Below are 41,236 nucleotides of genomic sequence, written 5' to 3' on the forward strand. Positions count from 1 at the left end.
TTAGCAATAAATGTAGTTGCGGAAGTGGTGGGAAGAAATTATAATAAGATGGTGTATGTCGATGCAATTATAATTGCAATGAATATAGAGGTGTAGAAATGGAATTTAATATAGGCCCGCGAATGTTGAAGACTGGTATTGCAGTAACATTAACCCTTGTTATCACAAGTATGCTACAATTAGAACTCGAATTAGTAGCAGCTATTGCTGCAGTCTTAGCAATGCAACCATCCATCATGCGATCCTTCACGTACTTTAAAGAAGTAGTAATCGCGAACTCCGTAGCTGTTATCTTTTCTTTAATCGGGATCTTTCTGCTTGGTAACCACCCTCTATCAGTAGGGGCCGTAGTTATTATATCTATTGCGATTAACGTTCGCCTGGGCTTAAATAAGACAGTCAGTTTAACCGTGTTAACGATTATCACAATCATGCTGCAAAGTGCTGAGGGAATAAATGTCCCCTTTATTATTAACCGGGTATCCCTTGTTGTGATTGGAGTCGTATCTGCATTTATTGTAAATGCACTTGTCTTCCCACCCAATCACCAAAAGTTACTCTTTAACCGGATCCAAGATGCGGTTGATCAGACACTTTTTTTACTACGCGTGATACCAAATAAAACGATGAGTGTTCCAACCCTTAAAACAGAAGACAGGGAAATTGAAAAGAAGATAACGAAAATCAAGGACTATTTTGATATCCTTGTCGAGGAACGCAGCCGCCTATTTATCCGGAACAAGATTCATTTTCTGCGGAGTATTGTCATCTATAAACATATGATTCATGTTTTGGAGAAACAATATACACTCATTACTCAACTGGAGAAAAATATAGAAGAAATTGAAGCGATGAGCAGTGGGAAAAGTCATGTCATTAAAAAATTAATCAATGAGATAACAAACTACAGCGAGAACATCTTTTTACTATATCAAAATAAAATTGTCCTTGATCGTGACCTGCAACGGGAAACGAAAAATGCGATGCGGCTGACAATCAATAATTTGATTGAAGAGCTGCAAGGTTCTGGTTTTGACAAATGGACATACGTCTTCCCAGTAGCAAACAGTCTTATCGAATTATTTGCTGAACTTGATAAACTTGAAAAGTTCGTCCGTAAAAAAGAAAATCAACCAATAGATGCCTAGTTTAGAGACTGCTGCCACCTAGTTTCTGAACTAGGTTTTTTCTTTATGAAAAATGAAACATTTTGCTCTTCAAATTCGTATAAACAGGGGAGCAGAAAGTACTTATCAAGAGCTGTAAAGAGCGCCTTAGCTTACTTTCTGTTATCATTAGTAATGATAAAGATAAATAAGAGAGGGAGGGTTACATTGGATAAACAACCACGTACATTAACGCCGGAACAAATGGCAAAAATGAAGAAAATGGGGAAGTTTTTCGGCTGGATATTTGGAATCTTGTTAGTGGTAGGACTTCTATTTTTACTTACATTTAATTGGATTACCGACTATATATGGCTTGATAACTTAGGATTCGGTAGCGTATTTACAACTATTCTTGGAAGTAAAATGACACTGATTGTAGTAGGATTCGTCCTCTTCTTTATTGCGTCTTTCCTTACATTGCAGTGGATTCGCAGTTCTTACATCAATCATTTCCATGAAAGCCAGTTACCGCCATTTCTTGCGGAGAAAAAATTAAGCCGCTTAATTATCGTCGGTACGTCTTTCTTTGTTGGAATTTTAGGAAGTTCTGTCGTCCAAGGACTTGGATGGGAACCGCTGCTAAAATTTTTACAGCATGAAAAATTTGGAATAACCGACCCGCATTTTAATATGGACATTTCTTTCTATATGTTCGTCTTACCATTCTTGGAGTTTATCGTCTATTTAATCTTAACATTGGCGATCTTAGCTCTTCTAACTGTGATTGGGGCTTATTCTGTATTCCACATGTACCGCTTAAGTAAACGGGCCCAGCTCCATATAGGAGTTACAATCGGACTTGTAGGATTGATGGTGGCAGCGATTCATTTTCTGCAGCCATACCACACCTTACTATCAAACCAGGTGAATATATTCCAGACGAGTGTCGTATATGGTTTAAGCTATACCGATGAACTTATTAACATACCGAAAGCATATATTCTAGCGGGAGTTGCAATAATTGCGGCAGTATGGACAATTATTTCCTTATACCGTGGCAAAATTAAATCAGCAATTATACCAATCGCTGCTTATGTCGTCGTATTGATTGTGGGGCAGGGTGCATCGATGATTGTGCAGAGCTTCGTCGTTTCACCAAATGAATTCCAAAGAGAATCACCGTATTTGGAACGTAACTTGGAATTTACTCGAGCAGCTTATGATTTAGATGAGATAAAGGAAGAAGAGCACCCGGGAAATTATTCACTTGATGAGGCGATGGTAGAGAGGAATTCACTTACCATTGACAACATCCGAATTAACGACTCGCGGCCACTTTTAGATATCTATAATCAAATCCAAACGTTCCGGACCTATTATCGTTTTAATGATATTGATATTGACCGGTATGAAATTGATGGTGATTATCAGCAAGTGTTTATTGGAGCCCGTGAATTGAGTACGGAAGATTTACCAGAACAAGCCCAAACATGGGTGAACAGGAACCTCCGTTATACACACGGTTACGGGATTGCGATGAGTCATGTTAATGAAATTACGTCCCAAGGTCAGCCACAATATTTACAGAGAAATATTCCTGTTGAAGGAACGATTGATGTAACTCGTCCACAAATTTATTTCGGGGAAGAAGAGTATAACGACGTGATCGTTAATACGAAAGTGGATGAATTCGATTATCCATCCGGAGACGAGAATGTTTCCACCCGTTATGAAGAAGAAGCTGGGATTCAGTTGACCGGTCTCAATCGATTATTATTTGCCATTGATCAAGGGTCCTTCCGCTTCTTGGTATCCGATCAATTGGATTCGGAAAGTAGACTACTGAAGACCCGTAATATTATGGACCGTGTTCAAAAGATTGCTCCATTCTTTGAATATGATTCTGACCCATATATCTTTATTAGAGATGATGGAAGCTTAGCGTGGATGATGGATGTCTATTTAATCGCTGAGAACTATCCTTACTCCGAACAATTTAGCGGAGACAGCAACTACATCCGTAACTCGGTCAAGGTTGTTGTTGATGCATATACCGGGGAAGTTGATTTTTATATTGTTGAACCAGATGAGCCGCTCGTGAAGACATATCAGACGATTTTCCCTGATCTTTTCACAGAAGAGATTCCAGAAGATGTTCAGCGTCACTTCCGTTACCCGGAAACATTATTTAAAGTACAGTCGGAAATGTATGGTACATACCATATGTCGAACTTAGAAGTGTTTTATAACCGTGAAGACTTCTGGCAATTCGCTACAGAGAATTATTTCGACTCTGATGTTGTCATTGAACCGTATTATATTACGATGAAATTACCGGAATATGAAGAGGAAGAATTCATTCTTATGGTTCCATACACTCCTAGAAATAGGCAGAATATGATCGCCTGGATGGGAGTTCGGAATGATGGGGAGCATTACGGTGAATTATTCGTCTACACCTTCCCGAAACAGCGAAATATTTATGGACCGCAGCAAATTGAGAACCGAATTAATCAGGACAGTACGATTTCTCAACAGCTGAACTTATGGTCTCAAGGTGGTTCGGAAGTTATTCGCGGAAACTTGATTGCGATACCGATAGAGGACACGATTATGTATGTTGAACCGATTTATATCGAATCGTCCAATGAGACATCTCTACCGGAAGTTAAACAAATCATCGTCGCTTATGAGGATCATATTGTAATGGAGACGACTCTTGAACGTGCAATGGAATCACTCTTTGAATTAATGGATCCAGATGCAGGAACACCTCCAGCTACAGATGACGGTGACCCTGAAGAACTGCCAGAGGATGAGGACTCAATGCCATCCATCCCGCTTGAAGGAGCAGAAATGATTCTTGAGCAATTCTCTACATTATTTGATGATTACCAAGAAGCATTATCTAGTGGAGATTGGGAAGAGGCTGGAAGAATTATGGCTGAGATTGAAGAAATACTCGCTACAATGGAATAAAATAATATGTATTGTTCAATCTAAGACGGCGCAGGTAATCCCTGCCCGTCTTTTTGATTGCGTAAAAACTATTTTCTCTTTATTAAAAGATAGCTCTTTAATTAAGAGAATATTATAAGCATAATTTTCAAAAAAAGGTGGCAAGATAAACACATATAGAGGTGAAATAATGAGGAAAGCTATTGCTTTATCTTTGTTTCTTTTAATAATCCCAATTGTTCCTACAGTCGAAGCCTACAACAAATCAGAATGTGAAAAAGCACTGATATCCTTGATGTTTGATGCCATTTATAAAGCAGTTTATGAAAACTACGATATCAAAGACGTTGAATTCGAAAACGAGAAGATTTTACACCTGAAAATGACTGGCGGATTAACCTTTGATATTACTGTGCAGATTTCTACGTTTATTGGAGCGCACAATACAATCGGTACGGATACATTACAATTTAAACGGGAGATTGATGGACTAAAATTAGTTAGTTATGACCATAAACCGTCGAAAGATAAAGATGAAATATTAAAGTGGTACCTTAACAAATAGAAACTATCCTTATCTAAATGTGTATTCCAGTGTTCTTGCGGTTTTGTGGCAGATTGTAACTATAATCCAGCTATCAATTTCAAAAAGGTATTCCGGTCCGTTTTCGTTAGCTATTAAAAGTAGCGATAAGTCAAGAAACCCCGATTCAAGCAATCTATAAGGGGGTAAGTGATGGGAGTAGTTCGTATAATAATGTATATTCATCGAGAATCTGGACATCCTAGTCTGGTGTAAAGGTAGTTGTTAAAAATAAACTATCAAATAGCAGTACCAGAGAGGTGTAAAGATGAATATTTCTTACAAAAAGCTAGGAATTGTCAGCTTATATATTGCTATCTTCCTAGTGGTTGTATCGATGTTGGTGACGGAAGAAGATGTCCATACAAAGGCAGCGAACACCCAACACGAAAATGGGGAAATGATACAGGAACAAATCGGACAGAGAGAAACAGCCCTATCAGAAAAAGAATTACAACATAGACAAGCACCAGTTACGTATATTTCAAGTGACAGTATTGAAGCACCACAATCATTAGAAGATGCAATCGATTTGGAAGCATATCCTACGGTCCAGGTCGTTGCGACAGGCTATACGGCAGGTTATGAATCAACTGGAAAAACCGAAACGCATCCAGAATACGGAATCACCTTTTCAGGGGTTACGGTAAAAAGGGATTTATATTCAACGATTGCAGCAGACTTAGATGTATTTCCAATCGGTACGATTCTCTTTATCCCGTCCTATGGATATGGTGTGGTAGCGGATAAAGGTAGTGCAATCCAAGGAAATAAAATCGATTTGTATTATGATACAGTCGATGATGTATTTAAGGAGTGGGGGAAACAAAAACTTGACGTTTATGTGATTGAAATGGGGAACGGCGAGTTAACGGAAGAAGCCCTCGCAGAACTTAATGAAGATGAAGCTCTCCAGGTATTTCGCTCAGAATTTACAGGAGAATAATAAAAAAATCCAGAGAGGAATTAAATTTCCTTTCTGGTTTTTTTTAAATAAACCAAGGATGGACAACAAACGCAACAATAATTCCTGTTATTGCGCCGAAGAAAACTTCAATCGGTTCGTGTCCTAATAATTCTTTTAAATCTTCTCGTCTTTCTTTATCCTCTTTCTTATTCCAGTCCCTGACATCTTCAAAAATAGTTTGCAAGTCGTTCATCAACCGATTGAGTACGACTGCATGTTTTCCTGCATGACGCCGAATGCCAGATGCGTCATACATCGTAATCACACTAAATACACAAGCGACTGCAAAAATGGTTGAGGTAACTCCTTCGACAATACCTACCGCGGTCGTAAGCGATGTTACTGCTGCCGAATGACTGCTCGGCATTCCACCTGTACTGAATGCGATTCGGAAAGAGAGCTCTCTTGCAACAATTAATTTAATCGGTATTTTTATAAATTGCGCAAAGACAATTGCAATTAAAGCAGCCCATAACGGAAAATTTGAAAAGATTTCCATTGCCTATTTCTTCCTTCCTGATCGTTGCCAACGTTCATTTAAGTTTACCATAACGGTATAACATCGTAAACAAAGCAATACAGATGGAAGTAATTAACCCAACTTTCGAAGTTTGAAACAGTGGATTACTAGCGCGAGTAGTTTTTACATATAATCACCATTTAGTTGCCCGCGGAAATGTGTCTGAACTGCGGACTCTGAGGGGATAGTGGCACCACGCTGAATAAAAGTAATCAGTAGTTCAGTTAAATGCCTTGATTTTTTAAGATGTGAAGGCTTAGGCTCTTTCTTTAATCCAGTTTGCAGGTACACGCTTAACAAGCTGAACCATAAAGAAAGCAGCGACAAAGGAAAGGATCGTATCCTTAATTAAAAAGGGAACCATTCCGACCCAGGCGATAAGATAGGAAATCTCAAGATTAAGCCACGTATTCATCGCGAGATACATGTAAGATACTCCAATAACATAATTCAAAATGAGACCGGCGAAAGCACCTAAAGAATAACCAATCATCGATTCTTTATGAAACTTCTCGCTAATCCAGCCGGAAACATAGGCGATAAATACAAAAGAAATAATAAAGCCACCTGTTGGACTGATTAAAGCAAAAGGTCCACCTTGTAATCCGGCGAAAATCGGCACCCCGCTCGCTCCGACAAGAATATATGTAATAATAGCAAAAGCACCAAGTCGTTTACCGAGCATAAATCCTGCCAAAATTGCAAAAAATGTTTGTAAAGAAAGTGGCACACTCGCTCCGCCAATTGGTATCGCCAGAAACGGAAACCAAACCGTAATATTTGCCCCTATCGCCATTAAACAAACGAACATTGCCCCAAATGTTAAATCAATTGATCTAATTCTGCTCATGAAAATTCCCCCTTGTAATGATAGTACGAGGAAATTAAAATTTTGTCAACTTTAATTTAATGAGGGTGACAATGTGGAAGAGCATCCCAGAAGTATGAGATGCTCTTTATCAATTTAATTATGCAGTTTCTAGTGCAATTTCAATCATTTCATTGAACGTTGTTTGACGTTCTTCTGCAGTTGTTTCTTCACCAGTTAGGATATGATCGGAAACGGTAAGAATGGATAGAGCGTGTCTGTTAAATTTAGCTGCGAGCGTGTATAAAGCTGTCGTCTCCATTTCCACCGCAAGTACTTTATAGGCTGCAAGTAATTCATGTACGGACTTGGCATTCTCGCGATAGAAGCTGTCACTTGTAAATACATTCCCGACTCGTACCGGCAAATTCTTATCCGACGCGGCATCATAAGCACTTTTTAATAGATCGAAATCTGCAAGGGGAGCATAGAAAATGTCTCCGAAGATAAGCTTGTTAACCTGGGAATCAGTTGTTGCGCCTTGGGCAAGGATGACATCTCTAACTTGCACATTTTCCTGTAGTGCTCCACAGCTTCCAACCCGAATTAAATTCTTCACACCATATTCACTTATCAATTCATTGACATAGATGGAAATGGACGGAACACCCATCCCAGTACCTTGGACAGAAATATCTTTACCTTTATATTTCCCAGTGTAACCGTACATGCCACGAACCTCATTATAAAGCTTAGCATCTTCTAAAAAAGTCTCGGCAATGTATTTTGCACGCAATGGATCTCCTGGAAGTAATATTGTTTCCGCTATTTCGCCTTTTTCTGCACCGATATGTACACTCATGAATATGCCTCCTTAAACTATCTTAAATTAAAGGTATCACACTAAAAGATGAATGACAAATGACAAATAACAAACATTTTTATAAAAAATGATAGCCGTTTCACTGGTTATTAGTTTAAAAGTAGCGAGGAATTGTTTATAATGGGGATGAGGGTTATATTGTAACAATAGTTATGGTAAATTGATGGAAGGGAAGCGATAAATATGGAAACAAAAAACTTTACAATAACCGCTGAATCAGGAGTACATGCACGTCCAGCTACATTATTAGTGAACAAGGCGGGACAGTACAGTTCAGATATTCAAATTACGTATAAGGATAAAAAAGTAAACTTGAAATCAATCATGGGTGTTATGTCCCTTGGTATCCCACGCGGTGCGGAAGTGGAAATATCTGCTGATGGTAATGATGCAGAAGAAGCAATTGAAGGTATTACTTCAGTTATTAAAGAACATTTAGGAGAGTAAGTAAGGAGCGAAACGTGGACATTTCTATTATTTTTGTAATCCACAGCATCTTTATCTTAAAATTTCCTCAGGAAAGAAAAAGGAAGCAAGAGAATGTCTCTAGCTTCCTTTTATAATTTTAAAGTATACTTCTTGTTCAAGACGCTCGAGCGTCTGTAAGGCCAGTCGGTTGTATGCACTGTCTTCTTCATTCAGCTTATTCCGATATGTTGCAATTGCTTGTTCCAACGACGCAGCATATTCCGGTACCTCACCATTAAATGGATGGACAGCCGGCTTTTTAACATTCATCTTCTCACGAAAGGCAAGTGCTTTCCGTTCATGAAAAAAGACATCTTTCGTTTCATACATATTATGTAGATCGCCTTGGAGCGGATGCTTATGGACAGCGAGTACTTCAATCAGGTACATGTCACCACGATCTTCCTTTACTTCGCCGATATACGTTCCTAACCTATAATGCGCTTTTGCAATTTCCCCAATCTTCACTTTCCCCATTTTTACAACCTCCCTTTAATTATTGTGCCAAATTCGTGAACTTTTTGCGAATAATTACCCCTTATTGTCTATTAAAAGTTAATTTTGCTATACTAATAAGTAAGGATGTGATGAAAGATGGATTTCTTCTATTTTCCAAGTGATAAATCCGAATTGATCATTCCGATACTCACTCTATTTCTTTTTATCGGACTAGCATTTGTTGCGGTGTACTTTATGGTGCGACGCTCGAAGAAGGAAGAAGAGAGGTTTGAAGAAGATTATAAAGAACGGATAGAGGAAGTAGAAAAAGAGTTGAAAGAATAATTAGCTGCTACAATCCAACGTTTAAAACTTTGCATTTTTTGGGATACTACAACTAGTAACCTAAAGGAGAAGCGATATGCGTTGGATTTTTTATTTGTTTTTAATTTTCTTAGCTGCTTGCACGTCTAATGATGATGAAACGTTGAAAGAAGTGGCCATGTTGAATGTGGATGGTGATAAGCTTGGAACCGCAACTTTGACCGAAGACTCTGAAGGAGTAAGTATTAAACTCAAATTAGAAGGGGTGAGTCCTGGATGGCACGGGATTCACGTACATGAATATGCAAAATGCGAACCACCAGACTTTACAAGTGCCGGGAATCACTATAACCCCGAAGATAAAGAGCATGGATTAATGAACCCAAAAGGCCCCCACCTTGGTGATCTCCCAAATGTCGAGGCAAATGGAGATGGTAAGATCGATGAGGAGATCAAGTTGCTGGACGCGACGCTATTAGATGGAAAAAACTCATTGATTCGGGAGGAGGGAACTTCTTTAGTTCTCCATGACGGTCCGGACGACGGGTATACCCAGCCAAGTGGAGATTCCGGAGAGCGTATTGCTTGCGGAAAAATTACTCCCAAGTAGCTAAGTCAAGAAAGAAAGCGCCCGAATAGGCGCTTTTTCTAATTTTTCACGCATTAACGGTCTGTAATACCCCCACCTCTAAATAGGAGGGATGCCCAACATGTGAAGCTGGGGGATATACAGTCCGTAAATCCCTGATTCTGTTCAACTAACATTCAGTGGCGGAGGTAAGGAAACCCCCACTGAATGAAGTTTCACTTTATCTTATCTTCTTTTTTCTACTGCTTTAATTATTCGATTAACGGCTTCTTCCAGTGTAGAACGTGGGCAACCCATGTTCAGGCGCATGAATTGACTACCTTCTTCTCCGTAATCAATGCCTGCATTTAATCCGACCTTTGCTTCGTTTATGAAAAATTCTCGAATACCTTTTGCATCAAACCCAAGTCCACTGCAATCAATCCAAAGGAGGTATGTACCTTCCGTTTTCACTACTTTCAGTTCTGGAGCATGTTTTTCAAAGCTTTCTTTCACATATTGATAATGGCTTTCTAATAGAGCGGTTAATTCATCGACCCATGTAGCGCCGTGTGTATAAGCAGCTTGCATCGCAATTTGCCCCATTGTGTTTAATTGATTGTTGAAACCCTGTTTATTAAAGGCCTCATCTAATTTCCCTCTAACATCCAGATTGGGTGTCACGCAGTAAGACGCGGCTAGTCCAGGTACGTTAAAGGTTTTTGATGGAGCCATGCATGTGATCGTCTGATTAGCAATATCTTCAGATAGCGAGGCAATTGGAATATGCCTAAATCCGGGATAGGTGAGATCACCATGAATCTCGTCAGAAATAATCAGCACATCATGTTTCACGCATAATTTAGCCATTTCCTCCAGTTCTTCTTTCTTCCAAACCCTTCCAACCGGATTATGCGGTGAACAGAGGATGAACGCTTTTACATCTTTAAGCTTAGCTTCAAAATCAGTAAAATCAATTGTGTAATAATTATCTTCAAAAACGAGAGGATTTTTAACAATTGTCCGGTTATGTGCCTTAATAACATTGTAAAAGGGTGGATAGACGGGTGTCTGAATTAATATTCCGTCTTCCGGTTTAGTAAATGCTTGAATAGCCATATGTAGGGAGGTAACGACCCCATTGCTGAAAGATAACCATTCTGGCTGAATATTCCATTGGTGTCTTTCCTTATTCCAACGAACAACTGTATCTTTTAATTCATCGTCTGCAAGCGTATAACCATAGATTCCATGGCGTGCTCGTTCCATTAATGCTTCATTTACTTCTTTAGGCGCTTTAAAGTCCATGTCAGCAACCCACATTGGAATAACGTCAGTTGACCCGAAGAGTGTTTCTGCCATATCCCATTTTACGGATTTTGTATTTTTCCGGTCAATGTTTAGATCAAAATTTCCCATCAAACTACCTCCTCACAGTGTTATAGTTAATTATAGCAAAAAAAAAAGCAAAGCGATATACGCTCTGCTTACAGGGGGAATACGAGAAAGTCTTACGGTAATAGTATTACCCCACCTATTAAATTATAAACACATAAACTAAAATATTTTTAAAAAACTCAACTTTAACAGTTTGAAGCAGTTAGATATTCCTCTGTAATCAAGTTAACCCGCGGATTATTATCATTCAGCGTAAGTGCTAATTTTTTCTGACTTCTCCGGGGAAAGACCTGAGTTGGAACACTTATAACCATGAAGTCTCGTTTTATAATCTTTCTTCTAATTTAGCTTTTTCATCTTCGAATCCAGGTTTCCCGAGTAGGGCGAACATATTCTTTTTGTATGCCTCAACACCCGGCTGGTCGAATGGATTGACGCCGAGCAGATAACCGCTGATGGCACATGCTTTCTCAAAGAAATAAACGAGATAGCCGAATGTATATGCATCAAGTCTTGGGACTTCAACGATCAAGTTAGGTACGTCACCGTCTGTGTGGGCGAGCATTGTTCCTTGCAATGCTTTCTCATTGATTTCATGTAATGTTTTTCCAGCAAGATAGTTTAATCCATCTGCATCGTTTTCCGCCTCTTCAAGCGTTAATTCTTTTCTTGATTCATGAACGCGAAGAACCGTTTCGAAAATATTTCTTCTTCCTTCTTGGATATACTGTCCAAGAGAATGCAGGTCTGTTGTAAAGTTGGCAGAAGAAGGATAAATTCCTTTCAAGTCTTTCCCTTCACTTTCACCAAAGAGCTGTTTCCACCATTCGGCGAAATATTGCAAGCTTGGCTCATAGTTGATGAGAAGCTCCGTCACTTTTCCTTTATTATATAAAATATTACGGATCGCTGCATACTGGTAGCTCGGATTCTCTTTTAAGTCAGGAGTTGCAAGATCATCCATCGCTTGTTTTGCACCATTCATCATATCGTCTGTATTAATGCCGCTAACTGCGATTGGAAGTAGTCCAACGGCGGTAAGGACAGAGTATCTGCCGCCAACATCATCCGGAATGACGAAAGTTTCGTACCCAGCTTCGTCTGCTACACCTTTAAGCGCACCTTTTTCTTTATCTGTCGTTGCAAAGATACGGTTTTTCGCTTCTTCCATTCCATACTTTTCTTCTAAGTATTTCTTGAAAATCCGGAAGGCAACAGCAGGTTCCGTTGTTGTTCCACTCTTAGAGATTACGTTGATGGAAAAGTCTTTGTCTTTTAAGAGATCAAATAATTCCGCAGTATAGGTTGAGCTCAGATGGTGCCCAACAAAAATAATTTGAGGTACTTTTCTATCATCTTTGGAAAGTAAGTTTTGGAAAGAATGATTCAACATCTCGAGAGCAGCACGAGCACCAAGATAGGAACCGCCAATTCCAATTACGAGTAAAATATCGGAATGCTCACGGATTTTCTCCGCTGCCTGTTTAATTCTTGCATATTCCTCTTTATCATAGTTCTTCGGTAAATCGACCCAACCGAGGAAGTCACTTCCTTGTCCTGTTTTCTCATGGACAAGCTCATGGGCCTTATCGACAAATGGTTGCATATGATGAAGTTCTTCTTCAGAGAAGAATGGTAGTGCTTTATCATAGGTTAGTGTAACTTTTGTCATATGTATTCTCCTTTTTTATTCGGATTTATTAGTTTAACTTTACGGGATTTACTTTTAGAAATCAAGAAGAAGAGACCGTCGTGGCGGATGTTCATTGTTTTGTCATAAAAAAATGTTCCTTTAAGTATTACTTAAAGGAACATTTCCAGCAAGGGCAATTTCGCCTTTGTTTATTACTTATTCTCTGATTGTTTTATCCATTCTTGTAGCTTGTCTTTTAATGTGTTAAATCCTGTAGTAGAATCATTTGATACTGTTTGATTGTTAGTGGAGGTTTTTGCTTGAGTTTCTTTCTTTGGCGCTTCTTCTGTAGCCCGAATGGATAGGGATACTTTGTTTTCCGCTTCATTTACTTCAAGAATTTTCACTTTCACTTCATCGCCAATTTTAAGATGATCATTAATATCATTTACAAATCCATGTGTAATTTCTGATATATGAACCAACCCTTGTGTCTCTTCATCCAACTGGACAAAGGCACCATATGGCTGGATTCCTGTTACCTTACCATCCACAATTTGACCTTTTTCTAGACTTTTATTCATGCCGAACAACTCCTATTATTTAATTCAACTCTATTCTTTTCACACAATTATCCATTTTAACATAAAAATATGATTCTAGCAAAAATCATAGAGTGTACGGGTTGTTCTGAAAAAGTGAAACTTCATTCAGTAGGGAATCCTTACCGGTGTATTACAGACCGTTAATACGTGGTAAAAGTTTATGAATAAACCAATTCATCTCGTGACTTCGGTCGTGAGAGGTTCAATTGATTGATTCTAACTCTTGCTTAATGCTTTCATAAACATCGTGCCAAAACTCGGTATTGTCACGGAAGGATTTACCGATGAACGTATACATTTCTTTCGCTTTATCCTCATGATCTGGCGCGTCTTTTGGTGGTAGAGCAGCGCGGGATTCGTCGACAAAATCTTGAAGTTTTGCAGCCCGAGGTCCCCATTTCGCGACTTCTTCACCAGCTTCATTAATGAAAATAAAGATTGGAATGGATCGGGCTGTTCCATTCGTTAAGTATTGATCCATTAATTCTAAATTATCATCACGGAGTAACATCCGTACTTCCAGATTCGCTTTTTCAGATATTCGTAATAGGATTGGAACATTCAGCATGGCATCTCCACACCAGTCTTCCGTTAAGACGATTGCTCGTAATTTCTTACTGGCAATTTTTTCAAAAAATGCTTCGTCTTCAGGTAAATTGAAGTTATCATAAATATGTAGGAGACCATCCTTGTTCTGCTTCATGCTCTCAATATAATCATCCGCTTGCATTGCTTGTTCGAACCATTGATTTAAAGTCATCGATACCCGTCCTTTCATGATTAGTCGCTTAAATTTTACCGATATCCACGCTTTAAGTAAACAAATTTGCCTTCTTTTGTTAAAATAGAATACAACTAAATGAATCAACCCTCCCAGTTTGCTTTCATTCAGCGTAAGTGTTTTGTGCATTCATTTTATTGGCGTTCTAATTATCGTTCAGTTGCCCGGCGGACGGATGCTTTCCACGGGCACGGCCTCAGCCTCGACGCACAGGACGTGCTAATGCAGACGTTGCCACAGGACGTGGCGTTCTTAGTCTGCCTCGGAAGAAGTTCGCTTCCTGCGGGGTCTTCGGACTCGTGCTTTTCCCGTAGGAGTCACCGTCCGCCGGGCAACTGAACTGGTCTAAAGGATTATTTTAAAAAGAAATTATTCCGTTATGATAAGGATTGTACTTCTGGAATATTAAACAGTAATCCAAATTACGTCTATCCTCGGAGCAGTCCAGACACCTCGAGACTCCAGCAGGAGGATAGGCATAGGTGAGACCCCGCAGGGCGACAGCCCGAGGAGGCTCACCAGCCGCCTGCGGAAAGCGAGAGGTGTCTGGACTGCGGACCTCCAGAGACAGTTGCACTTACGCTGAATGAAAGTGTTGATTTTTCAGGTATGGGTTGGGTAAATGATGATTAGGAGGAATTAAATGACAACGTTCAATCAAGATTTTCTGATGGAATTATTAAATACCGCTTCCCCTTCCGGTATGGAGATGGATATTCAACGGAAATGGATGGCATACGTTAAAGAATTTGCTGATGAGGTGCGTACAGATAACGCTGGTAACGTGATTGGAATCCTGAACCCGGAAGCCCCGTTTAAAGTACTGCTGGCAGGACATAGTGATGAAATCGCCCTTGTCATCAACCGGATCGATGAACAAGGATATCTGCATTTTGACAAGGTGGGTGGAATCAATCCAAAGGCAGCAGTCGGAATGCGAGTCGATGTTTTTGGATACAATGGCAAAGTTACCGGTGTTATTGGAGTGAATGCCCAGCATCACGGTGGCTTAAAAGATGATTTCACTTTAGCGGATTTATTTATCGACTGTGGTTATAAAACAAAAGAAGAGGCAGAAAACGTTGTCCAAATTGGCGACCTCTGTGTATATAAGACAGAACCGGAAATCTTGCAGGACCGGTATATTGCCGGAAGAGGACTTGATAACCGGACAGGATCTTTCATCGTTGCAGAAGTTTTGAAACGCCTTGCGGATAAAAATATTCAAGTCGGAGTATATGCGGTGAGCACAGTAAATGAAGAAACAAATATGGGTGGTGCCTATTTTGCTGCAGCAGGAATTGAACCGACAATGGCAATTGCTTGTGATGTGACTTTTGCAACAGATTATCCTGGCGTGAATAAGAATAAATATGGAGATATTAAGCTTGAAGGCGGCCCAGTACTTGCAAAAGGTGCACCGATTAATATTAAAATAAACCAGCTTCTGGAAAAAGCGGCAGCAGATTTACAGCTGAACGTACAATATGAGCTGACTCCAAGGCATACAGGAACAGATGCAGATCGAATGCGCTTGACCGGAAAAGGTGTCCCTGTTTCCCTTGTTTCCCTGCCATTACGTTACATGCATTCTCCGGTGGAAACGACAAGTATTAAAGATATGGAAGAAGAAATTACCTTGCTTGTAGAGATGATTTCAAACCTTTCGGGTGACGAGAGCTTAAACCCACTTGACTAAAGGTGAAATAGTTTAGTGGCGGATAGACCTACCAATTAAAAAAGGTATGAGGAGAGTCTCACTAAATTGGTTAAAAATAGTGACCAAATACAGGAGAAAAGGCCTTGTTTTCTTAAACTTAGAAAACAAAGGCCTTTTTCTTATGTATCAGCTAGGTCAAATCTATCGTTTTTCTGTGCGCTATTCTTTGAAAATCTCTATTTGCAGTACTTTTTCCATGAATTATAGAAAAAATACCATTAATTCTATTAAATCTTCCTGTTTTCTATCAAAAGACCCATGAAGAGAAAGAGGAAAATATAATGCATATCTATTAATTTTGAGGATTCAGTAAAATAGCGACATAATTCGACAATTTATTGTTGCTAAACCTACTATACTAGGGTTAACACCTAGAATTTACCTGTCGCTAATTTCTGGGGAAATCGACAAGTTTGAAAAAAAGAGGAGGTTGATTTAATAAAACGTCGAAACTCCGGAAAGAAATTTTAAAAAAGGGAGGAAAAATCTTTGAGAGTTAAGCGCAAAAGACGAACGAAAGCTTTCAGTATTGCAGCAATTGTAGTCATGATCGTATCACTCATCCTGCCGGGTGCCGGACTTGCGCAATCAAAAGGCGAAGTTAGCCATTCGATGAACGATTCGCGTGAGCTTCAAGAACAGAAAGTGAATGAGCGTCTATTGGAGAGTTTCAAAGATGATGAGTTTGTTACTTTTCTAGTCAAGTTTACAGATAAGGCTGCAGTAGAAGATGTAGCGAAAAAGATGAGAGAAGATGCGGCAAAATCAAATCTATCACTTAGTCAAGCAGAGCATATGCAACGATCAGCTGTAATTGCTGAATTAAAAGAAACTTCCTTTGCATCACAGCAGCACGTGACAGAGTATATTGAACAGGAAATTGAAAACGGAAATGCCAAGGATTTTGTTTCCTATCATATTGTGAACGGCATGGCAGTCACAGCTACGAAAGAGGTTGCAGAAAAAATCGCTACTTTTTCTGAAGTGGAAAAATTACTGCCAAATGAAGTTCGACAGTTGAACACAACGGTATCGGAAAGAGCGGAAAAAGAGGAAGCAGAACTTGCGAATGTCGAATGGAACATTGAACGGGTCGGTGCTCCAGCTGCTTGGGAAATGGGGATCGATGGAACAGGCATGGTTGTGGCGAGCATTGACTCTGGCGTTCAGTGGGACCACCCAGCATTGAAAGAAAAGTACCGCGGTTATGATGCAAGCACGGGTGATGCGGATCACACGTATAGCTGGTTTGATGCTACGGCCGGAGAGGATACCCCGTACGATGATGACGGACATGGTACACATGTAACCGGTACAATGGTCGGGTCTGAGCCGGATGGTTCGAACCAAGTTGGAGTCGCTCCTGGTGCGAAGTGGATTGCTGTTAAGGCATTTACGGCAGCGGGTGGAACGGATACAGATTTACTTGCTGCAGCTGAGTGGATTATGGCTCCAGGCGGAGATGTCTCGCAAGCTCCTGATGTAGTGAATAACTCTTGGAGTGGTGGTTCGGGAATGGATGAATGGTACCGGGATGTTGTCATTGCCTGGCGCGCGGCAAATATTTTTCCTGAATTCTCAGCTGGTAATGTAACATTAACTAACCCAGGTGGACCAGGTTCGGTTGCTAACCCGGCAAACTACCCGGAATCTTTTGCGACAGGCGCAACGGATGTTAATGATGATTTAGCGAATTTCTCTTTACAAGGACCATCTCCTTATGACGAGATTAAGCCTGATATTTCAGCGCCAGGGGTGAATATTCGCTCAAGTGTACCTGGCAGTGGGTATGAAGGTGGTTGGAATGGAACTTCGATGGCAGGACCAGCCGTTTCAGGAGCTGTAGCGTTAATAAAACAAGCAAATGCGAATCTGACAGTTGATGAAATCGAGGAAATTCTATCTACTACGGCAACACCATTAACGGACGATACATTCCCTGAGTCACCGAATAACGGATATGGACACGGACTACTGGATGCATATGAAGCAGTATCTTCCGTTGTTTCCGGACTAGGTGTCATTGATGGGGCTGTAAGTAAAGATGGAGAGGATACAGAAGCACCAACTTATAGTCATGATGCCCCTGAAGTGATATATGCGGGTATGGATCTTGATGTAACAATTACTGCAGAAGATAATATAAGTGTAACCTCTGTAGAAGTTGTCTATGAGGATAACCGAATCAAAGCAAAGCGGGTATCAGGAGATCATTTGTCAGGTGAGTACACGGTAACTGTTCCAGGTGAGGATATTGAAGAGGGAACATTTGAGTATCACTTTGAAATCAATGATTTCGGAAATAATTCAGTAACAACAGATTCCTACAGTGTAACGGTAGAACCAGGAATTACAGTAGGTTATTTTGAGGATTTTGAAAAGGCACCTAGCGGATGGACGGTATTCGGAGAAAATAGCAGTTGGGAACACGGAATTCCAACTTCTGGGCCGGGTGAAGCCTTTTCCGGTGAAAATGTGTATGCAACAAATTTAAGCGGAAACTATAATAACTATGAAAATTCAACATTAGTCATGCCACCGATTGATTTACCTGAAGGAGAAGCATATTTACAATACAGTCAGTGGTACAATCTCGAGAATAACTGGGATTACGGGCATGTGTATATTTCTAGTGATATGGAAAACTGGGAACAGTTAGAGCGAATCACCAATGTTTCCGATGGCTGGATTGAGTCGGAAATTGATCTATCTGATTATAGCGGGGAAAGAGTTTATATCGGATTTAATCTGACTTCTGACATCAGCATTGCCCGAGATGGTTGGTATATTGATGATGTTGGGCTTGCTGATACGTCAAGAGGTGAGTCAGCACAAGCGCCGAACATCGGAATGAATTCTTCCGCTGGATTATTGTTAGGTCTTAATAGTATCGGAATGAAGAAGGCTCCAATTGATCCCGATAAATTAAAACCAGCATTTCCAGATGAAAAAGAATCGGTTAAAGAAGATGCAATTACACCTGCCGCTTTACCATTAGCTGCGACAGTAAGCGTGCTTGAAAGCGGAAGGTCAGTGAATACGAATCCTGCAGATGGGTCCTTCTCTATCACTCATGCTGCTGGTGACTTCACCGTAGTTGCAGAAAGTTATGGTTACCATCCTGCAGAAGAAAATGTAACAGTCGAGGCAGATGAATCAACAACAGTTAACTTTACTCTAGAAGAACAAGATGAATACACCATTTCAGGTACGGTAACAGATGAAGTAACTGGTGAAGGAATTGCAGACGCTACACTTCTAATTGTAGAAGATGCGAATGTGGAAGCCGTTACGACAGATGAAAATGGTGCCTTTACGATCACTGCTTATGAAGGCGTATATACGCTAAAAGTACTAGCTCGTGGCTATCATGGAGCAGAAGTAGAAGCTGACTTTACTTCTGATGGTACGGTTAATATTGAATTAGAACCTTTCTACACCGTTCCGGGCGGAGAGATTGGCTATGATGATGGAACAGCGGAAAACGCTCGTGCATTCTATGATGCTGGTAATGGCTGGGCAGTTCGTATGTCCCTTGATGAAGGACAAGAATCGGCAATTGTAACGGATGGGGTTTTCCAATTCCATGATGACGATTGGCCAGTTCCAGGAGGTACGGAATTTGCCGTTGAGGTATGGGATGCAAGTGGGCCGGATGGCACTCCAGGTGAGCGAATTGCTGGCCCAGTTGAAGCAGAGGCAATTCGGAGTCTGGATGAGTGGACGGTTGTTGACTTAAGTGAACATGCGATTCAAGTAAATGGTGATTTCTATATGGTCTATATTCAACGAGATGTGAATACAAATGCACCGGGCCTAGCAACAGATGAAAACGGACCAAATGCTGAAAGAAGCTTCCAATATGTAGGCGGTGCATGGAATCAATCCCCGGCAGATGAAGGGAACTATATGATCCGTGCCAGAGTAAACTACGAGGTGGAAGAAGCGGTCATTACGTCTCCTGAAGATGGACTAATCACGAATGAAACAGAAGTTACGGTAGAAGGTACTGCTTCACCGACTACCTTCATTAAATTAGTGAATAATGGAGAAGAAGTAGATACTGTAGAAGTTGGAGATGACGGTAAGTTTGCAATTCCTGCAACGCTTGCGGAAGGTGATAATGAATTAGTTGCAGTTACCGTACTGGATGATACAGAAATTATGGAATCCGAACCTGTAGCAGTTGTCTTGGATACAGAAGCACCAGCACTGACCATCGACAATCCCGAAGACGGTGAGAAAACAAATCGTGAAACCGTAACGGTAGAAGGGACAGTTGAGGATGCTAATCTTGATTATGTCGAGGTAAACGGACAGCGCGCTAAGATTGATGATGGGAATTATTCTCTGCGAATTATTCTTGATGAAGGGATAAATGACATTGAAGTTATAGCGGCCGACTTGGCGGGCAATTCAACGTCTGAAGCTGTATCATTGGATGTCGACTTCACACCTCCTGCAATCGAGAATCTGACACCTGAAGAAGATGTGTACTTGGGTGCAGGGGAAAGCGTGAAGTTCGAATTTGATAGTGAGCCTGGCTTAAAGTCCACATTTGTCGTCCATATGCCGCTCACGAATGTGAATTCCAATCCGACTGAATTACCGATGATGGAAACATCTGAAGGACATTATGTCGGCTACTGGACAGCAACAAGCAATGTTGTTGCAGAAGGAGCAGTTATCGAAGTAATCGCAGTCGATGATTATGGGAATGAAACAAGAGCTCAAACAGACGGGAAACTATTTATTAATACAGATGAATGATGGAAAAGGTGCGGCGATCTTGCCGCACCTTCTTTCTTTGCTTGAGCACGTCTCTTGCAATTTATGAAAAATGTAGTATACTTATCATTAGTAATTGAATAATCGATTCTAATCTTCGGGGCAGGGTGCAATTCCCGACCGGCGGTGAGGGGTATGCTTACTCTAAGTCCGCGAACCATAATTTCAATTCTTATGGTTGATCTGGTGTAATTCCAGGACCGACAGTTACAGTCTGGATGGGAGAAGATGTCGAGCCAAATCAAGGTGCATTTTTATGTACCTTCACTTACTCTTGTATTCCCAAACCCTAAAGCCCCATTTACGGCTTTAGGGTTTTTCTGTCTTAAATGAAATTTTAAGACGCTGGAACAGAAGAGTTGTCAAAGTGGCAAGGCGATCCTTCATCACGAGTTAGAATCGGTTAGCAAAAGATGAAGGAGGAAGATGGAGATGCAAAAATCTGCAAAGCAATCTTCAAAGTTATTAAAACTTATTATTTTAGCACTGCTAGGATCAATCGCGCTCGTTTTATTTTTCTTAAACTTTCCGCTGCCGTTCCTACCACCATATTTAAAAATTGATTTTAGTGATGTGCCGGCATTGATGGCTTCACTTATTTTTTCACCACTTGCTGGTGTAGCTGTCGTTCTCATTAAGAACGTGCTTTATTTCGCGGTGTCTGGATCAGGGGACCCGGTCGGTGTTCTAGCGAATTTTCTTGCAGGTGTAATGTTTGTCCTTCCAGTTTCACTTATTTATCATAAGTTCCATAAAGGTGTAAAATCGATCGTTTCCGGCTTAGTTACAGGAACAATCGTTATGGCAGTTGGAATGTCTGTACTAAATTATTATGTTATTCTGCCCGCTTATGCATGGTTTATGGGGTGGGACATGAGTGAACAAATGGCGTGGGGCGCCGTGCTTGTTGGGGTGTTTCCATTTAACTTGCTGAAAGGAATTATTGTCGGAATGTTATTTGTTCCTGTGTTTATAAAAATGCGCAGCTGGATCGAACAGAAACAAACAAATTTAGCTGCATAATATACATTTAAAAAAAGGTTCGTCTCAAATAATTGAGACCGAACCTTTTTTCATGTCTTGGGGAAATATAATAGAACCTGATTATCTAGCAAAGGCTGTACTTTTTAAAAAGAATAGTAGGCAAGGTTATTGGCGAGTGATCCTGCCTACTAATCTTAGGGGTGTTTTTTTATTCTTCTTCCACAAGTGTTTTTGCAGTTGGGATAGCATCGAGTCTTTCTTCCGGTATCGGCTTTTGTGATACGACACTCATACCATACGTTTTATTATCAATCCGCTCCAGCGCTTCATCAATCGCTTGTAATCGTTCCTTGTGAACGAGTTCCATTCCAGCATCACGTTCTTGTTCAAACTGTTCGGTACCCACGTCAGCTGGATGATTGCCATAATCAGACAGTTCTTGAATCGAGTCGTTCGGTGATTTATTAGTAGATTGACTGGAAAGCTTTTCCGTTTCCGCTTTTAATTCGAGCAACCGCTTACGGAAATAAGCTAATTTATCATCTGAAAGATAGGTCTTCATCAAAATCGCTCCTTTTCATTCAGGCAACATTCAAGAAATTTAAGCAGTGACAAGTAAGCTTAGACAAATGCTGCAATGACGAGGGATATTCCAAGTAAGAAGCCGTAAATGGTGTTCGTTTTTCCAGTTGCAATCATTGCGGGCATCATTTCGAGTGGTTCGGTCTTACCGCGGAAGTTTTTGATGACTGTTACGGCTTTCGGTACGCTAAGGAAAGTGATTAGTGTCCAGATAGGCAAGAGACGTGCAATAATTAAAGCTAATGTCCAGCTGTAAGCAATGCTAAATAGTACTGCAAGCACGGTAATTGCTTTTTCCCTGCCGATCAGTACAGCAATAGTTTTTCTTCCGCCAGCTTTATCCCCGTCACGATCACGAATATTATTAGATAAATTGATGCTGCCGATAAAAATGGTAACTGGAATCGATATCCAAATTACTTCACTCGTAATTGTTAGGGTCTGGATGAAATACGTGATGCCGATAATGACTGTCCCCATTAGTACACCGGAAAACAACTCACCAAATGGTGTATATGAAATTGGAATAGGTCCTCCAGTATATAGATAACCGATTGCCATACATATTAAACCGATAATAGCAATCCACCAACTTGACTCGATACAAATATAAACACCAAGAATAACAGCAATTCCATAGAATGTAATAGCAAGACTTCGAATTGTTTTCGGCTTTATCCCGTCACGAACAATCGTGCCGCCGATCCCAACTGATTCCTCTGTATCTAGACCAAGTTTATAATCATAGTATTCATTAAACATATTTGTCGCAGCCTGAATTAATAAGGAGGCTACGAGCATGGCGAGAAATAAGGTCCAGTTGATGGTTCCATCATGATAAGCAAGCATCGTACCGACGAATACAGGGATAAACGATGCTGTGAGTGTGTGCGGACGCATCAAGCGCCACCAGACGTCAAAGCCTGATTTCTCGTTCAATGCCTCTTTTATTGAATTTTTATTAACAGTATCCATAAATGTTCCCCCTCCAAGCTATCCTATTAATCTTATGAAAATAAAGGACAAGTGTCAATTTCTTTTATTTAGTCCTAGCACATTGTTATTTCAACACTAGGGTAGCGGAGATCCCTATTTTTTTAGCTTAAATGTCAAAAAACGGTCCTTTTCTTGAGAAAGTGAAGAAAAGAGCATAAAATGGTTATAGATGTTTTTTTAGTGGTATTTATCACGGTGCAATCGTCCGTAAAACTCCCGCCTTCACCTGGAGAGATGAATCAAATCTATTTTAGGCGGGAGATAACGGATGCTAACACCCTGATTGACTAAAGCTAATTCAGTGGGACTAGAGCAAAATCTCACACTGAATGAAGTTTCGTTTTATCGGAGGTATAGTTATGATCGATATTCAAATGAAAGAGCTTGAGGAAAAAATAGCGGCCGTAAAGCATTCCATCGGCCAAAATGAATCATCCAAGCTTTTCAGTTTGACGAAGAAAATAGAAAATAAAGACCCTCTACTTATATTCGAAGGGGCGAAGCAATTTGTTAAAGATCGCTTTTATTGGAAGAATCCGAATCGCACTCTAGCAATAACGGGAGTCGGTAGCGTGCAAACGCTAATAGCTGAAAATAATCGTTTTCAAGAAACGGAGAATCTATGGAAGCAAGCAGTAAAAAATGCTTGGATCGATAATCCATATACGATGGTGCCGGCAACAGGGCTTGTGGCTTTTGGCGGAATGGATTTTGACCCACTTGAAGCCAAAACAGAGCTTTGGAAGAAATTTGAATTAAGCAAATTCTATATTCCGGAATTAATGCTGACAACTTATCATTCAGACAGTTATGTGACGGTGAATATACTCATCAATAAAGAAGAGACAATAGATGAAGCAGCAACAAGACTTCGTAAAAACACACAGAAGTTTATAACTGGTAAGACATTCGGCGTGCAGCATATTGAGATTAAAAGAAATCGAGTCATTGAACCAGAAAAATGGAAAGAAACCGTCAAAGAAGCAACAAAGGAAATGAAAGAAAAACGCGCAGAAAAAATAGTCCTTGCACGGGAAGTCCGTCTATCCTTTACGGAAGAGATTAATATCACGCAAGTTCTTGAAGAGCTGCATCATACACAGGCAAACAGTTATATCTTCGCATTCGAAAGCGGAGGGGACTGTTTTATTGGTGCGACTCCAGAACGGATAGTCAAAGTAGAAAAGAATAATTTACTTTCGACCTGTCTTGCGGGAACGGCTCCTCGTGGGAAGACGAAAGAGGAGGACGAGCAGATCGGTTATGAACTGCTGCATGACAAGAAGAATCGGGATGAGCATGAATTTGTCGTAAAAATGATTAAAGAAGCTGTGCTAAAAACCTGTACAGACGTCAATATTCCGAACGAACCGGTACTTCATCCGTTAAAAAACCTACAGCATTTATATACGCCGGTAACAGGAACGTTGAAAGACGAGTATTCCATTTTCGATTGTCTTAAAGATCTGCACCCGACACCTGCTCTTGGTGGTACGCCAACAGAAGATTCGTTAGCTTATATACGTGAACATGAACTGCTTGACCGGGGATGGTACGGTGCCCCAATCGGTTGGGTTGATAGCAATCAAAATGGAGAGTTTGCGGTAGCAATTCGTTCTGGACTAATCCAAGGGGATGAGGCATCACTATTTGCTGGTTGCGGGGTTCTAGCCGATTCCGATCCGGAAATGGAATTTGAAGAGACAAGAATTAAAATGCTGCCGATGCTAAACGTGCTGGGAGGAAAACAGGAATGAATCATACGGAAATATTAACGAGGTATACTGCCAATTTTGTCGATGAAATGATTCAAAACGGAATTCAGCATGTTGTTATTTCCCCTGGATCCCGGTCAACCCCGCTATCTCTAGCCTTTGCCGAACATGAACACATCAAGGAATGGGTTGTTATCGATGAGCGATCCGCTGCATTTTTCGCGCTCGGACTTGCGAAACAGACGAAAGCAGCGGTAGCATTAGTTTGTACGTCAGGTACTGCTGCAGCGAATTATTATCCGGCAGTTGTCGAGGCGTATTACAGCCGTGTTCCGCTCGTTATTCTAACTGCAGATAGGCCCCATGAGTTAAGGGATGTCGGCGCCCCGCAAACGATTGATCAACTTCATTTATTCGGCAATTATGTTAAATGGTTCCAGGAAATGGCGATTCCTGAAGTGGATGACGGTATGTTACGTTATGTGAGACAAAAAGCGGCACGGGCAGTGTATATGGCTTGTGAAGGGAATCCAGGTCCTGTTCATTTGAACTTCCCATTACGTGAACCACTTACTCTTGACTTTTCCCTGGAAGGCATTTGGAAGTATAAAGGAATGGTTGAACATTCAGCTCGCATCCCGCTTGACGGAAAAAAACGATTGACGGAAGAACAGCTCGAAGCATTTGTCAGCCAGTTGACAAATAAGAAAAAGGGGCTGATCGTCTGCGGACCACAAGCAGATGCTGATGAACAGTTCCCCGAGCAAGTTGTCGCGCTTGCTGAAAAGTGGCAGCTGCCAATACTAGCTGACCCGCTCTCTGGGCTGCGAAGTGGGACACATAGTAAGGAAAATATTATTGAAACGTATGACGCACTACTCAAAAATAAGGTAATTCGAGACCGAATGAAGCCTGATTTTATTATCCGTTTTGGTGCTATGCCAGTCTCAAAAGCTTATTTATTTTTCATAAAAGAAAATGCAACGATTCCACAATTCGTTGTAGAAAATCATTCTGGCTATAGGGAACCGACGGGAAATGTAACGGAATTCATTTATGCAGATCCAACTACACTTTGTGAAGAATTGCTTGCTGTTGATCAGCCAGCCTTTTCAGAGGAATGGTTGCATGATTGGAAAGCGATGAACAAAGTAGCGAGAAATCATTTTCTTTTTGGTATGGAAGAGAAGATTACGGAAGGTGAAGCCATTCGCGGACTGCGTGAAGTCATTCCTGAAGGTAGCACGCTTTATGTAGGAAACAGTATGGCTGTCCGGGATGTAGATACCTTTTTCTTAACGGATGATAAACCGATTTCGGTTCTTGCCAACCGCGGGGCAAATGGAATTGATGGAATGGTTTCAAGTGGAGTTGGAGCGGCGGCTGCTGGAAAACGAGTGACGCTCGTCTTAGGGGATTTATCATTTTTCCATGATATGAATGGATTGCACGCGGCTAAGCATTATGGGCTTGATATCACGATACTGCTCATCAATAATAATGGTGGTGGAATCTTCTCATTCCTCCCCCAAGCAGAGGATCCGAAGCACTTTGAAGCATTATTCGGAACCCCGTTACATTTGGATTTCAGAAAAGCTGCTGAACTTTATGAGGCGAATTACTTTGCCCCAGAAACAGAGGAAGAATTGAAAGAAGACTTGCAAGTAAGTTATGAAAAAAAAGGTTTGTCAATTGTCGAAGTGAAAACGGATCGGGAAGAGAATGTAAAGTGGCACCATGAGAAATGGCAGGCAATTGCGGATGAAATTTTTTTTAAGAATAGGATGGTCTAATTGTATTTTTCAATGGAAGATATGAATTATTGGTACGAGATTCATGGGGAAGGGGTACCAGTTGTTCTTCTTCATGGCTTTACAGGCAGCACGTTGACATGGGATAAGGTTGTAACAGCTCGTCCGGATGGGATGCAATTGATTACAGTTGATTTACCGGGCCATGGCTGGACAAAAGGAACTTCAAGAATAACGATGGACTCCTGTATTGATGATTTACATGGATTATTTCAGCATCTTGAATTAGATACGTTTTTCCTTGTTGGCTATTCAATGGGTGGGCGAGCCGCATTAAGTTATACTGTGAAATACCCGGAAAGTGTACGGGGGCTTATCCTTGAGAGTGCTTCTCCAGGTCTAAAGGATACGAAAGCGAGAAAGAATCGAGAAGCAGGTGATGAGGAGCTCGCTAAGCTGTTGGAGGAAGAAGGGATCGAATCATTCGTTGATTACTGGGAGAATATCCCGTTATTTGCTACACAGAAGGAGTTGCCGGATGAAACACAGGCAGCAATCCGTGCTGAGAGAATGTCCCAATCGAAAAAAGGGCTTGCTGATTCTTTACGCGGAATGGGAACAGGAAGCCAACCATCCAATTGGGAAGCTTTAAAAGATGTAACAGTTCCGGTCAAGCTTCTTGCAGGTGAGCTGGATGAGAAGTTTGTGGCAATCAATCAACAAATGGCCGAAATGTTACCTTATGCAGAATTAGACATTTTTCCTAAATGCGGACATGCGTTACATATTGAGCAACCGGAGCATTTTCAGCAAGCTTTACTCGAATTTGCAAAATTGCATATATCATGAGAAAATTAATCAAGTAAGTTTTTGCAGATAAGAAAGCATAAATCCTTTCTTACTGCATAAGTGCAACTAAGGTAAGGCATTCGCCGAAAAAAGTTAGCAAATGCCAAGTTTTCTAATAGAATAGGGAGGAATAAGGGTTGACTGTACAATGGGTTGAAGCTAAAAAATATGAAGAAATCATTTATGAAAAATATAACGGTATCGCAAAAGTGACGATTAATCGTCCGGAGAAGCGAAATGCATTTACACCGCTTACTGTAAATGAAATGATCGATGCCTTTTCAGATGCGCGCGATGATTCCTCGATCGGCGTTATCGTTTTAACTGGTCAAGGGGAAAAAGCATTTTGCTCCGGTGGTGATCAATCAGTACGCGGTCACGGCGGGTATGTCGGGGGAGACGAAATCCCTCGTTTGAACGTGCTTGATTTACAACGTCTCATCCGTACGATACCGAAACCAGTAATCGCAATGGTAGCTGGTTATGCAATTGGTGGTGGACATGTATTGCATGTCGTTTGTGATTTAACAATTGCAGCAGATAATGCGATCTTTGGTCAAACTGGTCCGAAAGTTGGTAGCTTTGATGCGGGTTATGGAGCAGGTTATTTAGCGCGTCATATCGGTCATAAACGTGCACGTGAAATCTGGTTCCTTTGCCGTCAATACAATGCCCAAGAAGCGTTTGATATGGGACTTGTCAATACTGTCGTGCCTTATGAGAAGCTGGAAGAAGAAACAATTCAGTGGTGTGAAGAGATCCTGGAGAAATCACCAACAGCGATTCGTTTCTTGAAAGCATCATTTAATGCAGATACCGATGGACTAGCTGGATTGCAGCAATTAGGCGGAGATGCAACGTTACTTTATTACACAACAGATGAAGCAAAAGAAGGCCGCGATGCATTTAAAGAAAAAAGAAAACCAGACTTCAAAAAGTTCCCACGCTTCCCGTAAAACCAAAACCTTTGCTACCCCAGCAAAGGTTTTCTTTTTGAACCGGGACAAGGGGTCAGAGCACTTGTCCCGGTTTGAAGTGGGACAAGGGGTCAGAGTAACTGTCCCACTTCGACAAAGTAAAAAGCAATTATGTAATTAATGAAAGGAACAAATATAAATGGCTGAAATTATTCCACACTGGCTTTCGAAACAAGCAAATTTATCACCAGATAGCACTGCGCTTGAATTAGTAGACGGCGGTAAAATTACTTTTCTAGAATTACAGAACAGAAGTATGGAAATGGCAAGAAAACTAGCTGGACTTGGTGTTAAAAAAGGGTCTCATCTTGGAATTTTATCGGCTAACAATTTAGATATGGTCTATATGATTCATGCTATAAGTTACCTCGGAGCTGTCGGTGTGCTATTAAACACAAGACTGAGTGATGATGAATTAAATTATCAGCTGCAAGATGCTGAAGTAAGTATACTCATTACGGATGATAAGCACTATTCCCGACAGCTTCAAGTGAATCAAGTCTATGCGTACGATGAAGTCAATGAGCAAAAAGAAATGCAAGTTACATTACAGTTAGAACTAAATTTAGAACAGCCATTTACAATTATTTACACCTCTGGTACAACCGGGTTTCCAAAAGGGGTCGTACACACGTATGGAAATCACTGGTGGAGCGCTATTTCCTCCGCATTAAACCTTGGACTGGAGAAAAATGATAAATGGTTAATTTCTTTGCCGTTATTTCATGTAAGCGGGCTATCCACTTTAATGAAAAGTGTGATTTATGGAATGCCGGTCTATCTGATGAAAAAGTTTGATGTTGATCTAGTTCACGAAGCGATTATGGATAAAAAAGTTACCATCGTTTCTGTTGTAACATTGATGGTTCAGCGTCTTATGGATAAACTGGGCTCGGAAAATTATCCACAAACATTGCGTTGTTTTCTACTTGGCGGCGGTCCCGCTCCAAAAGTATTATTGAAACAAGCAAAAGATAAAAAGATACCGGTTTTCCAGAGTTATGGGATGACGGAAACGACTTCGCAAATAGCAACATTATCCGCTAAAGACGCATTATTAAAAATCGGTTCAGCCGGAAAACCGCTATTACCTGCTGAACTGAAGATTAATAATCCTGGTGAGGATGATGTTGGCGAAATTATTGTAAAAGGGCCCATGGTCACGAAAGGTTATTTTAAAAATGAAGCGGCCAATAAGCAGACGATTATAGATGGGTGGCTTCATACAGGGGACCTCGGTTATCTCGACGAAGCGGGCTATCTTTATGTTGTGGACCGTCGAACAGATCTCATTATTTCCGGTGGAGAAAATATTTATCCTTCTGAAATTGAAAATGCACTGATGAAAATACCAGAGATTAAAGAAGCAGGAGTTATCGGTGTCGCCGATGATACTTGGGGTGAAGTTCCCGTTGCTTATGTAGTGTTGTATGAATCTATATCGAAAACGGATATTTTAGCAAAACTAAGCAAACAATTGGCAAAGTACAAATTGCCGAAGAAAATCAAATTTATCGATGAAATGCCCAGAAATGCGTCAAATAAGTTAGTTAGAAAAAAATTAAAAGAACTTGAATAAAGTAACAATGCGAGCTTTCCACTACTATAGCGGAAGGCTTATTTTTTCGGTGGGACAATTTCTCTGACCCTCTGTCCCGCCTCGTATCGGGACAACTGCACTGACCCTCTGTCCGGCCTCGTATCGGGACAACTGCTCTGACCCCATGTCCCAACCCCATGTCCCACTAAAGTGGTTTAAATTTTTTTTATAAGGAAAATAGTTTAGAGGAGGGTTGTTGAAGATGAATGGGTTTTTTGGTTAGTATTTTTCAGCGAGTTTTATGCATAGTTTAATGAAATTATAGCTACTCCAAGTGAGGCCCCAACAATTCGTTCGGCTTCTGTACATGCATTTTCTTTAAAAAGGTAAACTAATACAAAGGAGGGTGAATTCATGAAAGAGAAATATTACGTGAATATTTCAGATGGTGGTATTCACAAGAAGAGTGCAGAAGGAAGCGCGACATTCGGGATCTATGCGGATGATGGGGATCTTAGCAAGATAAGGGAGAAGATGGATAATATGGACGAGGCGAATTTGGCAAGTTATGTTCGGGCGCATATTCCATTTACCCCTCCGGATGAATCTCCAGAAAACGCACGGTATGATAAGAACTTGAAAGAACTATATGCACTGCTTCATGAGCTTGGTGATGAGAGTACGAAAGCACATATCGAATCCATCGATATTCTGAACGGACCGGGTAATGGTTTAGTTTAAAGGAGAAAGTGGGGGAGACCTCACTTTCTTTTTGTACATATGGTACAATGAAGCAACCTAAGGAAATAAAAGACGTGAAATAATTAATACATCAAAGGTCGTGTTTTTGTTTGATTACATTTAGAGACTTTTATAATAATAAAGTACAATTATCCTTTCAAGATCATCCTTTTTCCAAAGAACCAAAACATGTCCTCGTCATCTGCAAACACCGAGAAAAGTGGCTGTTGACAAAGCATAAGGAACGGGGACTAGAATTTCCTGGTGGGAAAGTCGAACCTGGGGAATCTGCACACGATGCTGCCGTAAGAGAGGTGCTGGAGGAAACTGGTGGGGTCGTTACTAACCTTCATTATATCGGGCAATATTTCGTAGATGGTAAAAAGGATTATGTCATTAAAAACCTTTATTTCGCCGAAGTGAAAGAATTAAAAGAGCAACCAACTTATTTTGAAACAGATGGTCCGGTATTGTTGTTGAAAATTCCAGAAAACGTGAATTTTAATTCATCCTACAGTTTTATCATGAAAGATCGGGTTGTTGAACATGCCATGGAATACATCGAGAAATATTTCCAATAAGACGAGGAGGCGCGGACATTGTCCGTGCCTTATCTCGTATGCTTCATCAGCCAAGCCTCGAGCTTTTCGACCCCTTTATACATCAATGCCGCTAGTATCGCAATTATAACAAGACTAGCCATCACGAGTGAAAAATCAAACACTTGGAAGCCATAAATAATTAAATATCCAAGTCCTTGTTTGGAAACAAGATATTCTCCGACAATAACTCCAACCCAGGATAAACCGACATTCACTTTCAATGTGGAAATCATAACAGGGAGTGAAGCGGGAAAAATTGCTTCTTTAAATATTTGTGATTGATTCGCCCCGAAACTGCGCAGTACCATCGTATAATTCCGGTCCACTTCCAAAAAAGCCCGGTAAACAACTAAAGTAGTAACAATTACTGAGATAATAAATCCCATCGCAATAATCGATAGATATCCTGGGCCGAGTGCGACGATAAGGATCGGTCCAAGCGCAACTTTTGGCATCGCATTGAAAATGACTAAATATGGATCCATAATATTTGCGAACCGGTTTGAATACCATAGGGAAGTTGCGATTAACACACCACCGATTGTACCGATGAGAAAGCCGAGTAATGTCTCAAATAATGTAACCGAAACATGGACGAACAGGCTTCCGTTTGCAATTCGTGTGAAGATCAGGTCGAAAATTTTTGAGGGAGAGCTAAATAATAATGGATCAATAATGTAAAGGCGACTACTAATTTCCCAACAGAGGAAAAAAAGAACAGCAATACTTATTTGCCAAGTTAGAACAATTTTCCTCTCTTTTTTAATCCCTTTTTGATACGCTCTATATAATTGTTCATCTTTTAGCTTCTTCATGTCGCTTCACCAGATTTTTGTTGCACTTCTTCTTTCTCTAACTCTTGCCAAATCGTATCGAACAGTGGTTGAAAAGCTTTGTGCTTCCGGGCGATAATTGGGGATTCTTCACGTAATTCCATTGGTACCTCATAAACTTTTACAATTTTACCGGGATTCGCCTCCATAATAATGATCCGGTCACTCATCGCAATCGCTTCTCCAATATCATGGGTTACGAGAATGGTTGTTTTCTTATATTGATTAAGAATTGTTGCAACAAGGTCTTCCAGTTTCAATTTTGTCTGAAAATCGAGAGAAGAAAATGGTTCATCCAGGAGGAAAATTTCCGGGTTATTCATAAGCGTCCGAACAAGGGCGGCACGCTGTCTCATTCCACCAGACAATTCGGTCGGATATTGGTGCTTTGCATTCGATAAACCGACTTCCTGAAGCAAAACATTAGCCCGATTTATTGCTTCTTCGTCTTGGCGTTTCTGGATCTTTGGCCCAAGTAAAACATTATCTTGGACCGTTTTCCAAGGGAATAAATAATCTTGCTGCAGCATATAACCAATTTCTTCCTTACATTGTTCAATTGGCTCGCCTTTAATGAAAATACTTCCCGAAGTGTGCTCAAGTAACCGTGCGATTATGGAGAGAATCGTTGACTTACCGCAGCCGCTTGGCCCTAGGACCGATACGAATTCACCTCGTTCCATCGTAAAGCTAATGTCTTCGAGTGCTTTCGTATAGCCTGTTTTTGAAAAATAATGATGGCTGACCCCGGCAAGCTTTAAAATCGCCATAAATATCCCTCCTATTCATTCATCACTTCTTCGGCAATGTTCGTGTTAACCAAGTCTTCATGGGGGGCATCAATGGGGAGTTCACCAGCTTCATCCATGATCGCTTTCAAATTCTCCCATTCTTCTTCATCTAAATAAGGATCTGTTGCGAAAGAGTCTTGATTTTTATATCGTTCAATAGAAGAAGCTAGTATATCTAGATCGGTATCTTCAAAGTAGGGGGCAATCACTTCCGCAATCGTCTCAGAGCTATTTTCCTCCACCCATTGCTGAGCCTTGTAAATGGCTCGTGTAAACTTTTTCACCGTTTCTTCATTCTTTTTCAAATAGCTTTCTTGTGTCATAAAAACGGTATAAGGAACTTTTCCGGATTCTTCGCCAAAGGATGCGATAATATGTCCTTGCCCTTCTTGTTCAAAAACACTTGCAGTCGGCTCGAATAATTGCACGAATTCATAATTCCCTGACTGAAAAGCGCTAGGGATATTTGCAAAATCAACGCTTTGGTCTAAGAGAAGGTCATTATGCGGATCAATGTTATGTTTTTTCAGCACGAATTCTCCAACCATTTGTGGCATACCTCCAACACGCTGGCCAAGAAATTCTTTCCCTTTCATATCTTCCCAGGTGAAATCCGGATAAGCTTCTTTTGCCACGAGAAATGTACCGTCTGTTTGCGTGAGCTGAGCGAAGTTTACTGCATAATCACGGGAATCTTGAGCATAGACGTAGATTGATGTTTCAGACCCTACTAGGGCAATATCTGCCCCTCCGGATAGGAGTGCAGTCATTGTTGTATCCCCGCCCCAAGTCGTTTGAAGTTCAACATCCAAGCCTTCTTCTTCAAAAAAACCTTGTTCCAGTGCTACATATTGTGGGGCATAAAATAGGGAGCGCGTAACTTCAGCGAGATTAATCTTCACTGTTTCTGATTGACAGGCAGTAATAAATAACAGGAAGCCGAGCAAAAGTAAACCTTTCGTTATTTTTCTCATAGTGTCCGCCCCTTTCGTATCATAGTGGATAGTCAACTACAGTTTATGCCTGGGCGGTGGAATTGTGCAGAAGACAGGGGGGAATGAGAAAAACAAAGACGAAAGTACCATTACAGTAAGTTTGCGGACGCCTAGGGTTGCGATTACTCGTTTTACCGAAGTGCGTTTGTAATAACACATCCAATAGTCGCAGCAACGCACAAGAGCTATTTACGGACTGTTTACCCCCTTCACATATTGGGTTTCCCTCTTGTTTAGAGGTGGGGGTATTACAGACCGTTAATACGTGATAAAGTGAAACTCATTAAGTGGGGTATCCTTCCCTCCCCACTGAATGTTAGTTGAACAGAATCAGCTATTTACGGACTGTTTACCCCCTTCACATATTGGGTTTCCCTCTTGTTTAGAGGTGGGGGTATTACAGACCGTTAATACGTGATAAAGTGAAACTCATTAAGTGGGGTATCCTTCCCTCCCCACTGAATGTTAGTTGAACAGAATCAGGTATTTACGGACTGTTTACCCCCTTTCACATATTGGGTTTCCCTCTTGTTTAGGGGTGGGGGTATTACAGACCGTTAATACGTGATAAAAAAACTTCCGATTTTAATAAAAAATCGGAAGTCCCAGCGAAGTCGCTGTTAATAAAATTTATAATTATCCTTTTGGGATGAGGATACATTGTTACCCTTTATACACGGGACCTGCTGCTTTAGTAGCATCACTCACGTTCTCAAACTTCGCAAAGTTCTCGTGGAATTTCTTAGCGAGTGCTTTCGCTTCCTGTTCGTAGGCCGCTTTATCTTCCCATGTATTCTTCGGGATGAGTACTTCATCAGGCACACCTGCTACGTGAACAGGAACCTGCAAGCCGAATATATCATCGGTTATTGTTTCGATATGATTCAATTCACCTTCTAGCGCGGCATGGATCATCGCGCGTGTATAGGATAATTTCATTCGGTTTCCAACACCGTAAGACCCACCAGTCCAACCCGTGTTTACGAGGAATACATTAGAATTATACTGATCGATTTTTTGTCCAAGCATATCCGCATACTTCGCTGGTGCGAGCGGTAAGAATGGGGATCCAAAGCAAGCAGAGAAGGTCGCTTCCGGCTCCGTCACGCCGCGCTCTGTCCCAGCAAGCTTACTAGTATAGCCGCTTAGAAAATGGTACATAGCCTGTTCTTTCGTAAGCTTGCTGATCGGTGGCAATGTTCCAGACGCGTCGGCCGTTAAGAAAATAATCGTATTCGGATGACCAGCAACACTTGGAGTGACGATGTTATCGATATTATCTACCGGATAAGCTGCCCGGGTATTTTCCGTCAAGCTCGTATCGTCATAATTTGGTTCACTTGTCACATCATCAATCGTAACGTTCTCAAGTACAGAACCAAAGCGGATCGCGTTGAAAATTTGTGGCTCTTTCTCTGCAGAAAGATTAACACATTTAGCATAACAGCCGCCTTCAATATTAAATACACCATTCGGACTCCAGCCATGTTCATCATCACCAATCAACCGGCGGTATGGATCAGCAGAAAGAGTCGTTTTTCCGGTTCCGGATAGGCCGAAAAATAATGCCACGTCACCCTCTTGACCAACGTTCGCTGAGCAGTGCATCGATAGAACATCCTGCTGTGGCAGCAGATAGTTCATTACAGAGAAAATCGACTTTTTAATTTCCCCTGCATATTCCGTTCCCCCGATTAATACGACACGCTTCTTGAAGGAAATGATGATGAATGTCTCTGAATTCGTCCCATCTTCTGCAGGGTCTGCTTTAAAATGCGGTGCTGAAATAACCGTAAATTCTGCTTGATGTGTTTTAAGTTCTTCTTCTGTAGGTGTTATAAATAGTTGACGGGCAAAAAGATTATGCCAGGCAAATTCGTTAATTACTTGGATCGGTAAACGATATTTTTCATCCGCTCCAGCAAAGCCTTGGAACTGATAAACTTCGTCCTTTTCCATTAAGTAATTTACTACCTTTTCGTGTAACTTATCAAAGGAAGCTTCATCGATCGGTTGATTCACTGGACCCCATTCAACCGTATCTTCCGTAATCTCGTCTTTAACAATAAATTTGTCTTTCGGTGAACGACCTGTATATTTACCTGTAGTTGCAGTTACTGCTCCTGTTGAAGTTAGAACGCCTTCATTTCGATCTAACACGCGTTCCACCAGACGAGCTACTGAATAGTTTCGATTCAAATTCTCGTGTTCTAATAGTTGGTTTGTCAATGATTTCTCCACCATTTTCATTCTTATTCTCCTGCCTTTTAAAAGGTTTTGTTGAAGGAAGACTGCAAACTTCCTCCTTATCGCTTATCTTAAATCTGACATTAGTATAACACATTAAATGGAATAGTCCATACTAATTGAAAAATTTTTTGAGAACTGTCGGTAACCTATTTTAGTTCGTTATCATTTTTGTTGGAAAACGATTTCAATATGTTGTTCTATATTTGATTGTAACAAAGAACAGACAGTATGAAAATAAAACTGGTAAAAAATAATGAAATATGATACGCTATTTTTCAGTAATCGATTATTAAGTAACGAATCCCTTTTAAATAAGGTTATAATAATTTCAATTCTTATTCAGAGCTGGTGGAGGGACAGACCCGGTGAAGCCCAGCAACCTCACGATTTGTGAAAGGTGCTAATCTGTTGCAAGGAATTTTCCTTGAACAATAAGAGTGAAAGGCTAATTAATCCTTTCCTCATACTTGCGGGAAAGGATTTTTATTTTCATGCTTTGAATAATGGAACGAATGGAGATTGGGTTCCGTTACATATTACAAAGGAGAGAACAAGCCAAATGGCTGCAAATGCAAATCGTCGTTTATTTACTTCAGAATCAGTAACAGAGGGACATCCTGATAAAATGTCGGATCAAATATCTGATGCGATACTGGATGATATTTTAAAAGAAGATCCAGATGCACGTGTGGCATGCGAGACAGTCGTTACAACGGGAATGGTGCTCGTAGCAGGTGAAATCACAACTACAACTTATGTAGATATACCGCAAATTGTCCGCCAGACGGTGAAAGACATTGGTTATACCCGAGCAAAGTATGGCTTTGATTATGAAACTTGTGCCGTCATGACTGCAATTGATGAGCAATCACCTGATATTGCCGGTGGGGTCGATAAGGCACTTGAAGCAAGAGAAGGGAAGATGGAAGAAGAAATAGAAGCAATCGGAGCAGGTGACCAAGGATTAGTGTTCGGTTATGCGACGAAAGAGACGGAAGAATATATGCCACTTCCAATTAGTCTTTCCCATAAGCTTGCAAGACGTCTTTCCGATGTAAGAAAAAACCGGGTATTGGATTATTTACGTCCAGATGGGAAGACACAAGTTACCGTCGAATATGATGAAAAGAATCAACCAGTTCGTGTGGATACAATCGTTGTTTCTACTCAGCATCATGAAGACATTCCGAATGAACAGATTATTTCTGACATTCGAGAGTATGTTATAAAACCGGTTATACCAGAAGCGCTTTTAGATGAAGATACAAAATACTTCATCAATCCATCTGGCCGCTTCGTGCTTGGCGGTCCGCAAGGTGATGTCGGCTTAACGGGCCGGAAGATCATCGTGGATACGTACGGAGGCTACGCACGTCACGGCGGAGGTGCTTTCAGTGGGAAGGATCCGACAAAGGTGGACCGTTCCGGAGCTTATGCAGCTCGATATGTAGCGAAAAACATCGTGGCGGCAGGGCTTGCTGCAAAATGTGAAGTACAGCTTGCTTATGCGATCGGTGTTGCAGAGCCTGTATCCATCACAATCGACACATTTGGAACGAGCGAGTATCAGGAAGAAGTATTAGTGGGAGCGGTGCGTAAGCTATTTGACCTTCGACCTGCAGGGCTGATCGAGATGCTTGATTTACGGAAGCCGATTTATAAAAATACAGCGGCTTATGGACATTTCGGCAGAACCGACATTATTTTCCCGTGGGAAAAACTTGATAAAGTTGAAGAACTGCAAAAGATAGTTTGTGAAAAGTAAAAAGCGCGAAGGTGGAAACGTCATTATGGTATAGTTTCGCGGCTGCCGGGGACATGAGGTTACTCGTCCCACCGAAGACCGATTGTACTAGCGTATCCAGTAGTCAAAGTAGCGTAGTAATCGTGCCTCACAGGATAGTTCGGTGTTGCTCATACGTTTTAATAGTTTTATCACGCATTAACGGTCTGTAATATCCCTGCCTTAAATAGGAGGGAAGTCCGACATGTGAAGGTGGGGAATAAACAGTCCGTAAATCCCTGATTCTGTTCAACTAACATTCAGTGGGGAGGGAATTCCCCACTGAATGAAGTTTCACTTTATATGAAGTGCAATAAGAGCTATTCCGTTGAGTCGGGATAGCTCTTATTGTATAAAGGAAAATTTATTTTTTCCCCAAATCTGTATGTATTTTATAATATTGACCTTTCTCCACGTAGGATTTTCTTACCCGTTCCATTTCTTGGTAATCAGCCTCTGTGAGGTCTCTTGCGTATTTTGCAGGGTTGCCCATATATAAGGTGTTTGGTGCAATTTTCTTCCCCGGAGGCACGAGGCTTCCTGCTGCTACAAATGCATTTTCTCCGATTTCCGCCCCGTCCAGGATGATTGCTCCCATACCAATAAGGGCGTTCTTTCTAATAATGGCTGAATGTAGGGTGACTTGATGGCCGACCGTTACGTCATCTTCAATAATAAGTGGATTATCAGGGCTTTGGTGTAGAACGGTTAAGTCTTGGATGCTAACTCGTTTACCAATTCTTGTTGGTGCAATATCTCCGCGGATTACAACGTGGAACCAAATGCTCGAATCCTCATCGATTGTGACATCTCCATTTATAACAGCGTTTTTTGCTAGGAAAACTGAATCATGAATTTTTGGATAAACCCCCTGATAATGATCAATCATATGAACACTCCTATTCCCTTGTATTTTTTAAGCTCAATGTTGATAATAATGATAGTATAACAAATCTATGTAAAAATGATGAAATGATGGAGGCGCAAGGAATGCAAGTACCGAATACAGCAACTGGGTTACTATATGAAGTCTACAACACTTTATTTCCTATTGTTGAGGAAGAGATGAAAGGGTGGGAAGAGAAAGCAGCAGCTATTCCAGATAAGGAACTGCAACTACAAGCCCTAGCCAGTATCGATTCAAAAAAATTCCATTGTCAGGGTGGTGCTGTGTTCGCATTGCTTGCTGGAATGAAGTATGAAAAAGCGATTCGTTTTATCGTTGCATATCAGACGATCAGCGATTACTTAGATAATCTCTGTGATCGCAGTACATCACTTGATCCGAAAGATTTTCGTATGCTCCATGAGGCGATGAAGGATGCGCTCCGTCCTGAAGCAGCTTTGCAAGATTATTATGCTTATCGGTCGGAGAAAGCTGATGGGGGTTATCTTGAGAAATTAGTGCTTACGTGTCAAGCTGCATTGAAAGACATCGACGACTATGAACAAATCCAGGAATATTGTTTAGAACTATGGACGCTGTATGCGGACCTTCAAGTACATAAACACGTCAAAGTGGAAGAGCGTATCCCGCGGCTGACAACTTGGTATAAGGAAAAGAAAGATAAAGCGCTTGGATTAAGCTGGTATGAATTTGCAGCAGCGTCTGGATCAACGCTTGGCATTTTTTGTCTTGTGTCTTATGCAATGGGCGGGAAAATGACTGCATCGCTTCCGCAACATATAATGTACAGTTATTTTCCATCTGTGCAAGGCTTGCATATTTTACTTGATTATTATATTGATCAAAAAGAAGACGAAATGGAAGGAGATTTAAATTTTTGTAATTACTACCGGGATGATGTGGAGCTTCTCGAACGGTTACAATATTTTATACACTTAGCAGAAGACCGTACGCGGGACCTACCTGATTCGACTTTCCATCAGTTCATCCCTAAAGGTCTTGTTGCATTATATTTAAGTGATGAAAAGGTTGAATCGTTACGGGAAGGGAAACAAGTTAGGAAAAGATTGTTAAAAACAGCGGGAATGTCGGGAGCATTTCTTCATTACAATATTCGTTTGTATAATAAAGTGAAACTTCATTCCGTGGGGAATTCCTTTCCCCCCACGGAATGTTAGTTGAACCGAATCAGGGATTTACGGACTGTTTATGCCCCCTTCACATATTGGGTTTCCCTCATGTATAGAGGAGGGGATATTACAGAACGTTAATACGTGATTAACTTACGAGTTAAGGGAGATTGAATTTATGTATGAATTAAAAACGAAAGAAAATGATCGGGATGTCGTGGAGTTTATCGAATCGGTAGACCATCCGAAACGGCGGGAAGATGCTTATAAATTGTTGGATATTTTCTCGAGTGTAACTGGAAGAAAAGCGAAAATGTGGGGACCAAGTATTATCGGTTATGGTTCTTACCATTATAAATATGCTTCTGGCCATGAAGGCGATGCACCGATAGTAGGTTTTTCCCCTAGAAAAGCTCGACATAGCATTTATGTCATGATGGATGAGGGGAAGCGCGAAAAATTACTCGAGAACTTCGGGAAATATAAAGCCGGCAAAGCTTGTGTCTATGTTAATAAGCTTGAAGATATTGATCGAGCTATTCTGGAAGAAATGATAAAAGAAACAGTTGCCTTTGTAACGGAGCACTATGAAATCACTGATTTTTAAAAAGAAACAGGTCAGTCGGAGAATAAATCTAACTGACCTGTTTCCTGTCCATTCACTTCTTTTCAATAGCGAGCACGAATGGCGGATTATTGATTTGATTAATGAAATCATATTTAAGGACATGGTACTTTTTCTGATCGAGTTCCGTAACATATTCAAGAAGTGCTGTTTTTTCTTCCTTCCCGCCTTCATGACCATGATAAACAACAAGGATAATGAGTCCTTTTTTCTTTAACCTAGCTAATAACTTTTCTACAGCAGGAATTGTCGAGTTGCTTGTCGTGATAATTTGTTTATCACTCTTTGGTAAATAGCCCAAATTAAAAATCGCCGCACTAATTTCCTCACGATCTTCTAGATAATTATCGACAAGGGCATGGCTATCTTGAATAAGCGTGACATTCGTATATTCGGCTGCTTCAATCCTTTCTCGAGTTGAAGCAATCGCTTGTTCCTGAATGTCGAATGCCAGTACTTTTCCTTGTGCACCAGTAAGTCCAGCTAAGACAAGTGTATCATTACCATTTCCGCAGGTTGCGTCAATGGCGAGGTCTCCTGGGGAAATGGTTTCTTCTAGTAAATGGTGGGCGAATTGCAAGACATTTTTTAACATGATTCATACATCCTTTCTAGCATAAGAATAGAACATTTG

Annotated in this window: 36 protein-coding genes and 2 riboswitches; of the genes, 20 read left to right on the plus strand and 16 right to left on the minus strand. The window is 40.8% G+C overall.

The annotated features are described in order from the left end of the window. The first annotated feature begins 98 nt into the window (after positions 1–98). The 4 genes from SPD53_RS13925 to SPD53_RS13940 all read left to right on the plus strand — a co-directional run bounded on the left by SPD53_RS13925 (position 99) and on the right by SPD53_RS13940 (position 5,596). Positions 99–1,148: an FUSC family protein gene (locus SPD53_RS13925; protein ID WP_336252936.1), complete on the plus strand. Its 1,050-nt coding sequence runs from the start codon at positions 99–101 to the stop codon at positions 1,146–1,148. Positions 1,149–1,334: 186 nt separating this feature from the next. Beyond that, positions 1,335–4,088, plus strand: a complete 2,754-nt coding sequence (locus SPD53_RS13930) for a UPF0182 family membrane protein (protein ID WP_336252937.1) — start codon at positions 1,335–1,337, stop codon at positions 4,086–4,088. Positions 4,089–4,257: 169 nt separating this feature from the next. Continuing rightward, a complete protein-coding gene (locus SPD53_RS13935) occupies positions 4,258–4,632 on the plus strand; it encodes a DUF3888 domain-containing protein (protein ID WP_336252938.1) in 375 nt (124 codons plus the stop codon). Positions 4,633–4,918: 286 nt separating this feature from the next. Further along, entirely contained in the window at positions 4,919–5,596 is a 678-nt protein-coding gene (locus tag SPD53_RS13940) for a 3D domain-containing protein (protein WP_229782579.1), read from the plus strand. Positions 5,597–5,639: 43 nt separating this feature from the next. On the opposite strand, the gene SPD53_RS13945 is transcribed toward SPD53_RS13940, so the two are convergent. From SPD53_RS13945 to deoD, 3 genes are all read right to left on the minus strand, one after another. Continuing rightward, complete coding sequence (locus tag SPD53_RS13945) at positions 5,640–6,116, minus strand: divergent PAP2 family protein (RefSeq protein WP_156855590.1); 477 nt, start codon at positions 6,114–6,116, stop codon at positions 5,640–5,642. Positions 6,117–6,393: 277 nt separating this feature from the next. Continuing rightward, entirely contained in the window at positions 6,394–6,987 is a 594-nt protein-coding gene (locus tag SPD53_RS13950; protein WP_336252939.1) for a biotin transporter BioY, read from the minus strand. Positions 6,988–7,105: 118 nt separating this feature from the next. Then, the gene (gene deoD / locus SPD53_RS13955; protein ID WP_336252940.1) at positions 7,106–7,807 is read right to left on the minus strand and encodes a purine-nucleoside phosphorylase; all 702 of its coding nucleotides are present in this window, start codon (positions 7,805–7,807) and stop codon (positions 7,106–7,108) included. A gap of 204 nt (positions 7,808–8,011) precedes the next feature. On the opposite strand from deoD, the gene SPD53_RS13960 reads away from it, so the two are divergent. After that, complete coding sequence (locus tag SPD53_RS13960; protein WP_156855587.1) at positions 8,012–8,275, plus strand: phosphocarrier protein HPr; 264 nt, start codon at positions 8,012–8,014, stop codon at positions 8,273–8,275. Between the two features lie 99 nt (positions 8,276–8,374). Here SPD53_RS13960 and SPD53_RS13965 read toward each other — a convergent pair whose 3' ends face one another. Beyond that, on the minus strand, positions 8,375–8,773 hold the full coding sequence (locus SPD53_RS13965; protein WP_336252941.1) for a kinase-associated lipoprotein B: 399 nt from the start codon (positions 8,771–8,773) through the stop codon (positions 8,375–8,377). A 117-nt stretch (positions 8,774–8,890) separates the two neighbouring features. On the opposite strand from SPD53_RS13965, the gene SPD53_RS13970 reads away from it, so the two are divergent. Together SPD53_RS13970 and SPD53_RS13975 are read left to right on the plus strand one after the other, a co-directional pair. After that, on the plus strand, positions 8,891–9,079 hold the full coding sequence (locus SPD53_RS13970; RefSeq protein ID WP_156855585.1) for a hypothetical protein: 189 nt from the start codon (positions 8,891–8,893) through the stop codon (positions 9,077–9,079). A gap of 76 nt (positions 9,080–9,155) precedes the next feature. Then, a complete protein-coding gene (locus tag SPD53_RS13975; RefSeq protein ID WP_336252942.1) occupies positions 9,156–9,668 on the plus strand; it encodes a superoxide dismutase family protein in 513 nt (170 codons plus the stop codon). A 204-nt stretch (positions 9,669–9,872) separates the two neighbouring features. Here the strand turns inward: SPD53_RS13975 and SPD53_RS13980 are convergent, their stop codons facing one another. From SPD53_RS13980 to SPD53_RS13995, 4 genes are all read right to left on the minus strand, one after another. Further along, positions 9,873–11,045 (minus strand): MalY/PatB family protein, encoded by a 1,173-nt coding sequence (locus SPD53_RS13980; protein WP_188856323.1) that lies wholly within the window; start codon positions 11,043–11,045, stop codon positions 9,873–9,875. Positions 11,046–11,349: 304 nt separating this feature from the next. After that, positions 11,350–12,696 carry a glucose-6-phosphate isomerase gene (locus tag SPD53_RS13985; RefSeq protein ID WP_188856324.1) on the minus strand — a complete coding sequence of 449 codons (1,347 nt, stop codon included), beginning with the start codon at positions 12,694–12,696 and terminating at the stop codon, positions 11,350–11,352. A 173-nt stretch (positions 12,697–12,869) separates the two neighbouring features. Next, entirely contained in the window at positions 12,870–13,241 is a 372-nt protein-coding gene (gene yugI / locus SPD53_RS13990; RefSeq protein ID WP_188856325.1) for a S1 domain-containing post-transcriptional regulator GSP13, read from the minus strand. Between the two features lie 223 nt (positions 13,242–13,464). Beyond that, complete coding sequence (locus SPD53_RS13995; protein WP_188856326.1) at positions 13,465–14,022, minus strand: thioredoxin family protein; 558 nt, start codon at positions 14,020–14,022, stop codon at positions 13,465–13,467. A gap of 664 nt (positions 14,023–14,686) precedes the next feature. Here SPD53_RS13995 and SPD53_RS14000 point away from each other — a divergent pair. The 3 genes from SPD53_RS14000 (at position 14,687) to SPD53_RS14010 (ending at position 21,574) form a co-directional block, all read left to right on the plus strand. Then, the gene (locus tag SPD53_RS14000) at positions 14,687–15,742 is read left to right on the plus strand and encodes a M20/M25/M40 family metallo-hydrolase (protein ID WP_188856327.1); all 1,056 of its coding nucleotides are present in this window, start codon (positions 14,687–14,689) and stop codon (positions 15,740–15,742) included. Between the two features lie 510 nt (positions 15,743–16,252). Then, positions 16,253–20,533, plus strand: a complete 4,281-nt coding sequence (locus tag SPD53_RS14005) for a S8 family serine peptidase (RefSeq protein WP_336252943.1) — start codon at positions 16,253–16,255, stop codon at positions 20,531–20,533. A 107-nt stretch (positions 20,534–20,640) separates the two neighbouring features. After that, a riboswitch (FMN riboswitch) is annotated at positions 20,641–20,785 on the plus strand. A 198-nt stretch (positions 20,786–20,983) separates the two neighbouring features. Further along, a complete protein-coding gene (locus SPD53_RS14010; protein WP_156855578.1) occupies positions 20,984–21,574 on the plus strand; it encodes an ECF transporter S component in 591 nt (196 codons plus the stop codon). Between the two features lie 169 nt (positions 21,575–21,743). Here SPD53_RS14010 and SPD53_RS14015 read toward each other — a convergent pair whose 3' ends face one another. Both SPD53_RS14015 and SPD53_RS14020 read right to left on the minus strand, forming a co-directional pair. Further along, positions 21,744–22,097 (minus strand): hypothetical protein, encoded by a 354-nt coding sequence (locus SPD53_RS14015; RefSeq protein ID WP_188856328.1) that lies wholly within the window; start codon positions 22,095–22,097, stop codon positions 21,744–21,746. 59 nt (positions 22,098–22,156) lie between these two features. Continuing rightward, positions 22,157–23,092, minus strand: coding sequence for a 1,4-dihydroxy-2-naphthoate polyprenyltransferase (locus SPD53_RS14020; RefSeq protein WP_188856329.1), 936 nt, complete (start codon positions 23,090–23,092; stop codon positions 22,157–22,159). Positions 23,093–23,472: 380 nt separating this feature from the next. On the opposite strand from SPD53_RS14020, the gene SPD53_RS14025 reads away from it, so the two are divergent. From SPD53_RS14025 to ytkD, 7 genes are all read left to right on the plus strand, one after another. Then, positions 23,473–24,870, plus strand: coding sequence for an isochorismate synthase (locus SPD53_RS14025; protein WP_188859276.1), 1,398 nt, complete (start codon positions 23,473–23,475; stop codon positions 24,868–24,870). Further along, positions 24,867–26,621 (plus strand): 2-succinyl-5-enolpyruvyl-6-hydroxy-3-cyclohexene-1-carboxylic-acid synthase, encoded by a 1,755-nt coding sequence (menD, locus tag SPD53_RS14030; protein ID WP_336252944.1) that lies wholly within the window; start codon positions 24,867–24,869, stop codon positions 26,619–26,621. The genes SPD53_RS14025 and menD overlap by 4 nt, the downstream gene beginning before the upstream one ends. Then, positions 26,622–27,428 (plus strand): 2-succinyl-6-hydroxy-2,4-cyclohexadiene-1-carboxylate synthase, encoded by an 807-nt coding sequence (gene menH, locus SPD53_RS14035; protein WP_188859272.1) that lies wholly within the window; start codon positions 26,622–26,624, stop codon positions 27,426–27,428. 137 nt (positions 27,429–27,565) lie between these two features. Continuing rightward, the gene (gene menB, locus SPD53_RS14040; RefSeq protein ID WP_156855573.1) at positions 27,566–28,384 is read left to right on the plus strand and encodes a 1,4-dihydroxy-2-naphthoyl-CoA synthase; all 819 of its coding nucleotides are present in this window, start codon (positions 27,566–27,568) and stop codon (positions 28,382–28,384) included. Positions 28,385–28,544: 160 nt separating this feature from the next. Then, positions 28,545–29,984 carry an o-succinylbenzoate--CoA ligase gene (locus SPD53_RS14045; protein ID WP_336252945.1) on the plus strand — a complete coding sequence of 480 codons (1,440 nt, stop codon included), beginning with the start codon at positions 28,545–28,547 and terminating at the stop codon, positions 29,982–29,984. Between the two features lie 375 nt (positions 29,985–30,359). Beyond that, a complete protein-coding gene (locus SPD53_RS14050; RefSeq protein WP_336252946.1) occupies positions 30,360–30,686 on the plus strand; it encodes a hydrolase in 327 nt (108 codons plus the stop codon). Between the two features lie 110 nt (positions 30,687–30,796). Continuing rightward, on the plus strand, positions 30,797–31,267 hold the full coding sequence (gene ytkD, locus SPD53_RS14055; RefSeq protein ID WP_156855570.1) for an RNA deprotection pyrophosphohydrolase: 471 nt from the start codon (positions 30,797–30,799) through the stop codon (positions 31,265–31,267). A gap of 29 nt (positions 31,268–31,296) precedes the next feature. Here ytkD and SPD53_RS14060 read toward each other — a convergent pair whose 3' ends face one another. From SPD53_RS14060 to pckA, 4 genes are all read right to left on the minus strand, one after another. Next, positions 31,297–32,103: an ABC transporter permease gene (locus SPD53_RS14060; RefSeq protein WP_188859263.1), complete on the minus strand. Its 807-nt coding sequence runs from the start codon at positions 32,101–32,103 to the stop codon at positions 31,297–31,299. Continuing rightward, on the minus strand, positions 32,100–32,891 hold the full coding sequence (locus SPD53_RS14065) for an ABC transporter ATP-binding protein (RefSeq protein ID WP_336252947.1): 792 nt from the start codon (positions 32,889–32,891) through the stop codon (positions 32,100–32,102). The genes SPD53_RS14060 and SPD53_RS14065 overlap by 4 nt, the downstream gene beginning before the upstream one ends. Positions 32,892–32,902: 11 nt before the next feature. After that, positions 32,903–33,886, minus strand: a complete 984-nt coding sequence (locus tag SPD53_RS14070; RefSeq protein WP_336252948.1) for an ABC transporter substrate-binding protein — start codon at positions 33,884–33,886, stop codon at positions 32,903–32,905. 684 nt (positions 33,887–34,570) lie between these two features. After that, positions 34,571–36,151 carry a phosphoenolpyruvate carboxykinase (ATP) gene (pckA, locus tag SPD53_RS14075; RefSeq protein WP_370459726.1) on the minus strand — a complete coding sequence of 527 codons (1,581 nt, stop codon included), beginning with the start codon at positions 36,149–36,151 and terminating at the stop codon, positions 34,571–34,573. A gap of 338 nt (positions 36,152–36,489) precedes the next feature. Beyond that, a riboswitch (SAM riboswitch) is annotated at positions 36,490–36,595 on the plus strand. A gap of 121 nt (positions 36,596–36,716) precedes the next feature. Here pckA and metK point away from each other — a divergent pair. Further along, positions 36,717–37,922, plus strand: a complete 1,206-nt coding sequence (gene metK, locus SPD53_RS14080; protein ID WP_156855665.1) for a methionine adenosyltransferase — start codon at positions 36,717–36,719, stop codon at positions 37,920–37,922. A 382-nt stretch (positions 37,923–38,304) separates the two neighbouring features. On the opposite strand, the gene SPD53_RS14085 is transcribed toward metK, so the two are convergent. After that, positions 38,305–38,829, minus strand: coding sequence for a gamma carbonic anhydrase (locus SPD53_RS14085; RefSeq protein ID WP_336252949.1), 525 nt, complete (start codon positions 38,827–38,829; stop codon positions 38,305–38,307). A gap of 101 nt (positions 38,830–38,930) precedes the next feature. Between SPD53_RS14085 and SPD53_RS14090 the strand changes: the two genes are divergently transcribed. Together SPD53_RS14090 and SPD53_RS14095 are read left to right on the plus strand one after the other, a co-directional pair. Then, entirely contained in the window at positions 38,931–40,025 is a 1,095-nt protein-coding gene (locus SPD53_RS14090; protein ID WP_156855564.1) for a tetraprenyl-beta-curcumene synthase family protein, read from the plus strand. A gap of 130 nt (positions 40,026–40,155) precedes the next feature. Continuing rightward, positions 40,156–40,584, plus strand: coding sequence for a DUF1801 domain-containing protein (locus SPD53_RS14095; RefSeq protein ID WP_156855563.1), 429 nt, complete (start codon positions 40,156–40,158; stop codon positions 40,582–40,584). A 52-nt stretch (positions 40,585–40,636) separates the two neighbouring features. Here the strand turns inward: SPD53_RS14095 and SPD53_RS14100 are convergent, their stop codons facing one another. Then, entirely contained in the window at positions 40,637–41,197 is a 561-nt protein-coding gene (locus tag SPD53_RS14100) for a class I SAM-dependent methyltransferase (protein ID WP_156855562.1), read from the minus strand. Positions 41,198–41,236: the final 39 nt, after the last annotated feature.

Origin of the sequence: Oceanobacillus sp. MO10714A, assembly GCF_037072045.1 — a bacterium.
In the GTDB taxonomy this organism is placed as follows: Bacteria; Bacillota; Bacilli; order Bacillales; family Amphibacillaceae; genus Oceanobacillus; species Oceanobacillus indicireducens.

Bases quoted from the DNA above. Each gene is read 5' to 3' on its own strand.
- SPD53_RS13925 (WP_336252936.1), top strand. From the start codon at position 99: ATGGAATTTAATATAGGCCCGCGAATGTTGAAGACTGGTATTGCAGTA.
- SPD53_RS13935 (WP_336252938.1), top strand. From the start codon at position 4,258: ATGAGGAAAGCTATTGCTTTATCTTTGTTTCTTTTAATAATCCCAATT.
- SPD53_RS13940 (WP_229782579.1), top strand. From the start codon at position 4,919: ATGAATATTTCTTACAAAAAGCTAGGAATTGTCAGCTTATATATTGCT.
- SPD53_RS13945 (WP_156855590.1), bottom strand. From the start codon at position 6,116: ATGGAAATCTTTTCAAATTTTCCGTTATGGGCTGCTTTAATTGCAATT.
- SPD53_RS13950 (WP_336252939.1), bottom strand. From the start codon at position 6,987: ATGAGCAGAATTAGATCAATTGATTTAACATTTGGGGCAATGTTCGTT.
- deoD (WP_336252940.1), bottom strand. From the start codon at position 7,807: ATGAGTGTACATATCGGTGCAGAAAAAGGCGAAATAGCGGAAACAATA.
- SPD53_RS13960 (WP_156855587.1), top strand. From the start codon at position 8,012: ATGGAAACAAAAAACTTTACAATAACCGCTGAATCAGGAGTACATGCA.
- SPD53_RS13965 (WP_336252941.1), bottom strand. From the start codon at position 8,773: ATGGGGAAAGTGAAGATTGGGGAAATTGCAAAAGCGCATTATAGGTTA.
- SPD53_RS13970 (WP_156855585.1), top strand. From the start codon at position 8,891: ATGGATTTCTTCTATTTTCCAAGTGATAAATCCGAATTGATCATTCCG.
- SPD53_RS13975 (WP_336252942.1), top strand. From the start codon at position 9,156: ATGCGTTGGATTTTTTATTTGTTTTTAATTTTCTTAGCTGCTTGCACG.
- SPD53_RS13980 (WP_188856323.1), bottom strand. From the start codon at position 11,045: ATGGGAAATTTTGATCTAAACATTGACCGGAAAAATACAAAATCCGTA.
- SPD53_RS13985 (WP_188856324.1), bottom strand. From the start codon at position 12,696: ATGACAAAAGTTACACTAACCTATGATAAAGCACTACCATTCTTCTCT.
- yugI (WP_188856325.1), bottom strand. From the start codon at position 13,241: ATGAATAAAAGTCTAGAAAAAGGTCAAATTGTGGATGGTAAGGTAACA.
- SPD53_RS13995 (WP_188856326.1), bottom strand. From the start codon at position 14,022: ATGACTTTAAATCAATGGTTCGAACAAGCAATGCAAGCGGATGATTAT.
- SPD53_RS14000 (WP_188856327.1), top strand. From the start codon at position 14,687: ATGACAACGTTCAATCAAGATTTTCTGATGGAATTATTAAATACCGCT.
- SPD53_RS14010 (WP_156855578.1), top strand. From the start codon at position 20,984: ATGCAAAAATCTGCAAAGCAATCTTCAAAGTTATTAAAACTTATTATT.
- SPD53_RS14015 (WP_188856328.1), bottom strand. From the start codon at position 22,097: ATGAAGACCTATCTTTCAGATGATAAATTAGCTTATTTCCGTAAGCGG.
- SPD53_RS14020 (WP_188856329.1), bottom strand. From the start codon at position 23,092: ATGGATACTGTTAATAAAAATTCAATAAAAGAGGCATTGAACGAGAAA.
- SPD53_RS14025 (WP_188859276.1), top strand. From the start codon at position 23,473: ATGATCGATATTCAAATGAAAGAGCTTGAGGAAAAAATAGCGGCCGTA.
- menD (WP_336252944.1), top strand. From the start codon at position 24,867: ATGAATCATACGGAAATATTAACGAGGTATACTGCCAATTTTGTCGAT.
- SPD53_RS14045 (WP_336252945.1), top strand. From the start codon at position 28,545: ATGGCTGAAATTATTCCACACTGGCTTTCGAAACAAGCAAATTTATCA.
- SPD53_RS14050 (WP_336252946.1), top strand. From the start codon at position 30,360: ATGAAAGAGAAATATTACGTGAATATTTCAGATGGTGGTATTCACAAG.
- SPD53_RS14060 (WP_188859263.1), bottom strand. From the start codon at position 32,103: ATGAAGAAGCTAAAAGATGAACAATTATATAGAGCGTATCAAAAAGGG.
- SPD53_RS14065 (WP_336252947.1), bottom strand. From the start codon at position 32,891: ATGGCGATTTTAAAGCTTGCCGGGGTCAGCCATCATTATTTTTCAAAA.
- SPD53_RS14070 (WP_336252948.1), bottom strand. From the start codon at position 33,886: ATGAGAAAAATAACGAAAGGTTTACTTTTGCTCGGCTTCCTGTTATTT.
- pckA (WP_370459726.1), bottom strand. From the start codon at position 36,151: ATGGTGGAGAAATCATTGACAAACCAACTATTAGAACACGAGAATTTG.
- metK (WP_156855665.1), top strand. From the start codon at position 36,717: ATGGCTGCAAATGCAAATCGTCGTTTATTTACTTCAGAATCAGTAACA.
- SPD53_RS14085 (WP_336252949.1), bottom strand. From the start codon at position 38,829: ATGATTGATCATTATCAGGGGGTTTATCCAAAAATTCATGATTCAGTT.
- SPD53_RS14090 (WP_156855564.1), top strand. From the start codon at position 38,931: ATGCAAGTACCGAATACAGCAACTGGGTTACTATATGAAGTCTACAAC.
- SPD53_RS14095 (WP_156855563.1), top strand. From the start codon at position 40,156: ATGTATGAATTAAAAACGAAAGAAAATGATCGGGATGTCGTGGAGTTT.
- SPD53_RS14100 (WP_156855562.1), bottom strand. From the start codon at position 41,197: ATGTTAAAAAATGTCTTGCAATTCGCCCACCATTTACTAGAAGAAACC.